Origin of the sequence: Desertivirga arenae, from assembly GCF_017355785.1 — a bacterium.
Classification (GTDB): domain Bacteria; phylum Bacteroidota; class Bacteroidia; order Sphingobacteriales; family Sphingobacteriaceae; genus Desertivirga; species Desertivirga arenae.
In genome coordinates, this window is sequence record NZ_JAFEWE010000014.1 from 1 (window position 1) to 57,671 (window position 57,671).

Sequence of the window (57,671 nt, forward strand, 5' to 3'; positions counted from 1 at the left end):
CTTTCTCCTGACCCATTATAAGGATTTCATCAAGATTAGACCTAAGTATATCAAGGGTTAATGTAAACGTACGAATGTTTCTTCCCATAACTCAATTACGCTTCCTAATGGTTTAAATCCCATCGTTATCTAAGACTAATCCTTAATTATCAGCTGGGTACCGAGCAGTAAAGCATTGCCATTACTTCTGTTTGATCCAGAACTCCATTGTTTTAATTTTACCATCCGGATCTGTCTCTGACATGGAATATAACCGGAACGCTTCCGACAAAATCCCTTCTCCAAAGTTTTCCTTCATCCAAAGGGGCAGCTCTGCGACACTTTTATCCCAATTTTTAACAGTCCTCTTTAAAATTTCAAGCGCAGTTCTCTCACTTTTTGGCTTAGTGATTTTAAGTATTTGTCCAGCGAACTTCTGGTCAGTAAACAAATTCGTAGGCCTATCTTCCCGTTCGAAAACTCGGAGCACTCCTTCCACGATCATTTCTGGATTTACGTCAGCAATGACTCTCCCGAGTTTACGGATTCTTTGCTCGCCGCCATTCGCAACAGAGATTAGTATTTCAGTTTCAATATCTTCAGGCTTTTCTGGGTACTTCATTAAAGCTTAAACTTTATCGCTGTTCATATAAATAATACAGACCTCAATACTCAAGGAATCCACTTCAACAAATTATCGTTTTTTGAGAAGAAGGGATTTGAATTAAAAGGGCCCTTTGCCTCCACTTCCGATCCGATCACTTCTACTGGATCTACACTTCCAGCTTCCGTAGACTTTTGTGGTTATACAAATCCGGGATGATTAAGGACCATATATGAGGGAGCTGTAATTAATCGTTGCTCAGATAAGTTGGCCTCCCTTATACCGAGCAATTGTCGTTGCCTTTTTAAGTCTGTTAAATTAACTTATGGGACTAATTGAAGAAGCTGGATAATCTAAAATAAGATAAAGACATCAATTATTTAATAGATATATATGAGATTGACATAGCTTTGTGATCGATCAAAGCCACCACCAGTCCACAAATCATAGGCAGCTTTAAACTCCAAGGTTTCTCCTTTATAAAAGGGGATGTCAACATCATATTTCAGCTTAATAGTATGATCTCCATTAATACCCGTTGATATACTATGTTTATCCAAATCCTTTAAATGCTCCTCTCTCGCTCCTTTGAGATAAACCAAATCAAACTGTTCATTATTACACCCTTTTAAGAAAATTTCTGCTTCAACTCTAAGAATGATATCTTTACCCTTAGGATTTGAAAATTTATGGTGATTAATTGCATCTCCTTTTAGCCCTTTCGCAATGTATCGGCGTTCTTGTTGTGTTCCAATTTCCTTCACAAACGTTGGCTTTTCCTCCTGAATAGTCGGGCCTATAAAAACTAAGTGTCTAAATTCTGGATTGTTTGTCTTTAAAGGCAAATAAAAACTCTTGTTTCTTAGATTACTAGGTCTCTTGATTAGTATACTATTTTCACCGGTGGTGAGAATAGGATCAATATCTCCTATTAAAGTACATCCATTGTCCGATATAGATCTTTTTAAGGTCTTTTTATCTAACCTAATTCTAGTATAGTTACTCATTCTCAAATCTGCCACAATTTGAACTTTTATCACTTCCTCCATACCAGAATTGACTGGAGTAAAAATGGGGTAGCCAACCAGTCTAGCTTTAGGTTTTTCCATACATTTAGACCAAGCCTTAACTATACCATCGTCTGCTTGAATATTCTTTTCTAAATAAACTTTCCTATAGTCAACATTATGTTCAAGATAATATGCTACAGCTTCGCTATAATACTGTGAATTACTCTGTCCAAATGTCCCTTCGAGGTTCATTGGAATTACTAGCCCTTCAATAGGTAAAGCAATGTCGGCTTTTTTGGCTAAATCTAGGGTTGATTGTTTCGAATGAATTTTATTATTTGTAAACCAATTAACCGTTTTCTCTGCTAATTGTACACTTTCATATTTTTCATTATATGACCATAAGCCCCATTTTAGTATTTCTGAGCACTGATCGATAATTTGAGCATTACAATTATTAAATAGAGTTAGTAGAAAAAGCAATAACAGGTTTTTCATTAGAATAGGTTTTAAGGGAAAGTTACAAAATTCTTTAATACTTTGAGTCTTTAAATCTCTATTGTGAAAAAATTGTCCTGATGTAGTATGTCAATTTAAACACCTTTTCTCGCTCTAATATTCTTCGATATATTTAAATTCTATACTCTTTTCACGAAACTCCGCCATCAGCTTTATCGGTTCCAAGGTTGTTCTCTTCCAAGCCGATGGTTTTGATGCACCTAGAAAATTTGATCGATCTAAATACCCCTTAATGGCAGATTAAAATAATTGTGATTCTATTTCAAGTTAAAGGCCTTTACATAGTCACCCAACTTGTAAGAGTTCTCCGCTTCAAGCTTTCTGCGAATATTTCTCCGATGGGTCTCCACGATAGCTACAGAAATAAAAAGTGCATCAGAGATCTCCGGTGAACTTTGTCCTTCTGCGAATAATACTAATACTTCTTTTTCCCTTGAAGTAAGTTTATTAAACCCAGATTGGTCTAAACCTTGACGTTTTCAATCTTTACATTAGGATTTTTCACCCACCCATTTACCTCAACACCAGCATGCCTTAAATACCGGTACAGCGTCGTCTTACTACCAATATTTAACATCTTGCAAATCTCTGCAGTGGAAAGGTTGGTGGTGTTATAGAGGGTCGCAGCAGTCGCTGCTAATTTCTTTGCATCTTCCGTCAGACCTTTCGGTCGGCCACCAACTCTTCCTCTGGCTTTTGCGGAAGCCAGTCCTGCCTTCGTCCGTTCCCTTATGATCTCCCTTTCATTCTCGGCAAAAATAGAACTTAGCATATACCAGATCCTACCCATAGAAGTCGAGGTATCGATACCTTCAACAATACTTTTAAACTCTATCCCCTTTTCCCGGAACTCTACCATTAGCTTTATAAGTTCCAGGGTTGTTCTTCCTAGTCGATCAATTCTCCAGACAGTAACAGTGTCACCCTTGCGCAGCCCTTCAATCATTTTCAAATATTGAGGTCGCTCTTTTTCAGCTCCGGAAATTTTCTCTTTAAAGATCTGTTCGCATCCTGCTTTTTTCAAAGCTTCCACTTGGAGATCTAAATTCTGCTCATTCTTTGATACCCTTACATAACCTATTTGCATTGTACACTTTAACGTTTGTTTTGCAATATAATGGAATTTGTTTTTGTATACGATATTAATGAACTAGTAATAGAATTAAAAGGGAGGGAAAAGGACGGCAGTCGAAGAGTCCATTTTATCGTTCGTTAAAGTGGACTCATTTGCAGGCAAAGAAGGGACCCATTACTGGCTCAACAAGTTGGTATCAAAAAAGAAAAATGCCAGTCTTTCTGGACCTACTTTTTGAATCCTCTTTTTGATTGCTTTTTTACTAGAATAGGAAGAAAATGGGCAGGGCCCAGAAAGTTATGACTTTTTGGACTATATTATTTCTGCTTTATACTATGTTACCTCTATAAGAGAACGGAAGGCGAATCCTTCAATTCTCTTTTAGCTTTATTGGAAATTGTCAAGCTACGGCTTCAAATCTTGTCATCATTATTTATCCCTCGCTTATTTCTTATTACCTGAACTTTCAATCTGCCGAAACGATATACAAATAGCATGTCTACTCCTCTATATAAATTAGTATTCTGGGTTTGCTGGGTAAAAGTTCCAGTAGTTAAGTAATTGGTGTAAGTAAAGAACTTCTGAAAAGGATTCCGGATAAAGAGGGTAAAAGTTACCTTTTTATGAAGAAGGTCTTTTACCGCGCTTACAGTCGTACTTACTAATGGATTCGTTCTCCCTTGCAAAATTACCCGTGAGGAGTTGTAACCGAATTCTATTGAGCTTCTGAAGTTTGCTGGAAACGTAAAGGAAAGATCGGAACTAATGTTCCCCTGAAATCCTTTATTTTTATAAGTATCTCCCCTGACCATACCTTCAATTGATATATGGGAAAGACGGCCATTCAGTTGGAACTCAAGCCCTTTTATAAAAGGATATTTGAAATAAATATTTGAGCCTAGCGTCCGATTTTTGCCAATATTCTCAAAACTTGATAAACTGATGCTATCTTTAGTTAAGGTTATTACATTCTGAATGGTATTATTCGAGAACGAGTAATTCGTACCTATGTAGACTGAAGCTTTCTTATAACTGCTAAAGTTAAGTTCGAAGCTATGATTAAGAACAGGTCGCAATTCAGGGTTTCCAAATTGGTAGTTAAGGGAATTGATTATATTTATGAAAGGATTTAATTGAGTAATGCCAGGTCTCTGTATCCTTTGACTATAACCGAAAACAAGACTTTTTTTGTCTGGCAATCTTCTCTGAAAAGAAACAGATGGAATGAAATGGGTGTAGTCTTCATTGACAGTACTTCGATCTGTAACAAAGTCTCCGTTTACCATTGTGTGTTCGATACGTAAACCTGCACGCATCCCCCATTCAGAGATTTTTATTTGCCAGGAATTATAAAGAGCAAAGATATCCTGCTGATATTCAAATACATTAGCATTATTACTTTGTTCCTCATCCCCATAAAGAAAGCTATTAGTGCTGAAATCACTATGATTGTCCCTGAGAATTATTTTACCCCCACCTTCCATACTGATTTTTTTACTAAGGGGCTGTGTATAGTCAATTTGAAAGGTTTGTTCTAATGAACCATATTTATTCCTCTGGTCAAAGTTATTATCCGGGTAGTTTAGGATGGAGCTGACTTCATTCAATCCAAACTCTGAGTTTCGCGACACCACTCGCTTAAAAGATCCGGTTAAGATTTTCTCTTTGGAACTTTGGAATGATCTCTGGTAATTCAAACCTAAATCCAAACCATTCAGTTTTACGTCCTGTTCATTCAAAAGCACATAAGAATAGATAGGCGATCCGTCATCAAGCCGCAGAAGTTCCTGGTTGCTTTGTTGGTTCTTTCTTAGGTTATTGAAGGCAAATGTTGCAGTAATTAGATTATGCGTATCAAGTTCATAACTTAGTTCCTCTGCACTACTAATATATCTGCCGTTCCATGAGCTTCTACCTGTATTAAAAATATCAGAATTAATATTGCCAGAAGTAGTCTTTCTCGAATTGGTGGAAGTGGATTCGATTGGGTCTTGTTCCGAGTATAATATGGAGCCAAATACAATTAATTTCTTTTCTTTCAATGTGGCTGTTGCCGTAGCTCTTGGCCCTCCAAGAGTGTTATATGAAGCTTGTGCCGACCCATTGTAGCCATCTAATTTACGCTTGCCTAAAACAATATTGATGACACCTTCAAGGCCCTCGCTCTCATATCTCGCGGGTGGAGTTGTAATCACTTCGACTTTGGCTAAAACTTCGGCGGGAAGGCTTGATAGAAACGACTCTAAATTGTGCTCAGTTATAGAAGAGACCCTTCCATTAAGCAAAACTCTGAAATTTCCTTCCCCTTTCAATTTGAGCTTACCATCAGCACCCATAGATAAGAGAGGAACTTTCCTAATAATGTCAATAGCCTGCCTGCCTTTACTATCCGGGTCAGCCTGTACATCATAAATTAGTCTATCAATTTCTTGTGATACCAGAGGTTTGTCCGCCTTTATAACCACATCCTTTAACTGAGTTGTTAGAGGCATTAGGTAAATCTTGCCTAGCAGTAACGGTTGATCGGCTTTTAAATGCAGCAATAGTTCCTTTTTTAAAAACCCTAGGGAGGAAAGGTTTAACTGATGATCACCACTTGCGACATTTGTAATCAGGAACCTTCCAGCCTCGTCTGTTAAAACTTTCCTTGGCTTCGTTGACGATATTAATGTTACAGTAGCATATTTCAGAGGAGTTTTCGAAACTGAATCTAAGACTTGTCCTTCAACTGAATGGAAAGGTTGTTGGGCAGCCGTTTGTAAAGAGACTATTGACCACCAAAGAACAAATAAAAGTTTTTTAAATAGGGGCATAGGTTCAAACATGTTTAGTGTCTAATTTAATGTGATTGGTTCGATATTGTGGAAATGAACTAAGTGCATTGCTGGATTAAGGAAAAAAGGAACTTTCTCATAAAGTTAAGATGTTAAACTTCGAGTTATTCCATAGAGTGAATTTAGGAATTTAGTTATTACATAAAATAAATTGAGAAAGAAGCCAACTTACTCAAAATTCATGAGCAATAAGACACGACTTTTCAATAGAAGCACTCTCCTTTTCTAATAATTAAAAAAATTATTGAACCTGCTTTTTGGCCCTAATTCTTATTAGTTTCTTCTTAGGCTCAGAAAGTTATGACTTTCTGGACCTACTCTTTCTTTAATAAAAACTGCAGCGACTTCAATAAATCATAAAATCCTGATAAAATTTGAAAGTCCTTTTTAATGGTGGATTAATTGCACTTTGAAATTAGCTTTATGGATACAACAATTTCTTAATAAACTTCAACCCTTTTTAATTCCTTACCATTCGGTAAGAATAGGCGGAAACCAATCCTTTTTCTAAAAGTCAACTTGCCATTTCCAGTTTAACCACTAGTTTAGCGTCTGGAATTCCTGCTAACAACCATGAATGAAGATAAGATAAAAGTATTTAATGGGCTACATGATCAATACCAGCACCTTGGTCTTCCAACTGATCAAATTGACGTAAACACTGACTTTACCATCTTCAATCTAAAAGATACTATCACTAATCTACCTTTCGAATGCCCGGTACACCGCCTAAACTTTTTCGTTTTTGCATTTATTAAAAGTGGAACAGGCATATATACGATTGATGAACAACATTTCGAAATGCAGCCCGGCACGGTTTACTTCACTAATCCAGGACACTTTAGAAGCTATGAGTGGAAGGGCATAGAAGAAGTTTTTCTGATAACACTTGGCGAATCGTTTCTGAAAGAGAATGTACACAGAGATATATTCGAAGAATTTCCTTTCTTACTTACCGAAACTTTTCCTGCACGGATTCTAACTCCGGAAGTATTTGCAGAATTGGAATCTATTTATTTACAAATCGCTAAAGAGTACTCCAATCGTTCTCCTTACCGTACGCGCATTATTGGGAATCTCTTTGTAGTACTTCTTTTGAAGATCAAAGAGTTATTCTGGCTAGACTACAATCCAATTTATGAGGGAAACAGAAGCTCTCACATAGTAAAGAATTTTAAACGACAGCTTGAGAAACATTACCGGGAGCTAAGCGAGGGAAAGGTAGACAGGGTACTTCGAATACAGGATTACGCCGAGGCTCAAAGCTTACATCCAAATTACCTGAATAGCGTGATAAAAACCAAAACAGGTAAACCAGTAGGAATTTGGATTTCTGAAAAGACGATTACCGAGGCTAAATCACTCCTGCAACATTCTTCCATGTCAATAAAAGAAATCGCTTTCCGGCTCGGATTTTCCGAATTAGCTCATTTTAGCAATTATTTTAAGAAGCATACCGGCAGTTCTCCTGCTACTTATCGCAAAACCGCCTTTTAAAACACCGTATTAATACCGGAATCTTTATATCATGCAACTCTTACTTTAGAACTTGCAATTTTCTCGATTTCCTATTCCTGACTTTTGTATTGTCAACAACGATGAAAAAATAATCATGGAATCATTAAATGGAAAAGTAGTCCTGGTAACAGGCGCATCAAGAGGAATTGGCGCAGCTGTAGCAATTGAATTAGCAGAAGCTGGCGCAACAGTAATTGTAAACTATACTAATGGAAAAGAATCAGCAGAAAAGACTGTAGAAACTATTAAAGCTAAAGGTGTTGAATCCGTAGCAATCAGAGCTGACGTCAGCAAAGCATCTGAAGTAACTGCAATGTTTGACGAAGCAGTAGCACGGTATGGAAAAATTGATATTCTGATCAATAATGCCGGTATTCTGATATATAAATTATTGAAAGATACCACCGATGAAGATTTCACACGGCAATTCGAAATCAATGTTCGCGGAACCTTTAACACGCTTAGAGAAGCGGCAACAAAGCTAGCGGAGGGAGGTACTATAATCAATTTCTCCAGTTCAACAACACGGATGATGTTACCTACTTATGGGACCTATGTTGCAACAAAAGCTGCTGTAGAGCAACTAACCAGGGTATTTGCGAAGGAAGTCGGAGTCCGTGGAATTAACGTTAATGCAGTACTTCCTGGTCCGACTAATACCGAACTCTTTATGCAGGGTAAATCTGAGGAACAAGTAGCTAAACTAGCTGCACTGAATGCCTTTAATCGAATAGCAGAGCCTGAAGATATCTCAAAAGTGGTTAAATTTTTGGCAAGCGATGACGCCAAATGGATTAGTGGACAAATAATTGGCCTGAATGGAGCGATGGCTTAGGATTAAAGAACAAGAAGCAGGACAAATAGTATTCAATACCAGATCATGAACTCATTAAGAAACAAAGTAGCACTAGTAACAGGATCGGCAAGAGGACTGGGAAAAGCAATAGCTGAACGTTATGCCGCGCTGGGTGCTGATATCGTAATTAATTATTCGCGTGACAAGGCTTCTGCTGCCGAAGTAGAAAGTAATATTAGGGCAATGGGAGTAAGAGTTTTGTCAGTGCAGGCAGATGTAAGTAAAGTACCCGAAATAGAGAAACTATTTTCAGAAGCTATTCAAGCTTTTGGCAAAATAGACATTGTGGTGGCTAACGCGGGAATTGAGATGGTTGAAACTCCAGTTACTGAGTTTACAGAGGACCAGTTTGATAAGCTCTTCTCCGTAAATACAAAAGGCTCGTACTTTACTATGCAACAAGCTGCCAGGAGTGTCGAAGATAACGGACGCATTATTTATATCGCTTCTTCTACCACGGCTTTCCCTGTTCCCGGCATGGCTGTATATGGGGGAAGTAAAGCAACACCTCGTTACCTGGTTGACATACTTGCTAAAGAAATAGGACCCCGTGGTATCACAGTAAATTCTATTATTCCCTTCGCAGTAGATCACTCTGGGATATTCGCTGAAGATGGTTCTTATCCAAGGCTTCGTAAACAATTGTTGGAGAGCTGTCCTATGGGACGCCTGGCGGAAGTGGAAGACGTCGCGAATGTGGCTGAATTCTTTGCCAGTGATCTTTCCTCTTTTATAAATGGGCAGCACTTATTAGTAAATGGGGGAGCGACAAATTAGATTGATTACCTGATCAATAGCGGGAAGCATAGTTTCACGCTATTGATTTAAATTATTAGTTTGTCAAACATTGCCACTGAAGGAAACTCCGTCCTATTGCACACCTCTTATCTTTGTTCAGGTGTCACATTTAAAAATACGATTTCTTTTATCCTGGAATTTGAATTGAAGTGGATTCAGTTGATATTCCTAATCAGGTTATCTATATTAAGCTCGATAACGAAGAAATTGCGCCAATATTCATATCTTTTAATTATGAATGTCTGGCTACACCAAAATTGCTTCATTCAGGTATAGGCGTTTTTTCTCATTCCTGAACCTCCTATTTGAATCTAATTCAGGCATGGTTCAAAAGTTATGCCTTTCTGGACCTACTCTTTCTTTCATGAAAACAGCAGCGACTTCAATAATTGATAAAATCCTGTTAAAATTCAAAAGTCCACTTTAACGGTCGTTATTTCAGATGATGGCACGGAATCACATGGTCAGTTTCTCCGAATTAAACATTTTTGCTCTGAATAAGAAGCTTTAATGGTGACCGTACTAGACTTTAATGGGTAAAAGAATTTCGACTAATCGTGTTGAGTATAAAGATTAGATAGAAGAAGGGGCATTCCCGCCTTCTCTTATAGCAATTTTAAATGAACCACTTTTCTTTCATTGGGGCATACAATACGAACCGGTTTGGTTAATAATTCTCCAAAACTTGTGGATGAAGATCTTTAATGCCCCTTAGTGCTTTCCCTGGAAGTTATTGGTCTATTGACATTTAAGAAGAACAGGAGGAAAAACAACCTTAGAAACTTGGATCTCAGCTTATGATAGGAAGACTAAAGCAAAAAACACTGCCCTTTCCGAGTTCACTGTTCACCCACAGCTTTCCTTGCTGGTTTTTCACTATTTCCTGACATATATACAGCCCTAACCCCATACCTGACTCTAAATTACTTTCAGCCTCCTTGACTTTGTAGAAACGTTCAAAAATATTTTCTATACTCTCTTGAGATATCCCTCTACCCTGGTCCTCTATACATACAATAGCGTCTGACTCATGCCTTTGAAGGGTTACCTTGATTGGAGTGTCTTCATTAGAGAATTTAATTGCGTTGGTAAGTAAATTTTCTATTACCTGGGAAATTTTAAACTTATCCCCTTTAATTCTAATTGCTGGGCTATTGTGCAATTGGATGTCTCTTCGGGTTACCGTTTCTCTAAACTCCTCAACAATAGATGCTAATAGTCCATCTAGCGAATATTCCTCTGATCGGGGCGATAGTTTTCCGCTATCAATTTTGGAGGCCAAAACCAAGTCTTTGATAAGAGTGGTTAAACTATTTACCTTTAAATCTAACTGGCGTAACATGCTCTTGGGCTTTTCATCTTCCAGCCGATTGAAGTAGCGAAGCAATAATTGGGAGTAAGATTTAATTGAAGTCAGCGGAGTTTTGAGTTCGTGGCTAATAGTACTTATAAACTCATCCTTATGTCGTTCCAGTTGTTTCCGACCTGTAATGTCAACTAAAGAAGTGTAGCCAAGCGTTTCTCCCCTATCCTTAAATCGGATAGTGTTAATCAGGCACCATACCTCTGTTTTATCCTTGCGTATAAGGCAGGCCTCAAGCTGAAAAGAAGGCAACTCCTGTTTCCAAAGAGCTTCATGAAGGTCGTACCAATATTTTATAAAATTGGGATGTGTATATTCGAGTATCACAGTTCCCAGTATTTCTTCTTGAGAATAGCCTAATAAATCGCACAAAGCCTGATTAATCTGTACCATTTTGAAGTCCAGATCAATAATTTTATATGCGACGGTACTTTGTTTAAATACTGTCACAAAGCGCTCCTGGCTCTCTTTTAAATCTTCTTCAATCTTTAACCGCTTCTCCAGGATTGACAGAGCTTCATTATAGGCTGTAGTTAAAGATTCGTTCTCACTCTTCAGCCTCCGGTTTTCCTCTTCCAGTTCGTTATTTTCCACGCGTAAGATATGTGCAACTAAGATATATAAATTATTTTTGAGGGAAATACAATCCAAACCTAAACTGATACTCAGCTAGCTTCGATACGTATTTTTTTGACCCTAGTTTTAGTCTTGAGATCACTTTTTGAAGCAGAGTTTAAAAAGTTTTTTGACCTTATGAGCCTGCTATTTCTTACTGTCAAACCGCTTCGACTTCAATAAATGATAAAATCACATTAAATTGGAAAGTCCAATTTAACGGGCCGTATTTCTGGCCCCCCTGTTCAAACATTAAGGAAATAGTTCCATAATGTTTTCTATCGATATTTGTAGGGCAGGAATGCCCTACTGTTTTAAAAACATCACTTTCATATCCATGAATCTATTCTGCTGATTTAAGATCTCGTTCAAGGAAAAAGTTTAGCGCTGTTCTTATGGTAGCTATGGCAGCGAGTTTACCGATATCGTCCCAGGTAGGTGCAACTGCCGTTGCAATAACATCAGCTCCTAATAGCAATTCCAGCGCTACAGCTACTGAACTGCCAAACTGGATCCTGATGTCGCGTTGTTTAATATTAGATCCGCTGGAAAACAGGATCTTGAAATAGTTTTTTACAGCTACCAGAACGGCTATCCCTATAAGTATAGCAGCCGTAATTTCAACAGCGCTGCTGATGGTGTGAGCAATAGGTTCTGCATATTCTTGCAGTAATGTTTTATGAGTACTTATTTCATTCATGCTTGATCCTGCTTGTTAACATATAATTCTTGTACCATGGTTATCACTATCAGTAGTACAGGAGTAGCAAGGATTATTCCCAAATATCCTGTTAAAGGCCCGATAATAAGTTGCTCAGATACCTGGGACTGCACCTTCGTTCCGACAAAAAAGAATAGTATTGACAGGAGGCAAAGGGTTCCGAAGATGGATATAAGGATAGATGCTTTATGCCCTGCTTTTAACTTTCGTTCAATCAGACCTGCCAATCCGTGAAAAAACAGGGCTATTAAGGAACCTGCCAGAATCATTAAAAATACGCTGAAGGTTGATTTGATCAGCAAGATCACCAGTACAAACAAAGCTGTAATACCTGCCGAAATCCACACCTTATTGGTAAAACTACTGGCCATAATGATTCTTTTTAACCTGCTAACAATATTTTGCTGCAGATGGTTATAGAAGAACTTAAGTTTTTGCAAAATTCCTTTACGTCAAGCTGTACGTTTTTAAAACCAATTCGAAAGATGGAAAACTCGAACCAACTTAAATTTCAGAGACAAAGACTCTTAAAATCAGTAGAATGCTTCTTAGATGGCCCAATGGTATTTCTTGGTTTTGTTTGGCTCTTACTTTTAATTATAGAATTCATAAAGGGGCTAACCCCTTCCCTGCAATTAATCAGCGAGATAATCTGGCTGGTTTTCATTGTAGATTTCCTGATCAAATTTGTGCTTGCTCCCGAAAAGCTCAAATTTCTGAAATCTAACATCCTGACCATATTTTCTCTAGCTCTGCCTGCATTAAGACTCGTTCGCTTTTTTAGGGTTATGAGGCTGCTTCGTTTTGCACGGGGATCCCGCCTGATAAAAGTAGTCGCATCGTTAAACCGGGGAATGAGGAGCCTGAATGCGACTATGCGAAGAAGGGGATTTGCCTATGTGGTGATATTTACCATACTGGTGATCCTCTCGGGAGCTGCTGGAATGTTGGCGTTTGAAAGTCAGGTGGGAGGCATACAATCCTACTCGAACGCCCTCTGGTGGACAACCATGCTCATTATTACAATTGGCAGCGATTACTGGCCTCAAACCTCCGAAGGCAGAGCACTATGTATCCTGCTGTCCATTTATGGATTTGCCATTTTTGGATACATCACTGCAACGATATCTTCTTTTTTTGTTGGCCGGGATGCCGAAGAAAAGGATGCACCATTGGCTAATTCCCATCAGGTGGAAACGCTAAAAAAGGAAATACATGAGCTGAAAACAATGATAGGAGAATTGCAGGCAACGATGAAAAATAAAGGAGAATAGCCATAGAATAATTTTTCATTTTTTGATAATAAGTAAAAGTTGAACTATCCGTTAGGGCCTAACAGATGTAAGGGTTTGCAGAACTAGAATGTTATGCTTTAAGCAGGCCCGTATACCAGGATAGTGCAATTGATCATTAAGATTCTGTCTAACCTATTATATGATCAGATGTAGTACCTGCAAAACGTTTTTGTGATTACGATCACGATCCTTCTCTATTTGCAGCTATAGCTTTGTAAAATGAAACAAAGCATAATACTATTACATGGACTATTTGGTCGCTTAAGTAATTGGAATGCCTTAGTACAGCATTTAAATCACGCTCACGATGTTCATGTACCTTTGATACCTATTTATGATGATCATAATGGATCTATACTTGATTACTTGGTGAATTGGCTACATCTCTATATTACTTGTAATAAACTAAAGACCGTTGTTTTGGTAGGGAACTCTTTGGGTGGACATCTTGCAGTTTTATATACCCATCGCTACCCTTCAATTGTTAAGGCTTTAGTACTAACGGGAAGCTCTGGGCTATATGAAAGGAATGCTTTTGGAACGTTTCCAAAACGCCACAGCCGAACTTTTATACAAAGTAAGGTTGAATCCGTGTTTTATAACCCGGCTATTGCAACCTCAGAATTAGTGGATGAGGTATTCTATATTCTAAAAGACAATAAGAAATGCCTTCGAATAATAGAAACGGCAAGAACTACCCAGAGGAATTATGCAATAAAAGAACTGCAGGATATTAAGCAGCAAGCCTTACTGATCTGGGGAGCAGATGATAATATTACTCCTCCACATGTAGCAATAGAATTCAATCGTTTGTTGGTCAACGCCTCACTTGTATACCTACCGCAATGTGGTCATGCCCCTATGATGGAGAAGCCCGGCGAATTCAATAAACTAGTCGAAGATTTCTTAGCCACTTTGCAGCCATAATAAAATTAAGGTCTAAGCAGATGCTAATGGCTACTTAAATAGGAGCAAACTGAATTTTTACAAAAAATTATATCTTAGATATTACAAGCTCAAAGTGATATGAATACAAGTGCAGCTTTTTGGTATCAGAGACTAATGGAGAAATATCCAATTGTATCTGATGATGAATGGAAATTGCTAGATGACATGTCCAAGGTTAAGGTTTTTAAAAAAGGGGAAAGTTTCGTACGCTTTGGAAGAGTCGCACGATATGCAGCTTTTGTATTGTCAGGTCATTTCGCTTATATCATTCTCGATGAGGAGGGGAATGAAAAGATAATAAGGTTCGCATTTGCTGACGACCTGCTGGCTAATTGTGAAAGTTATAACCATAGAGCTCCCTCCTATATTAGCATCACTGCTCTGGAAGACTCTGAAGTTCGAATATTCAGCATCAAAAAACTACAGCCACTTTATAGCATTTATATGTCGCTATCTGCTGTAAATTTGAAGATATATGAAGAGATGGTGGAACAAAATATCGCCCATCAACAAATTTTATCACTAAATAGCCCCGTGAAACGCTACCAATTTTTGTTGAAGTATAGGCCTCTGATCATTAAAAAGATTTCCCTGACCAATATTGCCCGTTTTTTATTCGTTAGCCGGGAATCACTCAGCAGAGCAAGGTCAATGCTATTTAATAAAAGCGATTAGTTTCTCGAATTAAATTTGTAGTCCAATAGGGTGAGCTCCACGGAGATTTTTAGATTGTTATTCAATGGTTTTAATTTTCTCGGTTATCTGATTTTCGAGTTCGGCATAAAAGCCTTCGTAGGCTTGCACAATTATTCCCTGCCTGTTTAAAAGATAAAAATTAGGATACCCGTTTATATGATAAATATTGGCAGCAGAGGGCTCAGTCAAGTAACTTGGATATTTTATTCCGTTCTTAGCATCAAACTTCGTTACGGATTTTATACTATTGAAGTTGCTTTGGTAAATACTGACAATCTCTAAACCTTTGCTTTTATAGTGATCATATAATCGCGTAAGCATTTGTGCAGCGTTAATACAATGCGGACACCCGTCTGTAGTAAAATTCAATAAGACCAATCTGCCGCGTAGGCTGTTTAAGCTAAAATCCTTGCCAGCTACATCTGTAAGCTTTATTTTGGGGGACTTTGTGCCGGCGGTCAACATCGGTATTCTGTCTCTTTTGACGGGCAACTTAAAACCCTGAGGTACCATCGCTATAGACAAGTCCGGAAAACCTGCCTTGTTTAGTTGATAGTTCCTAAATGTATGTTCTTCAAACATGCCCATGTAAGTTCCGTCATCAGCAAATCCCGTAGATTGTGTTCTAATGATAAAAGGTAAGCCGTTTGTTTTAGCGGTTATGATATCTGCAAAATCATAAAGGCGTTTATCATTTTGAATGGTGTCTGTCAATGTTACTACATAGTGATTATGGCTTTTAATTTGTTTACAGTTGCTTGCAGAGACTGCCCATCAGTACTGTGACAGCAGCTAATAAGTATAAAAACTAATAGCAGAAAGGTTCTCATTTTGGTAATCAGGGAAAATTAAGGTACTACTTAGTTAATTTCTGTTAAATACCTGTGTTACCTCCCCCCTTTCCATCCAGCTCCTGCTATGAAAAGGCAGGATGGGGAGATTTGGTGGCTTGAATCTGCCATCGTAGCATCGTCGTTAAGAGACGGATGTACTAGCCAAATAGTTGGCCTACTTAACTAGTCTTAAAAGTTATTTTAACGAAATGCTAACGTTAGAACGCCACAATAACAATAGAGTAATGGCTGTACAGCCAAACATTACCGATGGCATTATTACCAGACTTCCGTTATGCAGAAAGCTTATTAATCCCGAAGCAATCACCCCAGCAATCATTTGTAGGCTTCCTAAAACCGCAGATGCTCTTCCGGTAGCAGCCTGAAATTCTTTCAAAGCAAGGGCTGTAGTATTGGGGTTGATGAAGCCGACGCAGAATAGGAAAAGGAAGGTGAAGCCCAAGGCTAAAAATGCATTGGCCACACCGGAAACCGCAGTAATCAGAAAAAGAAATCCTGTAAGAAAAAGCAGAATACTTGCCCAATAACATATTTTCTCGCTCGTAAACCTTTTTAATGCCAATTTATTGAGCTGACTGCCTGCAATTAGTCCACATGCGTTAAATGCAAATGCCCAGCTATATTGACTATCTGTAAAGCCAAATTTTTCCATGAATACGAATGGAGAACCCGCGATATAAGCATACATCCCGGCATAGCTGATGCCACCAGCAAGAGTATAACTAAGAAAAACAGGATTTTTAAGGACATTAAAGTATTCCGGTAATATCTTGGCTACCTTTAACGATATAGATTTGTCTTCTGCCTTTGTTTCAGGCAAGATCCATTTCACTGCAACTAAAATGGTTAAAGCGATCATTGCCATTACTCCAAATACCCATCGCCAACCCAACAAATTATTAACGATTCCCCCGATTGCTGGTGCAATTATTGGAGCTATCCCCATTACTAAAACCAGGGTTGAAAGTATTTTAGCTGTTTCTTCTGAAGGGAAAATATCCCTGACAATCGCCCTGGCCACTACCATGCCTACACACCCTCCAAGGGCCATAAACAATCGCACAACTACCAGGCTGGTAATGCCGGTTGATAAGGCACATAGGAAAGCTGCTATAATATAAATGATCAAACCCATTATCAGCGGTTTCTTTCTTCCAAAGCGATCTATAAGTATCCCATAAACCAGCTGTCCCATGCACAGGCCTGCATAATAACTTGTCAGGCTATAGCCGACTGCTGATAAATTGGTGTCTAAAGACGAGGCTATTGCCGGGAATGAAGGCAAATACATGTCAATGGAGAACGGGCTTATGGCGATAAGTGCGCCCAATATTAGTATAAGGATATGATGATTTTTTCTCTGCATGGTTATCGCACTGATGTTAAGCTCAAGGCGATATTTATTGTTTCTTTTTAGTGTCATTGGTTCAATTTTAATACAAAGTTGAGGTTAATATCTCTGCTTAAGAGATAATAAAGGATGAAATAAGGATACAAATCGAACACTGTTTCTTGTTATTGTGGTTTAACAAAAAGACCTTGTAGTATTTTTATAACCTGCATGAAAAAGAAAATTGACCGGTTCGAAGGGCTTTACGGACAAACGGGTAGAGAGATTATTCAATCTCCCCTGTATTCTGAAAGGTTAGAGGCTCGTAGTCATAGTTTCAATTGGGAGATACGTCCTCATATTCATCCTGCACGCTTGCAAATTTTCTTTATTGAGAGTGGTGAATTTGAATACCAGGAGGTTGATCGTAAAAGGATTATACAGTCTCCATGTTTAATACTCATTCCGGCTGCCGTGCTTCACGGCTTTATTTTCAATCTCTCTAACAAAGGCCGTATTTTAAGTATTTCTAATACCTTAACAGATGACCTTTTTCCTGAAAGAGAGATACTGGTACCTGTATTAAGCTCGCCCCTATGTATTACTTCATTTACTTCAAAATGGAACTTTGAAAGGATAGGTTCTTTAATTGAAGCAATTGACGAAGAGCTCTTTGGCGATCAAATGGAAAGGCAACTAATGCTGCATATAAACCTCCAGCAATTATTCCTGGTCATATACCGTCTGTGGCTGACGGTACAAGACAAAGAGTTGAAAAACGATCAGTTGGCCCTTAAACATTTCCGTAAGTTTCAGCTTTTGATACGTGAAAAAGAAGGTAAAACAAGTGTCGCCCAACTAGCAAAGGAAATGGGTGTATCTAAAGTACACCTTAACCGGATCTGTAATGAAGTGACCGGGAAATCAGCCGGAGAGCTGATACATAGTTATATTTTAGAAGAAGCAAAAAAGTATCTTAATTATACATCCTATAATGTTTCAGAGATAGCCTACCTGTTAGGTTTTGAATATCCTAACTACTTCGCTCGCTTTATGAAAAAGTATACTGGCTTGTCTCCGGTTGCATTTCGGGAAAAGCAGGGCTCAAGCAAATCTTAGCAGATAGAAGAATGCCAGTATTACCTGGTGCCTTATTACAAAATAAGGGGTTGGAGGTTGACCTTGCACTACCCTGAGAAAAGCTACATAGTGGGGATTATAAACTGAATGGATTATTTGTCCCCCGAACAGGATTCAGCAGGTTGCCGTTGAGATTCACGCAACGTATCTTTGTCCAAATTAACCATTTGTCCATCATTAACCAATTCTTTGACGCAAATAAGACGCGATAGGCTATTGTAAAGCTGGGGTACCGGATAATAAAAAGGATAGCTTTAAAGGAAATATAAACAACAATAGAACTCGGATGAGAAGATTATTATCCATACTTCTTTTATCAATTATTGTAGAATCGACCTATGGTCAGGTATTGAAGAGTAATGACTACAAAAAATACGTAGACGAATTCAATAAGAACGATAATGAACTTTACAAACTCGGCGATTTTCCTAATGAGAAAGCCTGGGGATTTTTGGAAAAGAATATTCCCTTGTTTGACTGTCCGGACAAACAACTGGAAAAGACTTACTATTTCAGATGGTGGACCTACCGCAAGCATATACGCAACACCCCTGAAGGTCATATTATCACTGAATTCCTTCCAAATGTTAACTGGGCAGGTAAATATAATTCAATTGCTTGTGCCGCTGCTCTCCATTTCATGGAAGGACGCTGGTTGCAGGAAACCAGTTATTTCGAGGAGTATGCCAGGTTTTGGTTAAAAGGTAGCGGTGCAAAAACAGCGCGGGGCTATTCATTTTGGATAGCTAATGCCTTGGAGAATTATACGAACGTTCATCCGAATGACGCCCTCTTGGCTGAATTGTTCCCATATCTGGAACAAAATTTCAGCTTATGGGAGAAAGAACATCGCGATTCTACCGGATTTTTTTGGCAAACAGATAATAAAGATGGAATGGAAATATCCATTTCCGGAGAATATCCCGGCAGTAAGACGAAAGGTTATCGGGCAACAATAAACAGCTACATGTTTGCCGAGGCAGAGGCCCTGAAAAATTTGGCTGTTAAGCTGGGTGATGCTGAAAAAGCCAAATACTACGGGAATAAGGCTGATACTATTAAAAATAATGTCAACAATAGGTTATGGGATCAACAGGCTTCCTTTTATAAAGTTATTCCATGGGGTAGCAAAAACCTGTTCTTTTCCGATGCCATCGAATTGCATGGTTACACCCCCTGGTATTTTAATATCCCTCCTGCAAACTATTCGGCAGCCTGGAAATATTTGATGGACTCGAAATTCTTCTATGCTAAGTATGGGCCTACTACGGCGGCACAAAATCATCCTAAATTTAAGATATCCTATGAGGGACACGAGTGCCAATGGAACGGGCCTAGCTGGCCATTTTCAACATCAATAACTCTTACCGCATTAGCAAACGTGCTGAATAACTACCAGCAGAAATATGTATCGGCAGGCGACTATTACAAGCTATTAAGTAACTATAGTCAGTCTCACCAGATTACCTTTCCTGATGGGCGTACCATGCCCTGGATTGATGAAAACATTAATCCTTATACTGGTGATTGGATTTCAAGGACGAGACTGAAAACCTGGGAGAACGGCACCTGGAGCAAGGGAAAAGGTGGTGAAGAACGTGGCAAAGATTACAACCATTCAACCTTCAATGATCTGATCATTTCAGGGCTCATCGGAGTGCGTCCCACTTCTGCAAACGAACTTGTAATCAATCCTCTGGTTCCAATTGAGCAATGGGATTATTATGGGCTTGATCATCTTTCCTACAAAGGAAAAAACATAAGTATTTATTACGACAAAACAGGGAAACATTATAACAAGAAAAAAGGATATGTTATTTCTGTTGATGGTATGGTGGTGCATACGTCTAAAATGCCACAAAACGTTAAAATTAAATTATGAAACACACACTCGTTTGCACGATCTTATTTTGTTACTCCATAGTTGTTTCAGTTGCTAAAGACATTCCAAGTACCAAAATAAAGGTACAGGCACCCTTTGGTGTACGCACCATAAAAGTTCCTGATTTCAGCAGAAGCAAAGAATTTAAGATTACCGACTTTGGAGCTGTATCGGGAAACAAAGCGAGCATTTCCCAGGCAATTGCCAAAGCGATTGACCATGCAAACAAAACTGGAGGAGGAGTAGTGGTGGTGCCTCCTGGAGAATGGCTTACAGGAAAAGTTCATCTTAAAAGCAATGTTAACCTGCACCTTAGTAAAGATGCTGTTCTTCTCTTTTCTGAAGACCCTGCAGATTACTTGCCTGCCGTTCCCAGCACATGGGAAGGAATGGAGTGTTATAACTACTCACCCCTTATCTATGCCTACAAATGTAAAAATGTAGCTATCACTGGCGAGGGGAAAATTAAAGCCCAAATGGACGTATGGAAAACGTGGTTTACTCGTCCTAAAGCTCATATGGAAAGTATTAAGCGATTGTATAATCTGGCACAAGCTTATGCACCGGTAACGGAAAGGCAGATGGTAAATGATACTGCCCATCTTAGGCCACAATTTGTACAGTTTAACCGGTGTGAGAATGTCTTGATAGAAGGTATTACTATTACTAACAGCCCCTTTTGGACAATTCATCCTTATCTTTCAAACAATGTAGTGATCCGAAAAGTGAACGTATATGCTCATGGCCATAATAATGATGGCGTTGATCCCGAGATGAGTCAGAATGTTCTTATTGAGGATTGTATTTTTGATCAGGGTGATGATGCCATAGCTATAAAATCGGGTCGGAATCCTGAGGGTTGGAGATTAAAGACCCCTTCAAAGAACGTTATTATTCGAAATTGCACCGTAAAAAATGGGCACCAATTGATAGCTCTGGGAAGCGAGTTGTCGGGCGGTATTGAAAATGTGTTCGTCGATAACTGTACTGTTCTTGATGGTGCAAAGCTTAATCATCTTTTATTTATTAAAACCAACGAGCGGATGGGTGGATATGTTAAAAATATCCATTTTACCAATATAACTTCAGGAAAAATTGATTTAGGGATAGTAGGAATTGAGACGGATGTTCTTTATCAATGGCGCACGCTCGTACCTACCGTGGTTCGCCGCTTAACGCCGATTCAGGATATTTACCTTGAAAATGTAAAGGCAACAAATGTGAAGTTTATATCCAGGATTATAGGCCAAAAGGAGCTGCCTGTGAAAAACGTTTCTTTAAGAAATGTAAAAGCTGAATCTGTTACAGAGAAACAGCATATTCACGAAAATGCAGTTGGGTTGAAGTTGGAGTAAGAACTTATTGGTGTTGACGCATTATTTCCCAATCCTCCAATAGAACAACCCCAACATAGCTTTCTCGATCACTCCATTCACTTTCGCTGCGCAAATACCAGGGCCTGTTTGTGTAGGCTTTCCATTACTATTAAAATCAGTCGTGGTGATTAAATAGTATAGCAAATCATCTACTTGATTGTATCCGTTTTCTCGGAATTCAAAATTCAACGAAGATGAAGAACAACCCTCTGAGCTCCTGGGTGCATAGGAATAAATATCCATTTTCCTCCTATTGTCCAAAAGGTGGTATTGCCCTGTTGATGTTAGTTTTATAATTTCAATCAGCAAAAAAAAGCGCGATAGGTTTAACACGCCAGCACATACATAAGTGTCAGAATGCTAAACTTATCAGCTAATTCAAATTTTCTACTGGTGTTTCGCTTACCTCATTCCACCAGAGACTGCCAGTTTTTCGCCAGTGATCCAGGAAGCGTTGTCACTTGCAAGAAAGGCGACTGCAGGTGCAATTTCACTTGGTTTTCCAAACCTTCCCATTGGTATAGCGGCAATCATTCCTTTTTCAATGTCGGTGCCCTCTAGTCCCAGGGCCCGGGAACCTTCAGTATCTGTTGGTCCGGGTGCAATTGTGTTAACGCGAATATTCCGGCCTACCAGTTCTCTTGATAAAGATACAGTCAGCGCGTTCAAAGCAGCCTTTGATGAAGCATAAACGCTAGCATATGGACCTGGATTTTGTCCTCCCACAGAACTAATATTGACTATACTACCCCCGGTTCCCGGAAAATATTTCAGTGCCTCCCGTATAGTAAGTAAAGGACCTAATACATTGACGCCGTACTGCTGCATAAAATTCTCTGGAGAAACAGTCTCTATTGGTCCAAACGTTGCAATACCCGCATTATTAACTAACACGTCAACCTTTCCATATAAATCTTTTACTTGCCTAAATAGGTTTACAATGTCTTCGCTTTTAGATACATCCGCTTTAATTGAAGTGGCTTGACCGGCGGCATTCTGAATTTCTTTAACTACACATTCTGCATCAGCACTAGCCAAATTATAGTTAACAACGGTTTTAGCACCACATAAAGCAAGTTCTTTAGCAATAGCAGCGCCTATCCCTTTTGAACCGCCCGTGACGATGGCAACTTTTTCATTTAAATCAATTTTCATATCAATTATTTTAAAGGCAAATGTATATTCGCGTACTTTACGATGTATATGAGTTTCCTTTTGGAAAGTGGTTTCCTTTGGTATACTAACTAAACAGACGTTGAATGAAAAAGAAATTGTTTGTTGATCAAAAGCCGCTGCAGTGTCCAAGTCAGCTTAAAGCTATTCATGATACAATGGATATCTTGAGTGGAAAATGGAAGATTACAATTATTGCTTGCTTAAATTTTGGGACGAAACGTTTCATGGACCTCCAACGAGAAGTAGAAGGTATCGGTTCTAAAATGTTATCTAAAGAACTGCAGGAGTTAGAAGTGAATGGCCTTATTAGCCGCACTGTGTTAAACACTAAGCCGGTAACTGTAGAATATGCCGTAACTGAATATGGACAAACTCTAAGGCCAATACTTTGGGAGATGGCTAATTGGGGACAAAACCACAGGAGTAAAGTGAAATCGGCATTTAAAGTTCCGGTTTAACCTCTTTTATTATAGTTCATGCTGCTGAACCCTGGTCTACCAAAAGTATTGTTGATGGTAATTTGGTTACCTGTCAGAATCTGGCATCGGCAAAATTGGTAAGCAGAAAAATGATAGTGTTATTGGAAGCCAAATTAGAACATTCAGAACCGATTATTCAAGCCGCATTTCTTCCGGGACATAAGTGTACGATGGCTTTTCTGCTCCGATCGTTTGGATTGGTACTAGCTGGGGATAATAGCAGCTTCAATTTTTTAGCCATTATGATAACCCTCCGTCTAAATGGTGCTTAAAATCTCTAAACCCAAGGCCATGATGTGCTGATACTACCTGCTCAATAGAATACTTATTGAACACGTCCTATAAATCTTAAGTCTAAAAATACTTGGTAACGAATATAGCTAACATGGTTTTCGGTATTAGTGAGGGAGTTTGTCTTTAATCAACCCATAGAGATACGTGCCGACAAGTGCACCGATTACAACGATGATCATTGCAAGGTAGCCATAACCAATATTAACAAACATAGGACCGGGACAGGCTCCCGTTAAAGCCCAGCCGAGTCCGAATATCATGCCTCCGAAAAGATACCGCTGCCATCTTTTATCCTTATCCTGAAAAGTAATTAGATTGCCCTTACTATCTTTCAAGCGAAATTTTTTAATAAGTGCTACGGCTGTCACGCCGAGTATAACTGCCGTTCCAATGATTCCATACATATGGAACGCTTGAAAGCGGAACATCTCCTGAATTCGGTACCATGAAATTGCTTCAGACTTAGCCATGATCACGCCAAAGACCAATCCGGTTAGAATATATTTTAATCCTTTCATCTTCTTCACTTAAAATAATAATGGCAATAGTAAATGAGTCATTACCATTCCCCCTATAAAAAATCCGATCACAGCTATCAAAGAAGGAAGCTGCATATTGGAAAGGCCACTGATGGCATGCCCTGAGGTACATCCTCCTGCATACCGAGCTCCAAATCCCACCAGGGCACCTCCAATAAGTAGTACCAGTATTCCTTTCGGCGATGTCATCACTTCTGCTCCGAAAAGCTGCGATGGATTCAGTTCGCCGTCGAAAACTATTCCCAATCTTTTCAAATCTTCGATCGTGGCTGCAGACAGTCGAAGTGGCTCATTGTTTTGGAATAAGGTCGAGGCAACTACACCCCCTAGCACTGATCCAAAAAGGAAGAGCAAGTTCCATTTTTCGGTCTTCCAATCGAAGTTGAATAATTCTAGTCTTTTTCCCGCTCCGGCTATGGTACACATGGTGCTCAGGTTTGCCGATACACCGAATGATTTGCCAAAAAACAGGAGTAATACCATGATGAAAGCAATTGCTGCGCCCGATATATACCAGGGCCATGGCTGTCGAAGTAACTCAAGCATAAGTTGCTGTTATAAGTTGATTGTTGAGAATTTTAAGTTAAACTATTGCACTGGAACAAACATAGGGGCTATTTTCAAATATTCCTGATTCTTTCAGCGCATTATACTCGCCTTTATAACTATGAGCTTATCATAACCCGGAGTATTGTTACCTCAGCTCCCTCATCCAAAAATCGCGTTAGCATACCCTAGTTTACAAAAAATGTATATTTTAGGGGGCGCACTATGAAAAATCTGTTGTCTGACCCTCTTTTTCTGGCTCTCTTCAATTCTCCGGTACCTCGTATTATCATCCAGGCAGATGCTCCCCTGTTTACTATTGTTATTAGCAACGATGCTCATAAAATCGTTACAAATCTGGTAGGGCGGGAAATTGACGGTAAGTCTGTATGGGAGATCTTTGATCCAACTGAGGCTGGAGGAGATGGTGGAAACTTGCTACGTGATGCCTTGACAGAAGCGCAGACAACAAATAAAACGGTATTGATGCCTCCTTTCCGGTACGACATGTCTTCCCGGTACGATGAGGGGATGGAAGAAAAATGGTGGCAGTTGGAAATTATGCCTGTGGGCGGGAACAGCCCTCAACCCGAGTTCCTACTGGCTACAACACTCGATATCACGGAACAGGTGTTAAAGCAAAGGGCTATTGAAAACCGGGGCGAGAACCTGGTGAAGCTAAACACTGAATTGGAGGAAACGGTCTCAGACCGTAACAAAGAGCTTCAGGCCAGCGAATTGAAGTTCAGGAATCTCGTGGAGCAGTCGCCCATCGCAATAACCTTACTTACGGGCTCTGATTTTATTATAGACCTGGTTAACAAAGAAATGCTAAGCATCTGGGGGAACCCGGAAGACGTGATAGGACGACCGATTATAGAGGTGCTACCAGGACTGGAAGGAACGAGTCACCTTGCCGCTTTTGATCATGTATATAAGAGTGGCCTCCCCTATTACGGTAAGGAGATTGAAATCTTGCTTCGCCGGAATGGTGTCCTTGAAAATGGCTACTTCAATATCATTAATTATCCGGTAAAAGGTCCTGAGGGAGCTGTCGAAGGTATTATTGTGTCGGCTATTGAGGTAACAGAACTTGTACTTGCCCGCCGCCGTGTGGAAGAAAGCGAAAGGTTGTTGCATTCGCTGATCATGGCTGCCCATTATCCTTTAATGGTTTTGCAGGGTAATGAGTGGATTATTCAAATTGCCAACAAACCCTTAGCTGAATTATGGGGAATGTCCCTTGAAAATATTATAGGCCTGCCCCTGCTACAGGTTCTGCCAGAACTTAAAGATCAGCCTTTTCCAGCATTATTAAAAAATGTGTTTGACACAGGGCTTAGCTATGGTCAGGAGGAAGAGGTTTTTTATCTGGAAACACCTGAAGGAAGACTAACAAAGTATGTTAGTTTTTATTATGATGCTTTGTTTGACGAACAAGGTAAAGTGGCAGGGATAATAGTGTCTGCTAATGACATTACTGCTCAGGTAAGTTCCAGAAAAGAACTAGAGAAGGCTTATGAGCAAGCGAATTTATCAAAGCAGGCTGCTCAGCTTGGAACTTTTGATATGGACCTTCTCGCTGGCACTATGGAATGGGACGCCAGGTGTAGGGAGCTTTTTGGTATATCACATAATAATGAGGTTAATTATAATGTCGACTTCGTTAAGGGATTACACGAGGAGGATAGGGACAGGGTTCAGACATTAATTGATGATCTGTTTACCCGGCAGAAACCCGATGGTGATTACGATGTTGAATACCGCACTGTAGGTGCCGAAGACGGTAAGGTAAGATGGGTGCGTGCAAAAGGCAAAGTATTTTTTGATGATACCAATACCGCTGTTCGTTTTATAGGCTCTGTATTGGATATTACCAGTCAGAAACTTGACGAGCAACGAAAGAATGATTTTATAGGGATGGTGAGTCACGAGCTGAAGACTCCCCTAACAACACTCAAAGCGAATATTCAGTTACTCTCGAGGAAGGCAAGAACAAAGTCAGATCCTTTTTATATCTGGGCATTGGATAAGTCGGAAAAACAGGTGGATAAGATGAAGAATATGATCTACGGCTTTTTAAACCTTTCACGACTTGAATCAGGCAAACTATTCCTGGATCTTAAAGAAGTGGATCTCAACAGGCTGATCCTCGATGAGATCAACAGCTTATTATCCATTCAGGAAAGAGAAAGGATAAGGTTCCGTAACTGGGATGACATAAAGGTTAAGGCAGACCCCGATAAGATTTCTCATGTTCTTTCAAATCTGATCAGCAATGCCATTAAATACTCTCCCAAAGGAGGTAGCATTGAAGTTGAAAGTCGCACGGAAGGCGATGAGGCAATTGTGAGTGTGAAAGACGAAGGTATCGGTATTGAGAAAAAAGACCTGGACAAACTTTTCGACCGGTACTACCGGGTAAAGATGAACAGTACGGAATACATCTCTGGCTTCGGCATCGGCCTCTATCTTTCTTCCGAGATCGTTAGCAGGCACAATGGCAGAATATGGGTCGAAAGTGAGGTCGACAAAGGGTCCACTTTCTTTTTCAGCTTGCCTCTCAATTAAATAATTTCATACAGACGCCTTTAACTTTACCTCCCTTGGCCTAAATTTATTAATCTCTTCCTGATTGTGAACTTTTAATTAATTATTATATTAGCGCTGCTAAATTAGTAAATAGCCCTATTACATACATCTAACGCGCCTGTCATGATTTTTTTCAACCATCTTCCTTACCGCGCAGCCTTGTTCGTTGCTTTTTCTATTTGTCTGCTTAGTTCTTATGTTTTCCCTCAGGCTAAAATAGACAGTAGTACCATGCAAACCTTGAGGATCGACCCGCAAACAGCCCGGGGTGCTAAAGTTTCTCAAATTTTTGATGATGTCCGTTTCATCCCTCTCGAAACTACAAAGGAGAGCCTGTTTGGAACTGTTTATACACTTCAGATAGTAAAGAATCAGTTCGTTATATTCGATTATGATACCAAAGCTGTTCTAATCTTTGCCAGGGATGGCAAGTTTAAAGGGAAGATAGACGCCAGCAAAATCCCTAAAGACGCGAATGATAAAACTAAGAATGAGTTCTATGGCTATAAGATCGTTGAAGAAAATAAGGATAGTGTGATCGCTATTTATTCGAATAAGTATTTATTCTATTTCGACCTTGCAGGTAAGCAAGTTAAAAAGGAATTGAGTAAAAACAGTAGGTATTTCGAGAACTATCCTCTGGCTGATAAGGAAACTTCAGTACGGCCCGGATTCGTAAAAAAGAATGGTAAAGATAGTACCTACTATGAATTTGCCATTTTAGGGAAAAAAGATACCCTCTGCTATTTCCCTTATTCCATCAAACGGTATGAAATGGATGAGTTTTGGGACCATTCCAAGATATATAATTATGGAGTAGAGAATGAGCTCTTCTTTATCAACATGCATGAGTATAACATCCATAGAATTACTCCTGGAAAGCTATCCCTGGCATACCGCATACTTTTTCCAGCAAACAATTCCCTCCCGAAGGATTGGTTGACAAATCCTGATTATATTAAGAAAAGAAGTGAGTACTTCCAGAATAATCAGAAGGTCTTCTATAGTCTGAACAATGTGTATCAAACCGGCGACTTTCTTTACTTCCAAATGCGAAGTTTTAGTTGGGATAGAGAAAACAAGAAGGCTCTTATTTATAACCTTAAAACAACTGAGCTGCTATCCATACAAGACCTGGAGCCCGATCCGCTTTCGCATTTCCTGCCTGTTACAGACGCATCGGCCTTCTATGATTTTGCCAACCATGGATTCTTGTTGTATAAGGATAACTATTTCTATACCAGTTATTCATCTCTTGCCATGTTTACCTTCAAAGAACAATTGGGCGATAAGAATAAAGAGTTCTCCCCTGCTTTGCAGGAGTATTTTAAAACCCAGAATAGAAGAAGTAATCCTGTTATCATCCAGCTAAAGCCTAAAAAACAATAATCACAATGCGCAATTTATTTTACCTGCTGTTACTGCTAATGGTCAGTGCCAGCACCCTCCCATCCTATGCTCAACAAGCAAATCCAAATAACATTGGATCAGTTAAAGGCTTACTTCAGGATACAGTGCATAAGTACAGTGTAAAGTCGGCAACTGTGTCGTTGTACATGGCTGATAGTACGCTTATAAATTACTCCCTTAGCAATACCTATGGCGAATTCGTTTTCAAAAACCTTCCCCTGAATAATAACTATTATATTGAGGTAAGCCACATTTCTTACAACCTTCTAAGGAAAAGTTTTAGTACCAGCACTTCGCAACCCGCCGTTGACCTTAAGACGCTCGTTTTAAAACCCAGGGAAGTTATGCTTAAAGACGTTGTAGTAGGTGTTCCGCCAGTACAGATGAATGGCGATACGCTCGAGTTTAATGCATCGGCCTTTAAGCTCGACAGTAATGCGGTGGTAGAAGATCTGCTCAGAAAGATTCCTAATATTACTCTTTGGGGTGACGGTTTGATCACTGTCAATGGCCGTGAGGTGAAGAGTTTGCTGGTGAACGGAAAGGAATTTTTTGGTGGGGACTTGAAAATGGCCACCCAGAACATTTCTAAAAACGCTCTTCAGAAGATCCAGGTGTACAACACGCAGAAGGATCAGAGTAATCCTTTAGATAGCAGCCTCACCATGAACCTGAAACTAAAGAAAGCGAAAGACCGGGGGCATTTTGGGAAGATCGGGGGCGGATATGGCACTAACGAGCGGTTTGAGGGTGATGGTAGCTTAAACTTCTTCTCCTCAAAGATGCAGCTGGGCTTTATTGGAGCTACTAATAATACGAATAAAATAGCAGGGGACATACGTGCGCTTACTGCTAATAGTACCTTCAAAGGTACGGGGATTAACGTAGAGTATCAGCCCGATTTTAGAGCTACCGGAATTAACCGGACTAATACAGGTGGGGGAACCTTTAGTTATAACTTTATTGAGAAACCTACCTACCAAAATAAAAGTGAGCTGACCGCTAATTATTTTATTCAGAATAGGGATCATGATGTAATCTCTAACAGCTTGTCGGCTACCACCACCAATGAAGGGAATAGTATCTTTACCAATACTAATAGTTCAAACAATACGCTTAACACCAATCAAACATTTGACTCGAGATTCAGCCGCTCAAAGCAGAATTCCCAGCTGAATATCTCACAGCGCTTTTCTAATAATAACGGCGAGGAACGTGACTTCTCAGACAGAACCACCCAGAACCAATCGAATGACGTTACGAGCACTAACCAAAGCGAGGGCTTGAATAATTTCGCTAATAGGAATTTGTCTCTTTAAGCAGACTATTACTATAATAATTACATGAGTTCGAAACGAAAGATCAGGAGTTTTAATGCCAGATACAACATGAATGTTTCAGATTCAGATAATGAGAGAACAAACACAACTGAATTTATATCTTACGTTAATCCTTCTGCCAGCAGCAATTTTAACCGGAGGTACAATAATAATGGTACAACATTTAATCAAACGCTGCATATTGAACTTCCAGACCTGAAGCGATTGTTATTTGGCGACCGCAAACTTGCGAATATAACTTTTGGTTTAAGTAATGAGGCTAACTTACTTAGCACTACTAATGATAATCGTGTTGCGGATTGGGATAATACAAGTAAAGGCTATAGCAGCATTAACACTTATCTTACGAATGATCTTCGTACCAATACTTTCAGTGAGGCTCCAGCTATCTCTTTACAGAAAAATTATTCTAAGCAGTTGAGCAATCGATTTTACCGGAACCTTTCTTTTCATGTAGCAGCCAAACATAAATTGATCTACCAGAACAACAGATCTGATAAGAGCTTCCAAAACATCAGCCGTAACTACAGTAACTTTATTCCGGAGGCTTCTATTCAATATTACAAAACTCAATTTGGTGAGTATGGTAATAACTTCACTATCCGATTCACTAATGACGTCAGGATACCTAATATTGACCAGCTTGCTCCACTTACAGATAGTGCTGACGTATACAGGTTGCAGCGCGGCAACTTGAACCTGAGGGAAGCAAAGGTGAAAGATCTGAACGTTTATTTCTACCACAATGACCTTCGTTCAAAGAATACGTTGAACTACAATATCAATGCTTCAGTGAATTTCGTTAACGATTCTTTTGCAGATAGCTCTTATGTTGATGAATCAAACAGGAGGATTGTGTATGTGACCAATATTGATGGATATCAATCTGCAAACCTGGGTGGAGATATCCGGAAATCGCTGAAATTGAAACAGAATGCACTACAGATACAACTTAGTAGCTTCGTGAATTACAGTAAGAACCCGGGATATGTCAATGAGGCCTTCAACTATTCCAATAACCTGAATTCTACCAGCAATATTTCCCTGAACTATACCTATAAGGGGAAGATAGCTTTTGAAACAAGGGAAACCTATAATTACTCTCAAAGCAAGCAGCGCGCATTACAGACTGATTATCGTGGTACTAATCTTACTTCTACTTTCAGCGGCAGCTATAACGTTACAAAAAAGTTTACCCTGAATAGTAATGTCAGTTTAAACAATAGCCGGAGCGTAAGCTTTGCAAGTGATAGAATTGTACGTAATCCTGCTGTAAACTATAATATCTGGAATGCCAGTGCTATTTATCGCTTCACGAAAGGAAACAATGCAGAGTTAAAGTTTACCGCCCTGGATCTGCTCAGGCAGAATAAGAGTATTATCAATAGTAGCAATGATCTCGGTTTCACCTTTGCAAGAAGGAATGTTCTTCAGCAATACTTTATGACCACATTCTCTTATTATCCGCGGCAATTCGGAAAGAATGGAGGTAAAAAGTAGGTCGCGGTCGGCCTCCTTTTTTGCTTCATGCTTTTCAAAAGACATTTTATCGGGCTAATTCCCTTACTTTTGCGATAATGGAAATTAAACAGATACAAGCTGCTTTCCGGAACATACTATTTTTTACGTTCCTGGGGCTTGCATTTGCTTACATTTCTAAATCGCACCAGATCGTTGAGAAGAAGGTTACCAATTACAAAAAAGGCTATTCCTCTTTTGAAGAACAATCAAAGCATCATGGAAAGTTCCTATTATGTGATGCACCCAGGCTTCATTTCAATCTGAAAGAGCAAAATGCCAAGAATTTATTTCAGGATGCTGTACTTGGTACCAAATTAATTTCCAATTTCACTCATTTTTACTTACCGGCTGCCCGGTATTTCAGAATAATTCATCTTTTCTTTTTAAAGCATCAGCTTTTACTATACCCTTTTCATTCCTTGTGGTAGATCTTAAACTTATATAAATAATCCCTTCTCCCCTGCTTTTAAGGGGAAATTTTAAGTTTTAATAGATCACACACATATTAGTATGAATTCAATTTTATTGAATGCGGCTATCGCATTCGGGATGCTATCTGTCATTATTATACCCTTATATATTGCCTCCAGATCAAGTCAGAGGAATAAAATCAATACTTTAAGTAAAGCTTTAACCAGTTTAGCTGAAAAAGAAAGCTTTGTTATTCTTCGCGAAAAATTTATAGGCGACAAAGCTTTTGGCTTTACTGAAAATCAACAGGTTATAATTGTCGTTGAGCAGGGACAGGAAGTTATTTCCTATATTCTGGATAACAAATTCATTGAATCTGTTCTTGTAACTGAAAAGAATGAAGGAGGCCGCCTGGTTGAGATTAAACTAATATATCAGGAGTCAGGACGTAGACGTGATATTTCACTTTACAGGGCACATAGAGAGGCTTCTTCCGATCTTAATGAACTCAGAAAAATATCTAATGAGATAAAGCAATTTTTAAATTAATAACATTGATGCGCCTTTTAAACGAGTATTGAAAGGCGCTCTTTAAAACGATTGCCTATGGTGCATTTACCTCAATTAATAGCCGACCTTGGACTCATTCTTGGTGCTGCCGCTATTACTACGCTAATTTTTAAACGAATTAAACAACCCCTTGTATTGGGGTACATTCTGGCAGGCTTTCTTGTGGGGCCGCATTTTTCTTTTATCCCAACAGTTTCTGAGGAAGAAAGTATCAGCATTTGGGCGGAGATTGGTGTAATATTTCTGCTCTTTAATCTTGGGCTCGAATTTAGTTTTAAGAAGCTTATTAAAGTGGGGGGAGCGGCATCTATCACAGCTGTAGTGGAGGTTGTCTTTATGCTGCTTTTTGGGTTTCTAAGTGGAAAGTTTTTGGGATGGAATACTATGGACAGTATTTTTCTGGGAGGTATCCTTTCTGTTTCGTCAACCACAATTATTATCCGGGCCTTTGATGAGTTAGGGGTAAAACATAAACAATTTGCCCGATTGGTGTTTGGAGTACTGATCGTAGAAGACCTGGTAGCTATTTTGCTTCTGGTATTGCTTACTACCCTTGCTGCAAGTCAAAACTTCGCAGGAATGGAGATGCTGGAGTCCATTCTGAAATTGGGATTTTTCCTGGTACTATGGTTCGTCTCCGGAATCTTTCTTATCCCAAGTCTGCTTAAGCGGGTTAGCCGGTTCATGACCGATGAAACGATGCTTATTCTTTCACTGGCTCTCTGTTTAGCAATGGTCATTCTTGCAACCAAAGCTGGTTTCTCTCCTGCTCTGGGTGCCTTTATTATGGGGTCTATACTAGCTGAGACTGTTTATGCAGAAAGGATTGAACATCTTACTCTTTCAGTGAAAGACCTGTTTGCAGCAGTTTTCTTTGTTTCGGTAGGAATGTTGATCAACCCGCAGGTGCTTGTAGATTATGCCCTACCAATTCTGGTGATCACTGTGGTTACTGTAGGTGGCAAATTTCTTAGTTCTGCCCTTGGAGCTTTACTGTCAGGGCAGCCCTTGAAAACATCGGTACAAACGGGGATGAGTTTAGCTCAGATCGGAGAATTTTCTTTTATAATTGCTACCCTTGGACTTAGTTTGAAAGTTACCAGCGATTTTCTCTACCCTATAGCCGTTGCTGTTTCTGCAATTACAACTTTCACCACACCTTATTTGATTAAAGCTTCGAATTCTTTTCACGGGGCATTGGAACGAAACATGCCTAAAAGCTGGATTAGGCTGATCAACAACTACAGTACGAGTACACAGGGGATCACCACAACGAGCGACTGGAAGATCTTACTTAAAGCATATGGCGTTAATTTCTTCATTCAATCGGTTATCTTGATTGGAATTGTAGTTCTTGTTTCCAGGTTTGTATTCCCTTTTGCTTTGAAGCATATCGAATCGGATTTATTAGCCAAAATAGTTGTATTTGCGCTATCCATGGTTCTTATGGCTCCGTTCTTATGGAGTTTGGCGGCCAAGCGCGTTGAAAAGAGAGCCTATTCTCACTTATGGTTAAACACGCAGTATTCACGAGGGCCTTTGGTTGCACTCGAACTTATTCGTTTAGCCCTGGCTATTACATTTGTTGCTATTTTGCTTACCAGTATTTTTGAGACTACCATTGCGGTGATCATTTTAACTATTGTAGTAGTTGCTGTTCTAAGTATTTTCTCATCCAGGTTAAACGGCTTTTACAGCAGGCTGGAAAATCGTTTTGTTTCGAATCTAAATGCCCGGGATAATCAGATGGCCGCTCCTATTATTCCATGGGAATCGCATCTTGCTACTATGCAGGTTTCTGCAAATTCTCCCTTTAGTGGCCATACACTTGTAGAGCTGGGTATCCGAGAGAAGTATGGAGTTAACATTGCGATGATAGAGCGTGGGAAAAAAATGATTGCTACTCCGGGAAAAGATGAACGCTTATTCCCCTATGATAAACTAACGGTAATTGGAACAGATGAGGAACTGGCGGCATTGAAGCATCTCTTGGAGACAGAGGAAAACGAGGATCCTCAATACGATTACAGGGACAATATTCAGCTGCATAAGCTACAACTATCATCGCGCTCCCCTTTATGTAATAAAAGTATTCGGGAATCATCAGTAAGGGAACAAACACAAGGATTACTGGTAGCCGTTGAACGCGAAGGTAAACGGATACTGAATCCGGATAGCTCTTTTATTTTGCATGAAAAGGATCTGATCTGGATAGTGGGTAACCGCGATAAGATTAATAGTTCGTTTTACTAAAGCTATTAGTATAAGGAGCTGGGTTAAACGTATTCCAGCTCCATTTCATCGAATAGCCTGTCACACCCATTATCAATACAGACCACAATCTTCTCCCCTTTCTGATAGGGAAAAGCAACTATTCCAGTTTGTCCGGTGGCAATAACTCTCACCTTTGATAATACTTTAAATAACATAACAGCTTTTGATTAAGGGTTAAACCATGACGCAAAGTTAGAAATCAATCTTGGTAATACTAAAAATATTAGCAATATTTGTACCGTTAAATTCTTACTTATGGTTCCGGATGATCTTTCTATTTTATTGATTGAGTACTTGAAACAATGGTTCAACAGGAATGAGAAAACACGCATTGTTGAACGGTACCGGGAGAAGAGCATTAGCTTTGATAAAGGCTACATTGTTATTGATGTAGAGTCGGTTAATGTGAACTATTGGAAGTATTTTCAAAAAGAAAACTTCGATAAGAATGCTGATCTGCTGGTTAAGAAACTTTGTGATGTTGTTAAAGACTGGATGGTGCTGTATAGCTTTCGGTCCTATCATTTCAAGGTGCGAATACGGAATGGCGACCGGGAGTTACAGAAACAGGGACTTTTACGGTTGTAGGTATAAAAAAAGCCTACCGTATGGGACAGCAGGCTAACCTAAACCTAAAAACTTCACGAAAAAACCTGTGAAGTGCTTGTTTCTCAAGAACAAGCATTCAAATATTGGAAATTTTATTTAAAAAAAGAATAACCTTTCATTAACATAAATATCATATGGATCTATTTTAAAGCCGTAATTTTAATCCTCCATTCACTACGAAACCATCCAGCGGAGCATAGATATCTTTGAAAATGGGATTGGATATACTTCCACTGTAAATATTATCAAAACGGGTTTGACGGGTATCTGTGAAATTTTCAAAGTTGATATATAGAGAGAAGCGCTCCCATAACTTTTCAGCCATAAAACCAAAGATCCAATAGGGCTTACCTGTAGTTCTATCACTCAACTTTTGTTTGCTGTAATAGTAGGCTTCAGCACCCAACTTCCATTTATCTTCCACTTCATACATTAATACATTATTTAAGCGATGTTTAGCTGTTAAAGGATTCTGACGTAAAATATTCCCAACATGAATCTGTGCATCGGTGAGACTGTATCCTAAAAACAACTTAAGATCCTGGTAACTGAGTTTTACATTAGTTTCCATGCCCCTGCTATCCATATGGCCTGGCAAGTTGTCGAACCTATACTGACTTGATCCATTGTTCTCCAAACTTAATGGGTTATTAAGGAAGGTATAAAAGAATAAATGATTGATGCTGAAGCTAAGTTGATCGTGGAAAAAGGCGGTGCGGTAGTTAATGTCCCAGTTGAGTCCATAACTTGTTTCAAGCTTATTGGTATTACTTGAAACCGGTAAAACATTCTGATATTGGACGCGCTCACTCTCCTCGGTGAAAATGGTTGGTGCTTTATAACCCAGGCCTCCTCCTATCCGAGAATTAAGTTGATCATTAATCTTGATCAGAGCTGAGGCCCTTGGCAGAACTGCAAACCCATAATCAACAATATAGTCAGTCCTTAAACCAGTTTCCACTTCAAGCCAATCTGCAGCATGAATATTATTCTGAATAAATCCACCAAAGGTAGTTTGTGAATAATTACGTAAAGGAACGCTTGTTTCCTGTTTTTCCTGGAATTGATCGGTCCAAAGGTTTAGTCCGCCTATCCATTCAGATCGTTCCCCGCTGTTCCTAATGTTTAACTCAGTGAATGTTCCATACTGGTTACCCTCAAAAGAATATGTCGGAATGGTGATCTTCCTATTAAAGTAACTGATGCTGTTACGTAAATTCAATTCGGTGTGCGCGGCGATTTTGTGGGTTAATGAGAACTGACTGGAAACACGTTCCGACTTATTCTTCTCAAAAAAGCTGTGACTTGGATTGTTATCTCCTTTGATGTAATGAAGGTCTCCCCCGGTCCTCTCTTCAAAACTCGAATTTATTCCAAAATTTAAAGTAGTTTTCCCGTTAAAGAAGAGAAATAGTTTCGGGTTGAAGGTATAACGGCTGAATTCAGGAATAGCCGTAAGATCTATATTACCTGGAGCATATGCACGGTTGCTGTTTCTTGCTGTAAAAAGAGTTAGCCCGGCTTTACCATATTTTTCTGAATAAAATCCATTCAAATCCAGTCCGCCAGCACTTGTACCATTTAAGTGGAAGTTAAGTTCCCTTTTTTCTTTGGGTGTTTTGCTAACCAGATTTACAAGTCCTGCTATTGCCCCTCCTCCATATAAAGTTGAAGCAGAGCCTTTTATTACTTCGACTTGTTTGAGGTCTAGTGGAGGGGTCTGTAATAATCCAAGTCCACTTGCTGCTCCTGAATATAAGGGAAATCCATCCTTAAGGATCTGGGTATATCTTCCGTCAAGACCCTGAATTCTAATAGAGGCATTTGCACTGGTAGCGGATGTTTGTTGCGTTTGTATCCCCGTACTTTCATTCAATATCATCCGGATGTCTCCGGGTTTCATATTTCCCTTCTCGTCCAGCTCCTCGCCTGCTATTACTTCAATCCTTGTAGGAATGTTGGCTATGGTGCGACTGCTACGGGTAGTAGAAACTACCACCTCATCCAGCTCCTCGCCTTCTGCTTCATTTAATAATACCACACGATTTTCAGCTTCAGGAAATGAGAGGCTATCATCTTTTGTAGTATAACCTATGTATTGATAGAGCACCTTGTAATTTCCATTGGGTATATTGCTGAATAAAGCTACCCCGTTACTATCGGTTAATGATACTTTATTGAGTGCTGGAATAGAAACCGTGGCTCCGGTAAGCGGCTCTGCTGATTTGGCGTTTTTAAGTGTTATTTTGATATTGTTTTGTGCAATAGCGGCTATAGCAAACACCATTGCAACAAAAAGCATATATAGTCTCTTCATTGAATTTTTTTTTAATTCCTGTTTATAGGTGTGTAAGGTTAGATAGATAATAAAAACTTAGGAATTATACTGCTTTTGGAGGTTGCCAAACCGAAGAAGCAAAGTGTACGGGTTGCATAGAGGAATACTCGCTGAACTTTTCCCCTTTGATAATAGAAACACTAAGTTCTATTAACACTGAAGGTAGTACAACGGAAAAAGGACATCGGGCACAGTGACAAAAGGGTGAGCAGGGTGCTTCATCAGAATGCTTCTCATTACTTTTGCCCATCTCTGTACTTGCTTTGCTTTCATTTTTATCCAGGTTATTACAGAGGTCGACCCCTGTGATAAGCATTAAAATGGTCATGAAAATTGCAAGTACTTTCATCGCTGCAAATATAGCAAGCTCATTAAAATTACCCAGATTGTTTTGACAAAGAATAAAGGATGTGCACCTCAGTAAAATTTGCAATTAATCTCTGCTCCTGCTGTTTAATCAATTCATAAATAGTTTAAACAAAGGGCGTCTTTTGGTTTTTCTATTTCTAGTATCTTCAATATCATCCAGCATCGAATTACAGCATGGACAAATCGAATCTAAAGAATCAGCAGAGCGGCGAGCCAAGGAATGAAAGCCGAAGGGGGTTTTTAAAGCAGTCGGCAGTATTAACGGGTGTGGCTTTAACACCAGCAGTAGCTTTGAAAGCAGCAGAGAACCAGTGGGACGAAAAGCTTGCAGAGGCACTTGAAAAGATCCCTCTCAAACTAGAGGTTAATGGTGTAAGCAAAAGTTTGATGGTTGAGCCAAGAGTAACTCTTCTGGATCTTTTAAGGGAACAATTGCACTTGACGGGAACTAAAAAGGGATGTGATTATGGCCAATGCGGGGCCTGTACAGTTCATGTTAACGGTAACCGGGTTCTATCCTGTCTGACCTTGGCGGTGATGCAGGACGGGCAAAAGATCACTACCATTGAAGGGCTGGCTGAAGGAGAAAAATTACATCCTATGCAGGATGCCTTTCTGAAGCATGATGGATTTCAATGCGGGTATTGTACTCCCGGCCAGATCATGTCCGCTATTGCATGTATACGGGAAGGTCACGCAGATTCAGCAGAAGAGATCAGAGAATATATGAGCGGTAATATCTGTCGCTGTGGCGCTTATCCTAATATAGTTGATGCAATAGTAGAAGTTAAGAACGGAGGTAAGAAGGTATGATCCAGTTTCAATACACCCGGGCTACAGAGGCAAGAATGGCCCTTGATGCTATCTCGAAAGATCAGTCCTCGATGTTCATTGCCGGTGGCACTAATCTTGTGGACTTGATGAAGCGGGGAATCGTTACACCGGAAAGAATTGTTGATATATCTCGCCTTCCTTTAAACAAGATATCATATGAGGGTAAGGTGCTAAAGATCGGGTCGCTGGCCCTTAATAGCACTGTAGCCGAAAATAAACTGGTGCAACACAAGCACCCCCTGCTGGCACAAGCTTTAAACGCAGGTGCATCTGCACAGATTAGGAATATGGCCACCGTTGGAGGTAATATCTTGCAACGTACGCGCTGTCATTATTTCTATGATACCTCTCTCCCCTGCAATAAAAGAGAACCGGGAACCGGATGTGGAGCTCTGGAAGGATTTAACCGGATGCATGCAATTTTCGGATTTAGCGACAAATGCATCGCTGTGCATCCTAGTGATATGAGTGTTGCATTGCTTGCTTTAGATGCAACGGTATTGGTGGAGGGATCTAAAGGACAGCGACGCATCCCTTTTGGAGACTTTCACCGTCTCCCTGGTGACAAACCTGAAATAGATACCAATCTACTGCCGGGTGAATTGATTTTAGGGGTAGAGGTGCCAGATAATGGCTTTGCTAAAAATTCGCATTATCTTAAAGTACGCGACCGTGCCTCTTATGCTTTTGCACTGGTTTCAGTTGCAGCCGCATTGCAAATAGAAAAGAAGGTGATCAAGGATGCCCGGATTGCATTGGGTGGAGTGGCTCACAAGCCCTGGCGGCTGGCAGAAGCTGAACGTTCATTAATTGGAAAACCAGTATCTGAGGCTAGTTTCCAACAAGCAGCTTTGCTTGCAATGCAGGGGGCTAAAGGGTTTAAACACAACGAGTTCAAATTGAAGCTGGCTCCTAATTCTATTGTACAGGCCTTGAAAGTTGCCTCAAGAATGGTTTAATAAATACACTTCCATGAACAGGTTTTTTGATAAAGTTATAGGAGATCCGATGAACCGTGTAGACGGTAAACTTAAGGTAACTGGTGCCGCGCGGTATTCTGCAGAATATCAGCTTCCTAATATAAGTTATGGTGTTATTGTATCCAGTACTATCGCTAAGGGTAGGATCCGTTCTGTTGATGCAAAGGCAGCACTACGCTCGCCAGGAGTAATTGCAGTGATCTCCCATGAAAATGCAATTAGGGTTCCGGGATGGGCAGATAATGAGCATCCAACAGAACCTCCAACAGGCGGCAGGCCGTTAAGAGCTTTCCATAACAACCGTGTCTATTCAAACGGTCAGCCAATTGCTATAGTTGTTGCCGATACCTACGAACGTGCAAGGCATGCAGCAATGCTTGTAAAAATAGAGTATGATACAGATAAGCATGAAACCAATTTTGAGGCGAATAAGGGTAAAGCTGTTGTTCCCGCAGTTGTAAAGAAGAATCCGAAATCGGGACTGGCAGATTATGAACGCGGACAAGCTGAGGGATATAAAACTGCTGCAGTTAAGTTGGAACTGGAGTATGTTCATCCAACAGAAGTGCACAACCCCATGGAATTACAAGCTATCACGGCACACTGGGAAGCAGATGATAAGCTGATTGTGTATGATAAAGTGCAGGGAACAAAACCTACGCAACAGGCATTCGCTAATGAGTGGAAAATACCGGTGCAAAATGTAAAGGTGATTTCAGAATTTGTTGGTGGAGCTTTTGGGAATGGCCTGCATAATTGGCCGCACGAAACAGCAGCTATTATAGCCGCTAAAATGGTAAAACGGCCAGTGAAATTAATGCTCACACGCGAGCAAATGTTTTTCATGGTGGGCTACAGGCCTTATACCTGGCAAAAAATAGGAATTGGTGCAGATAAGGATGGGAAACTTACAGGTATTTATCATGAAGCCATAGGTCAGACTTCTTCTTATGAGGAATTTACAGAATCTACCCTGCAGCAAACCAGGATGATGTATACTAGTCCGAATATCGGTACGAAATACCGTCTGCTGCCTTTGGATGTAAGTACGCCAATATGGATGCGGGGACCAGGAGAAGCAACAGGTGCCTTCGCTTTAGAATCTGCAATGGACGAGATTGCCTTTGCTTTAAATATTGACCCTGTTCAGTTTCGTTTAATGAACCATACGGATACTGACCCTGACAAGAACCTCCCCTGGTCTACCAAATATTTGAAGGAATGCATACAAGTTGGAGCGGAAAAGATAGGCTGGAGCAAGCGGTCTCTCAAGCCTGCGGGTGTTCGTTCGGGCGAGTGGCTGGTTGGCTATGGTATGGGGGTTGGTACGTTTGGTGCCCACCGTGGCGCTGCAGCTGTGCGCGCGAAACTGTTAGCTAATGGGACGGTAGTATTTCAAAGCGCGGTTACAGATATAGGCCCGGGAACTGGAACTGCAATGGTTCAAATTGCATCAGAGCATCTTGGAGTTAGTCCTGATAAGATAACTTTCCAGCTAGGTAATTCCGATTTCCCCCAGGCCCCAAACCAGGGAGGCTCGGCTACTGTAGCAACCGTTGGCTCCGCCGTAGTTGCCACCTGCAAGGCAATGAAGGAAAAGTTGCTCGGTATGGCCCCTGCCGCCGACAAACGCTTTGCCGGACTAAAGGTCGAGGATGTGACTTTCGACAAAGGATACCTTTCATTGTCGAGGTCCCCTTCAGTTAAAGTTGCCTTTACCGACTTGCTTAAGAAGCAAAACCTTTCTGAATTAGATGTACTACAAGACTCTAAACCAAACCAGGAAGCAAACAAGTATTCGAAGTATTCATTTTCTGTACATTTTGCCGAGGTCCATGTTCACCCAGCTACGGGACAGGTACGGGTAAAGAAAGTGGTAACTTGTGCCGATGCCGGAACAATAGTGAACAAAAAAACAGCAGCTAATCAAATGATCGGTGGTGTTACCGGCGGCATAGGGATGGCTCTCCAGGAAGAAGCAGTAATGGATCACCGCTTTGGCAGGTATGTAACTAAGGATTTTGGAGACTATCATGTCCCCGTTCATGCAGACGTGCCCCCTATTGAAGTCTATTTTGTAAACAAGCCGGATTACATCGTAGATCCTATGGGAACTAAGGGACTCGGTGAGATAGCTATAATCGGGGTTGCTCCTGCCATAACAAATGCTATTTTTAATGCAACAGGAAAGCGAATAAGGGAATTACCGGTAACACCTGATAAGCTCATTTAAGGTCTTGTACCCTGTCTTATTGTCTTGCTCCATCTGCTTACGGTAAATGAAGATCTTTTAATTTTAAAGAACTCGAAATCCGTATTTATACTTTTTACGTATTTATACGTATAATTGCAGATTATCATTTCTTGAGTTTAAGTATGGGTAAGGATACGGAGGCGCTTGGATTTAAAATACTTGCTAACACAAAAGCTTTATTAGGATATTGGGATAAGAATATGGTTTGCCGTTTTGCAAACCAGGCTTATGAGGAATGGCTCGGGATAAAACCTGAGGATATCGTAAACAAGTCCACATTGAGAGAATTTCTCGGTCCTGTATTTGAGAAACACTTCCCAATGATACAAAAGGTGCTCTTAGGTGAACCACAGGCCTTTGAAAGGGACTTTAAACTTCCAAATGGTGGTGTTCGCCGTGCTGTTGTGAGTTACACTCCTGATGTGATTGGAGATTCAGTTGAAGGTTTTTACGTTCACGCTGCAGATATAGGAACACCACTCCCCCAGGGTAAGCTGCTGATGAAGTACAGAGACCACGCAATGGAGACCATCAAAACTCTGCAGTTAAATGTGCTTTTGAGATTTCCGGGATTGGAAAAGTTGGCTGAGAATGAGGGGATCTCGCAATCAAAATTGAAAAGGGATTTTAGAATTAAAACCGGTTCCAACCCTTTCGCCTATTATAGAAAACTACAAATGGAGTTTGCTCACTCCTACCTTCGCGAAAATAGATGCAGTCGTAAGCAGATGGCTGCTCTGCTAAATTTTGCTAATCCTTCTAATTTTTCAAGCTGTTATAATAATTACCTGAGGGAGAAAAGCCTTGAAGATAAGCAGGCTAAATTAGGTGAAGAACGGTACAGGATCTTCGTGGAGCAGGTTCCTTTTCCTCTCGCCATGCTTGACAAAGATCTCAGAATACTTGCTGTTTCTGATAAATGGGTATCCGCTGATCCTGATAAAAGGAATGATATTTTCGGAAGGAGGATACTGGACCTTTATCCGGGCATTCATCCTAAGTGGGAATATATTGCTTCCGCGGCATTGAAAGGCCGGCGTTTTTCGTCCAGTCATAACTACCTCAATAGTCGTACTGGTCCTCCCCGCTTTAAATGGGAACTCAAACCCTGGTATAATCAATTACAGGAAGTAGGAGGATTAATTGTATATATTGAGGAAATGAATCAGGCTTAATAGTTACTACCTAATAGTTAAGCTTCTGCAGCTATAAATCAGACCTAAGCAGGTAGGATTTATTCTTTTGGCTGTATTATTTTGCTCCCATTATACTAGATGAAAAAGGTACTTATTATTGAAGAAGATTTAAATATCAGTGAAATCTTTCATCTGGTGCTAAGTGATCACTTTTGTGTGAAAATTTTGCATAATACGAATAACGCTTATGGTGAAATAGAAAAGTTTCGGCCCGATCTTCTTCTACTAGATCACTGGCTTGGAAAAGCTAAGCTTGCAGCACTTATAAATAAGCTTAAAAACGATAATAGATTTAGGAAGATCCCTGTAATCATTTCATCCACCGATGATACTGTTACTCATGTAGCGGAGCAGTTGAGAGCCGATTCATGCTTGCCAAAACCCTTTGATCTGGATGATCTGCTTAACTTGGTGAGGAAACATTTAGAGCAAGGTTGAGACGAAACCAAAAAGGTGTTTTTAGGGTTTATATAATAATTACAATCTACAAATTTGAAGGAAGAGACAAATAAAAACGGCTTTTCACCAGGTGGCGAACAAGAGCTTGAACTGATGCGAAAAGCTCTCGATGCCAGCATTACCGGGGTAATAATAACCAATAACTTATTGGAAGATAATCCTATCATTTATTGTAACGCTGCTTTTGAGCGCATGACCGGATATGTGAGGAATGAGGTTATCGGGAGGAACTGCCGGTTTCTACAAAAGGAAGACCGAAGGCAGGAGGCTCGACAGAAAATCAAGGACGCTATTGAAAATGGAGAGGCCTGCATTGTTGAGATCAGGAATTATAAAAAGAATGGTAACTTCTTTTGGAATGAGCTTTACGTAACACCAATAAAGGATGCTAATGGTGTGGTTACCCATTTTATTGGTATACAAAATGATATCTCGCCAAGGAGGAAGGCTAAGGAGGATCTGGAACGGGTACAAAGGGATACCGACAGACTTGTTATGGAGAGGACGAGGGAATTAAGGGAGAGTGAAGAATACCTCTTAAGTATTTTACAAACAGTAAGGGAATGTTTGATTGTCCTTGATGCTGAAATGAAAGTACTTACCGTTAACGATCAATTCCTGAGAGTATTTAAAGTATCAAGGGCTGAAACTGAAGGTACCAAATTATATGACCTTGGTAATGGGCAGTGGGCAATAGAAAAGCTCCAGAATCTGCTTGAAAATGTTCTTCCTTCCAATAATCCTGTGCTGGATTTTGAAGTTGAACATGATTTTCCTCATATAGGAAAAAAGCTTATGCTTCTGAACGCCCACCGGGTTGAATTAGAGGGACAATACAAAGACCATATTTTACTTGCCATTGAGGATATTACAGACCGGCGTGAAATTGAGCGGCGAAAGGATGATTTTTTATCTATTGCCAGTCATGAACTGAAGACTCCTTTAACAACAGTTCGTGGGTTTATCCAGTTACTTCAGAAAACTCCTAACACCCAGCTTCCTGATCAATTTTCTTCTGCTTTGGAAAAAGCGAACACACATCTGGACAGGCTTGGCAATTTGATTAACGAGTTGCTGAACGTTTCAAAGATTCAGTCGGGAAATATTGAGATTTATCGCGATTACTTTGATATAAATGAAGCGATATCAGAAACCATAAACGCATTTAGGGAAGCTTCCAAAACACACAGGATAACACTTAAAGGGAGTATTCCTGAGCAATATTATGGCGACGAGTCACAAATTGTTCAAGTAGTTAAAAACCTTATTTCAAATGCGATAAAGTACTCTCCCGAAGCGAAAGAGGTGATTGTAACCATTTCTATGGTAAGTGAATTTGTAAAGATCTCTGTAACTGATTTCGGAGTGGGAATTCGGCCTGACGAGCAAAACCGCATCTTCCAGCGTTTCTACCGGGTAAGTGAAAATCAAAAATCGTTCCCGGGTATGGGAATGGGTCTTTATGTGTGCGAGCAGATCATAGAAAATCATGGTGGAACTATCTGGGTTGACAGTGAACCTGGAAAAGGTTCTACATTTAGTTTTACCCTCCCCTTACTAATTAATAATGACCGAAAATAAAACTATTCTGATCTGTGATGATGATGAGGGAATATTAGAATTAGTATCGATTATTCTTGAAGGCAGTGGATTCCAGACAGTCTGCGTGCAAAATAGCCTCGAAATATTTAAGAAGATATCTGAAAAGGATCCGGATTTAATCTTTTTGGATCTCTGGATGCCTCAGCTTTCAGGAGACCAGGTTTTGAAGACAATACGGGAAGATGAATCCTTCTCAGGACTTCCGGTAATTGTTATGTCTGCAAGCCGCGATGGAGCCGCTATTGCCCATCAGGCTGGTGCTAACGATTTTCTTGCAAAGCCCTTTGATATTGATGAATTAGTAGACAAGGCAAGAGCGCTGATGCGCTAGTGCTATTTGATATTTTAATAATGCCAAAATTTAAAGTCGACCTCAGCAACTGCGACCGTGAGCCGATTCATATTCCCGGTCAAGTTCAGGCATGGGGTTTTTTAGTGGTGATCAATGCTACTAATAACATTATCAATTATGTTAGTGCCAATATCCTGGAGTACCTGAATATCACTGCAGGATCAATACTTGGACAAAGCCTTTCCTTTCTAGAACAAAAGATTTCCACCAAGGAAAATCCCAATCCGCTCGTGGCTTTTGTTGAATCTGCGAAACGAAAGCAGGATACGGAATCTTACGAAATTTTTTACCAGGAAATCCAGTTCGATCTGCTTGTCCATTGCCAATCTGATTATGCTTACCTGGAATTTGAACTAAAGTTAGAAAAGTCAAGTCTTGATATTCATAATCAAATAGGTCGCCACGTTTCTACGATCCTTGCAACAAATAATCTTCCTGATATACTTAGTCGCGCAGCTTCTATTGTGAAACAACTGATCGGTTTTGATCGAGTGATGATCTATCAGTTTTTGGAGGATGCACATGGAAAAGTTGTAGCGGAAGCCAAAAATGAGGATCTTGACCCTTTTCTGGATCTACATTATCCGGCGTCTGATATACCCGCTCAGGCTCGTCTGTTGTATAAAGCAAATAAAATACGTTTGATAGCTGATGTGCATTCGACCACTTCGGCTATTTTAGCACTCACTGACACGCCTGTCGACCTTACTCATTCTGTTCTAAGGGCAGTTTCTCCAATGCATATCCAGTACCTGAAGAACATGGGGGTGGCTTCTAGCTTTAGTATTTCACTGATGTGTAAAGGGGAGCTTTGGGGTTTGATCGCCTGTCATAATTATACTCCGAAATTTATAAATCACAGTACTCGTGAGGGAGCCAGGCTTCTCGGACAGATAATATCTTCCTCGGTGGAATTTAAGGAGGAGGAGATTGTAAATGCTGATCAAAAAAGGCACAAAGCAATATTTGAAAAGATCGTTTCAGAATTGCGTCTTGGCGTAGATATCAAAGATGCTGTTTTAAATCCTTCTGTATCTTTTTTGCATATTGTTAAAGCAACCGGCGTGTATATGCAATATGAGGGCCGGATAATCAAAGACGGCGTTATACCTTCTGACGAACAAATGGATCATATTATCAATTGGTTAAATGAAACGCTAAGCGATACCTTGTTCCACACTAACAAGCTTGTTGATCACATGCCCGAGGCGAGTGAATTCGCCAATGTAGCCAGCGGGATTCTGGTGTGCACCATTTCGCGGGAATTGAAGGAATATATAATCTGGTTCAGGCCCGAGTATGCTGAAAGTATCACATGGGCGGGTAATCCGGATAAGCCCGTTGAAGTTGATGAGAGTGGTACCGCAAAAATTTCCCCTCGTAAATCTTTCGAAAGCTTCAAAACGATAGTTCAATTTACCACCGAACGCTGGAAGGTTTATGAACAAAATTTGGCAGAGCGTTTCAAAGAAGAATTGTTGTATATTATAAACAAAAAGGCAAGCGAAATAAGAGTTTTAAATGAGAAGCTGAAAGAAGCTTACGATGAGTTGGAAACCTTCAGCAGTACTATATCTCATGATTTAAAGACTCCACTGACTGTCATTAAAAGTTATGCTCAACTTCTGGAGCGGAACAAATCTTTAGATGATGACGGAAAGAATTTTGCAGCCAGGATTAGCGTTGGTATTGCTCGAATGAATACGCTTATTGCAGAAGTACTCGATTATTCTAAAGTTGGCCGTTCAGAAATCAGCTTTAACCCGATTGATATGGCTAATATGCTTCAAACCATAAAGACCGAAGTTGCTACTGCTTTTAATAACCCGAATATGGTCTTCAATCTTGGAAACACTCCAATTGTTCATGGAGATAAAATTATGATCTATCAGGTTTTCCTTAATTTAATAAGTAATGCCGTTAAATATTCAAGGCTTTCTAATCCTTCCATTGTTACAATCGAGGGTTCGGAAAACGAATATGAAGTGGTTTACAAGGTTCAGGATAATGGTATAGGAATCGATCCTAAGCACTACCATAAAGTATTTGAACTGTTTAAGAGGGTAAATGTGAAGGCAGATTTCGAAGGAACCGGGGTGGGTTTAGCGATTGTAAAGCGAATACTTGAAAAGCATAAGGCTAATATCTGGATCGACGGACGTCCTGGAGAAGGCTCTATTTTCTGGATCAAGTTCAGGAAATTACAGTAATTAAATGTCTATAAATAGAAAAACAGCGACACCGTGGGTTGGTGTGCTGTTTTAATCGCTCAACTAAATTTCTTTTTCATGTTTACAATTTCCAACCTGCTGGAGACTATAAAGTCATTCAAGTTTAAGAACGATTACTTTGAGCAAAAAGTATTTCAGCTGAATTTTATTTCAAGGATTTTTTTTCTTTCTCAGATTCCAACAAATTGCTTAATTGCCCCTCAAGTATTAAGGCTATTGCAAATGCGTCAGAAAGATTTATTTTACTCATGCTGGACGATTTCCAAATTTCATCCTTCTGAATAGTAACCAGCATCTCCCCATTCAACCAAATTTGAAAAACTAAGTGTAATGTATCCCACTGGACAACGTGATAGGTATTGCTCTTAAAGGCGACAGAATACTCTCGCTTGCCTTGGTAGATCATTCTCTATAAAGGTAACAACAATGCCGACATTGTTGTCATGACACGCAAGAATATTATTCTGACTACCTTTTCCATCGAACCTTGAGTAGTATTTTCTTAGAAAACAGAAGAACGGATAAATAAGCAGGAGGATTTTAATGAAAGCAATACTTTTTATAGGTGGTATGGTTAAAAAACTACGGAGAGTAATTTTTGTTAAAGTGTTACCGCGAATAACTGACCATGTACTATTTAATTTATCGAAGCGAAGCAATTGAAGAAATGGAGGATAAGGCCCTTAAGGCTATTCTCGGTAGTTCCAGAAAATACAACAAAGAGGTGAATGTTACAGGAATGTTGTTATATTTTGATAGCAAATTCCTACAATTACTGGAGGGTGAAGAGTTTGCGGTAAAGTCTATATTTCGAAAAATATGTAAAGATAGCCGGCATCATAATATTGTGATTTTGAAGGAAGGTGAAAGAATGGAACGCTTGTTTCCTGGCTGGTCAATGAGTTTTAGAACTCCCTCTCCTGAAGAAGTTGCTGCAGAGCCGGGCTATAAGGATATTTATACCCCCGGAAGTCCGGGAGCATTAGATCTTGTGAAACTGTTCAATCTTTTAAGAGGAAAAAAGGCGAGTGAGATAGTAAGCTAATTTATCAGGCTAAATGCTACAATTAGAAAGTCCGCCAGAGAACAAGGATTTTATTCAGCTGGCGGACTTGGTACTATTAATTTAATTAGAAAAGTTTCTTTTTATTAACCACTACGTTTTTAAGTTTAAAGTTTTCTACAAGAGAAATGTCAATGTCCGTGAACTTCTTTGCTGTAACCTCTATATTTTCAAATTTAAAGTCTGATAATTTATAACCGAAGCCTTTAGCCGGCTGAACCTCCTTTGGAATACCAACGTTAAAAAAGTTCTCACAATCTAATTTGATATTCCGCATAGTGATATTTCTACTGTTCGATGTGCCCGAAACCTGCTCACCTTTGAGATCAAAAAATTGAGTCCATGGCCGAATATATAAGAAGTTTCCAATATCATGTCCTTCAATATCTTCTACCAGTACGTATTCATAGTTTTGAGGAGTGTCTGGGCGCATTTTTAACCAAAGCAGGCGCTCTGCGTGACTGATTTTTATTCTGCGCAGAATAATATTCCTATCGTGTACAGATTCACTTCCAAAGGTTAGCGCGCCATGACAAAACCCGTATGTACAATCTTCAATGATGATATTTTGATTGCTTCCATTGTTCGGATTTTTATCAGCGGTTGGCCCCTTACCCCCTTTTAAAGCCACGGCGTCATCGTTAACAGACATATAGCAATTTTTGATAAGGACGTTTTTACAGGCATCAATATCAACAGCATCGGTACTAGGAGCCTTTACAGGTTCTTTGGGAGAGTAGATGTACAGGTCAAGGAGTTTTATATTCTCGCACTTATAGAGGTGAGTAGTCCAAAACGGCGAATTCATTAACTTTACTCCCGAAAGCTGCACATTCTTACTATTCGAGATGTATACCAGCCTCGGGCGCATTTCATCCATATTGGTGCAATTGGGGTTGAATTCTCTTCTTAACCAAAATGATCTCCAGTAGCGGAGGCCGTTGCCATCAATTGTACCTTTACCCGAGACTGTGAAACCATCAAGCCCGTCAGCATTCACCAGAGCGGCGAAATATTTTAATGTCTGCCCTTCCATCCTTGTCATTACCAAAGGGAAATTGCTTACATCGTCGCTACCTTTCAATTTTGCGCCATCCTCCAAATGAAGATGGGTGTTCTTTTTGAAAAAAAGAGAACCGCTCAAAAAAGTCCCTTTAGGTATAATTACCACACCCCCACCTTCATTGCTTGCTTTATCAATTACAGACTGAATAAGTTTTGTTTGAATAACAGTACTGTCATGTACAACATTAAAATCAGTTATACGGTATTGCTTTCCTAATTTGCTGATATCTGTTGCCTTGTTTTGCCTGAACCAATCAGGAATAGCTGTTCCGTCAGGAAACACCTCCTTCGAATAACTTTTGAAGTTCAGTGTTAGGCCAACCATGAGTAATAATGCAAGCCTGAAGTGTTTTGTAGTCATTAAATTTCTAATTCTTGAGTATAAATTGGTCTGGAAGTATTTGGGCTTCCTTTTAATTAGGGGTAAAATTACAAATTCAAAGACCATCCTGCCACCACGGTATGTAATAAGCTTGTGGCTTAATCGGAAAAGGGCTAAGAATTGGAGCCATTGCTTCTAAATTACTTAGGTCATAGCGGGAGACTAAAATAGAAGGTCGAGCCTTTTCCAACTTCACTATCCAGCCATATTCTGCCTCCTGCTCTTTCCACTATCTCCTTAGAAATATAAAGCCCCAGGCCCAAACTTAAACCTGAGCCCTTATTGTTCGCTACCTGATGGAAACGGTCGAAGATCCTCTCTTTCTGATTTTCTGCTATTCCAATTCCGAAATCCTGAACGTTACATATCATTTCGTTATTTTCCTTTCCTAAGGAAATATGCACCTCATTAGCTGCTGGAGAATACTTTACAGCATTGGTTATTAGATTGGTCAGCACTTGGACAATACGGTTCTGATCAGTTACGACATGAATTGGTTCAGTCTTGATTATTTTCAATTCATGCCCAGGCGTTACTAGTTGCAAATCCTCCACAAGTTCCTTAAGTACGGTATCCATTTCAAATTCAATAGACCGCAAGGTTAGCTTGTTTGAGTCAATGCGCGTTACATCCAGGAAATCTTTTATCAGAGTTTCAAGCCTGAAAACCTGTACATTCAATCTATTTAGGAATCGACCGCTATTCGAATTTTCATAACCTGCGAGCGACCGGTCAAGCATTTGAAGATAAGCTTTTATAGAAGTAAGCGGTGTTTTTAATTCATGACTTACAGTGCTGATAAACTCATCTTTCATTTGCGCTGACTTCCTTCTCTGGGTTACATCCATAAAAGTTCCTATTCCCCCCGTAATGTTTCCGTTATCGTCTTTTAGGGGGGCAGCGTTGATAGAAATATAAAAAGGCTCTCCTCGAGGTGGCTGAACACCAACTTCGTGATCAAAGACCGGCTCTCCGGTGTTCATAGTAATATACATGGGATGTTCCTCAGGAGGAAGAGGCGTGCCGTCTGTCCTTAGGTTCTGCCATTGCGGGTCATGGTAGCTGCGTTGTGTGATCTGTTCCTTTCGAACGCCCAATAACTTTTCTGCCATTGGATTAGCGTATATGATTTTACCTTGCCTGTTCACAATACCGATGCCTTCCGCCATAGTTTCTAAAAGCGTTTGAAGTCTCTTTTCACTTTGCTCAACCCTGGTCCTGCTAATTACCTGTTCCGTTACCTGATAACCAAACAATATAATACCATCAATACTACTATTTGAATTGACTCTGGGTTTGTAGATGAAATTCCAGTACTCAAATTTCGGAGCATCCTCTCCTTTTTCATTCAGCCTTATTATCGCTTCCTTTTCCTCATAACTTTCCCCCTTATAATAGATCTTTTCGAGAATTGGAAGAAAAGATTCTACCTTCTCCGGAAAGACTTCAGTAAAAGCTCTTCCCAATAGCTCTTTGTTTGGGTAAATATGTTGGTGAATAGTGTTCTCAAATTCAAAAATGAAATCAGGACCGTCAAGAATAGCAATGGCTGCCGGAGCTTCCAATAAAAGAGAGTGGAGATCCCGTTGTTTTGCTTCAGTCACCTCCCTGGCAATCCGCTCTTTTTTAGCAAGGTCATAAGCTCCTGTGATTTCCACAGTGACATGAGAGATATAGAGTATATCTCCGCGTTCATCAAAAACCGGATTGTTTGAGGCTTGCCAGTATTTAGTTTCGAACTGATCTGTGCCCCGGATTGGTACATCGTATCGCTTTCCGGGTAGTTCTACGCGTTTTTTAGTAGCGATGCAATCTATTAATCCATTTCTTAGTACCTCTACGTTGTCACCCTCAGGATCTTCGGGGTTTTCCGGAAAAGCTTCCAGGAATCCCAAGCCTAAAATATCTTCAGGTGAAGTTAAAGTTGCCTGATGATAAGCAGGATTAGCATAAAGGATAGTGAATTTTGGAGCATCGGGAGCTACAAGAATTGTGGCGGGAGCAGTATTTAGAAACCTTAGAACTTCACTCGAAATCTGAAACATCTTATTCTGGGAGGATATAAAGCACGAAGGTACGTGCTTTTATTGATTTTTATCTCCCACTTAGTTTAATATCATTGGCTCCTGCCCATTGACTAATATCTTGTTTGCTTAAAGCAGCAGCCATCAAATCGGGGAAAAGGTCAGGTGTACAAGCAAAAACAGGCACACCAATGGAGGCCAGAAAATCAGCATTGCTGTGGTCGTGGAAGGAAGAACCGTCATCATTAAGGGCAAGTAAGGTAATAAGCTGAACCCCGTTATCTACTAATTGGGCTGCTTTTTTTCTCATCTCTTGTTGGTTTCCACCTTCGTACAGGTCTGTTATAAGCACCATAACAGTGTCTAAGGGTCGTGTAATGATCTGTGAACAATAGGTTAATGCTTTATGGATATCTGTTCCTCCTCCCAGTTGTACACCAAAGAGCAATTCTACCGGATCTTGTAATTCTTCCGTGAGGTCTGCTACCTCCGTATCAAAGACTACCATCTTTGTGTTTACGGCAGGAATAGAAGCCATAACAGCTCCAAATATTCCTGAGTATACGACTGATGTCCCCATTGATCCACTTTGATCAATGCAGAGAACAATGTCTTTTAATGCTTTTCGTTTTCTTCCAAACCCGATCCTCGTTTCGGGAATTACTGTTTTATACTCGGGTTGATAGTGCTTAAGGTTTCTGCGGATGGTTTCTGACCAGTTGATCTCGTTATGCCGGGGCCGTCTGTTTCTGGCTGAACGATTTAGACTTCCGGATATAGCCTGTTGTGTAGGTGCGGTAAGTTTTTGCAATAATTCATCTACTACCTTCTTAACAACCATTCTGGCTGTTGATTTGGTTTTCTCGGGTATAGCACGGCCCAGGGTAAGCAGGTTGGCTACGAGATGTACATCAGGAATAACAGTCTCGAGCATCTCTGGTTCAGTCAACATCGAGGTAAGATTAAGTCGCTTCAAAGCGTCCTGCTGCATCACTTTAACGATGGTATTGGGAAAGTATTCACGTATATCTCCCAGCCACCGGGAAACGTTTGGGGATGAGGGACCAAGTCCTCCCTTCCGGTCCGAATTATACAAGGCCTGAAGGGTGTTGTCAATGCCCGTTTCTTGTTTACTTAAATCTACTGAAAGCTCGTCTCTGGTTTCAGAACCTAATACTAATCTCCAGCGTTTCTCCAGTTCTTCCTGCATAGTTCGTTATTTTATTCCCAGGATAGTACCTAATATTGGTAGTACCCTGGATGCTCTTTCTTTATTAATGGTTACTGCGGCTTCTCGTTTTTCCCCACCCTCTTTGCTGTATTTCACCCTTTGCGCTATCCTGCTTTTTTCAACAGAATTGTACACCGCAAATGTCCGGCGGAGTAAAGGCACAACCTGCAGGAATACTTCCTGATCAAGGCTTGCCAGCCAGTTATTGGTAATATTCCAGATATCATCGTCAAGTATCAATATAGTAGCAGAATCTTTTAGGAAGCCCTCTGCCCAGGCAGCCGAATAAGAAGGATCATTGCCTGATGACAATGCTTTACTAAACTCCGCAGCTGTCTGTTCACTGTCAATGTATTTAAGGTCATAAAGGATCTTTGAGCTCATGCCGTGTACCAGCGGCGACACTTGCTTTACGGTTGTAACCTTCAATAATGTTTCGAGCCAGGTATTCTTTAGTTCTTCTTCGTCAAGGAAAAGGATGGCATTATTTACAGCTTTAATCTTTTCTGCCATGTCCGCTGATTGCTCCTCGTCTATCCCCGTGCAACTTAATGGTAAACCAGCAATCATGCGGTAGAATATGGATCTTAGAATTACCTGAACAGTCTCCCGGTCTGTTTGCCTAACGTTGCCGTACCGGCTTACCTGTACAAGTGGACTGAACGCGTCCATGAGCATGGCGGTATCCGTTGTGCCCGAAGCCAGTTCATCCATTCTTTTCATTACCGTCTCTATACCTGCATGGAGATCCGCGGGAAGAGCCTTACTTACCAGTTCTGTTATTTCCGAAAGTTGTTTGCTATTTATTGCTTTATTCTGTAGATAATGGTTGCAAGCTGCTTCAACTGTATTTCCCCATGGAGCTTTTTCCAGAAGCTGGATGGTAAGTTCCGGAGTCCATCGTATGCGCCATTCCTCCTTAAATGTCCCCTTACCAGAAGTATTTTGTTGTTTAGCCCAAGGGATGTCTAAGACCAGGAGGCGATGAAAAAGGATACTTTTCTGCAAACCACTGCTCTCTCTCAGATCGAGACCGACAACCTTGTCTTCATTGGAAAGTTTTAGTCGCATACCCTTTACCTGCTGCTCCAGGTCACGTTGAATAGGTACCTGCGGTGCTCCTTCCGGCACTTCACCCTGTTCCTTTCCAACGATCAGATCACGCCAAACCAATTGCATGGGAATATCATCTCCCATACACATCACGGTCTGTGTTGCTTCGTTGAGCTCTTTTAATCCCGGGCCATTTAGGTCCCTGATAGCCGCGAGCGTATTGGCAAGTCGTACGGCCTCTAGGATGTGAGCTGATGAAATATCGACCTTGTTTTCCCTGAATAGTCTTGCTGCGTAGGAAAGCCATACTGTTCCATCATCATCTGGCTTGTTCCAGATGTGAGCATAATAGCCTGGAGAATTTACTCCCGCCCCGTATCCGCTTTCAAAGCTTAAACGATCGTTTGTCCATGGGATCCAGGTGGTCTCAACTTTTGTCTTGGGAAGATTTTTAAGCAAGGCGTCATCGTCCTTTTGCTTCGGCATGTTCTGCAGTGCAGGTACATGCCACGCTCCGCATATTACGGCAATTTCAGTATACATTTCTCTTTCTGCCGTCCGTATTCCGCGCCGCATAAACGCTTCTCTAATTTCTTCCCGCTGATCCTTCCGCTGAGGAAGTAATTCCCGCAGTGCTCCCATTGCCTCAGCGATAGCCGAGAATACCTCCTGTGGTTGCAGGTTTAATTCAAACTGATGCTCCCACCATTCCTCTTCATCTTCAAAGCCAGCAATAGTGGCTAAGTAAGAAAGAGGGTTTTTCCTTATAGTTTCAAGATCCCCAATTTCCTGTCCTGCTTGAAGGCTTTCTTCGTTAAGATCCGAAGGAATAGTATCTTCTTTTTTTGAAGGCGGGCTAGCGAGTTTGTGTACAAGAGGCGTATCAATGAACCTTACCGGTCTCTTATGCTCTACACCATATCTGATCGCTTGCCACTCTGGCGAGAATTCGGCAAAAGGGTAAAATACAGCACGTTGAGGATCGTCAGGTACATAAGCAAGTAAGGCAACAGGAGGCTTCATTTCCTCGTGGAGAACCCATGAAAGCATATGCTCTCCCTCCGGAGGTCCTTCTATAAGGATAATATCCGGTTTAATTTGGTTTAGCGCTTCCAGTACATGCCGTGCAGAACCTGGTCCATGATGCCTTATACCTAGTAAGTGAATGGCCATAGGTTAAATAATATCCCGGCAAGCACGATAAATGTCTTTCCAGCCGTCACGTTGTTTAAGCACGGTCTCCATATATTCCTGCATCACAATCTTATCCTGGACAGGGTCTTTTACCACAGCTCCTATCACACCACTTGCTATATCATCAGCTTTCACAAGGCCATCACCAAAATGATAAGCCAGAGCCAGGCCGCTATTCATAACAGAAATAGCTTCGGCTGTACTTAATGTTCCAGATGGAGATTTGAGTTTTGTTTTTCCATCCAGCGAAACACCGTTCCTCAGTTCCCTAAAGATGGTGACAATGCGTTTAATTTCTTCTGTTACTGGTTTTTGTATTGGTAGTTCTATAGCTCTGCTAAAGCTGGATACCCGTTGCTGAACGATATCAACTTCTTCTTCCATACTGGAAGGAACTGGTAGGATAACAGTATTAAAACGACGTTTCAAAGCACTGGATAATTCATTCACGCCTTTATCCCTGTTATTGGCAGTTGCGATAACATTAAAGCCCCGCACAGCTTGCACCTGAGTATTAAGTTCCGGGACCGGAAGCATTTTTTCGGAAAGGATGGTGATAAGGGAGTCCTGAACATCAGAGCCAATCCTTGTAAGTTCTTCTATACGCACGATCTTACCTTGCTTCATTGCCCGCATTACCGGAGTTTCCACAATGGCTTCAGCTACTGGTCCCGCTGATAAAAGCATAGCATAATTCCAACCATACCGGACAGCTTCTTCGCTAATACCCGCTGTACCTTGTATTACCAGGCTAGAGTCACCGGTAATAGCCGCAGCAAGATGCTCTGATACCCATGATTTCGCTGTTCCTGGTAGTCCGTAAAGTAAGAGCGCTCTGTCGGTAGTAAGAGTTGCAACTGCAATTTCCATCAGACGCCTGTTACCAATATATTTTGGAGTGATCTCAAAGCCATTACTCAGCGTTCCTCCCATAAGATAGGTAACCACGGCATTTGGCGACATTTGCCAATTGGCAGGTTTCGTATGTTTATCCTGTAACTTTATTTCCTCAATTTCCTGCGCAAATTGCTGCTCAGCTGCCTGGCGCAAAATAGTTTGTGTCAAAATATCTTAATTTAAAATGTTAAACCTTCTCTTAATTCAATATAACGTAACATGTTAGAGGCCTGATTACTAAAGTATCTTTTCTGATAGTCGTCTGCACCCTCCTCAATATATTTGCTCAGAAAGCTCTTAATGCCGACTGGTAGCGATAGGGCTAGCCTGGTATAGATTGGCTGGGTGATCACGTATGGGTTTACCGCCAACCTTTTTACAACCCGTTCTGCCAGTTGTTGCGGAATTATTGAATAGTGATCATTGAGCAACAATCCTAATATGATGGGAAACCTCGACTCCAGGTATTTATCATACCACTCGTAGCGTTCATACTCAGAAAGGATTAATAGTAATTCTTCTCGAAAGGCTTCCTCATGAGCGAGGAGATTCTTAGCAAGAGGTTTGTTCCGGAAACGAATAGCTGCAGCGGCCAGGTAAGGAATAAAAACGGAGATTTGTTTATGCTCAATTGATAGCTTAAACCACTCATCTTGGGAAATTTGATACCGTTCTGCTAAAGCAGAAGGATCTATAAAACTTAGGATTTGGCTAAGCCAGAATAGCTGGTCGTCCACCCCTTTAACAGAACTTACTTTCTCTATCCCATATCTGAACAGGTCATCAGATGGAAGGACTGCCGGATCTATTTCGATGACCTTTTTTTTCAGTATCAACAGACTCCGTTCTTCTCTAATTGATACTGCATCCAGAAAATAGTTTATATAAAGGTTGTTAATTTCTGTTCCCAGTAAGGGTTGAAGTAATTTTAGTGCTACTTCTTTCACTTTCTTGCTTTTATCTTTTAATGCTT

At 40.3% G+C, this 57,671-nt stretch carries 50 protein-coding genes and 1 pseudogene (1 of these 51 running past the window's edge); 27 read left to right on the forward strand and 24 right to left on the reverse strand.

All coding sequences use genetic code 11. The features are described 5' to 3' along the window. Window positions 1-181: 181 nt before the first annotated feature. The 5 genes and pseudogenes from J4N24_RS20305 to J4N24_RS20325 all read right to left on the reverse strand — a co-directional run bounded on the left by J4N24_RS20305 (window position 182) and on the right by J4N24_RS20325 (window position 6,000). A complete protein-coding gene (locus tag J4N24_RS20305; protein ID WP_207535565.1) occupies window positions 182-601 on the reverse strand; it encodes a hypothetical protein in 420 nt (139 codons plus the stop codon). Between the two features lie 362 nt (window positions 602-963). Beyond that, window positions 964-2,091 (reverse strand): hypothetical protein, encoded by a 1,128-nt coding sequence (locus J4N24_RS20310; protein ID WP_207535566.1) that lies wholly within the window; start codon window positions 2,089-2,091, stop codon window positions 964-966. A gap of 278 nt (window positions 2,092-2,369) precedes the next feature. After that, window positions 2,370-2,549 (reverse strand): annotated as a pseudogene (locus J4N24_RS25930) (response regulator transcription factor); the annotation flags it as partial. Window positions 2,550-2,575: 26 nt separating this feature from the next. Then, the gene (locus J4N24_RS20320; protein ID WP_207535567.1) at window positions 2,576-3,199 is read right to left on the reverse strand and encodes a recombinase family protein; all 624 of its coding nucleotides are present in this window, start codon (window positions 3,197-3,199) and stop codon (window positions 2,576-2,578) included. A 401-nt stretch (window positions 3,200-3,600) separates the two neighbouring features. Then, complete coding sequence (locus J4N24_RS20325) at window positions 3,601-6,000, reverse strand: TonB-dependent receptor (RefSeq protein WP_207535568.1); 2,400 nt, start codon at window positions 5,998-6,000, stop codon at window positions 3,601-3,603. 594 nt (window positions 6,001-6,594) lie between these two features. Here J4N24_RS20325 and J4N24_RS20330 point away from each other — a divergent pair. The 3 genes from J4N24_RS20330 to J4N24_RS20340 all read left to right on the forward strand — a co-directional run bounded on the left by J4N24_RS20330 (window position 6,595) and on the right by J4N24_RS20340 (window position 9,172). Next, the gene (locus J4N24_RS20330; RefSeq protein WP_207535569.1) at window positions 6,595-7,518 is read left to right on the forward strand and encodes an AraC family transcriptional regulator; all 924 of its coding nucleotides are present in this window, start codon (window positions 6,595-6,597) and stop codon (window positions 7,516-7,518) included. Window positions 7,519-7,633: 115 nt separating this feature from the next. After that, window positions 7,634-8,374 (forward strand): SDR family oxidoreductase, encoded by a 741-nt coding sequence (locus tag J4N24_RS20335; RefSeq protein ID WP_207535570.1) that lies wholly within the window; start codon window positions 7,634-7,636, stop codon window positions 8,372-8,374. 45 nt (window positions 8,375-8,419) lie between these two features. Continuing rightward, window positions 8,420-9,172 carry a glucose 1-dehydrogenase gene (locus tag J4N24_RS20340; protein ID WP_207535571.1) on the forward strand — a complete coding sequence of 251 codons (753 nt, stop codon included), beginning with the start codon at window positions 8,420-8,422 and terminating at the stop codon, window positions 9,170-9,172. A gap of 811 nt (window positions 9,173-9,983) precedes the next feature. Here J4N24_RS20340 and J4N24_RS20345 read toward each other — a convergent pair. The 3 genes from J4N24_RS20345 to J4N24_RS20355 form a co-directional block, all read right to left on the reverse strand. Further along, window positions 9,984-11,150 (reverse strand): PAS domain-containing sensor histidine kinase, encoded by a 1,167-nt coding sequence (locus J4N24_RS20345; protein WP_207535572.1) that lies wholly within the window; start codon window positions 11,148-11,150, stop codon window positions 9,984-9,986. A 364-nt stretch (window positions 11,151-11,514) separates the two neighbouring features. Next, the gene (locus J4N24_RS20350) at window positions 11,515-11,871 is read right to left on the reverse strand and encodes a DUF1622 domain-containing protein (RefSeq protein WP_207535573.1); all 357 of its coding nucleotides are present in this window, start codon (window positions 11,869-11,871) and stop codon (window positions 11,515-11,517) included. Beyond that, window positions 11,868-12,263 carry a hypothetical protein gene (locus J4N24_RS20355; protein WP_207535574.1) on the reverse strand — a complete coding sequence of 132 codons (396 nt, stop codon included), beginning with the start codon at window positions 12,261-12,263 and terminating at the stop codon, window positions 11,868-11,870. Before J4N24_RS20355 ends, J4N24_RS20350 begins: the two co-directional genes overlap by 4 nt. A gap of 114 nt (window positions 12,264-12,377) precedes the next feature. On the opposite strand from J4N24_RS20355, the gene J4N24_RS20360 reads away from it, so the two are divergent. The 3 genes from J4N24_RS20360 to J4N24_RS20370 all read left to right on the forward strand — a co-directional run bounded on the left by J4N24_RS20360 (window position 12,378) and on the right by J4N24_RS20370 (window position 14,810). Next, entirely contained in the window at window positions 12,378-13,166 is a 789-nt protein-coding gene (locus J4N24_RS20360; protein ID WP_207535575.1) for a potassium channel family protein, read from the forward strand. A 240-nt stretch (window positions 13,167-13,406) separates the two neighbouring features. Beyond that, on the forward strand, window positions 13,407-14,114 hold the full coding sequence (locus tag J4N24_RS20365; RefSeq protein WP_242691753.1) for an alpha/beta fold hydrolase: 708 nt from the start codon (window positions 13,407-13,409) through the stop codon (window positions 14,112-14,114). A 99-nt stretch (window positions 14,115-14,213) separates the two neighbouring features. Continuing rightward, complete coding sequence (locus tag J4N24_RS20370) at window positions 14,214-14,810, forward strand: Crp/Fnr family transcriptional regulator (RefSeq protein WP_207535576.1); 597 nt, start codon at window positions 14,214-14,216, stop codon at window positions 14,808-14,810. 57 nt (window positions 14,811-14,867) lie between these two features. Here the strand turns inward: J4N24_RS20370 and J4N24_RS20375 are convergent, their stop codons facing one another. Beyond that, window positions 14,868-15,545 carry a peroxiredoxin family protein gene (locus tag J4N24_RS20375; protein ID WP_207535577.1) on the reverse strand — a complete coding sequence of 226 codons (678 nt, stop codon included), beginning with the start codon at window positions 15,543-15,545 and terminating at the stop codon, window positions 14,868-14,870. 315 nt (window positions 15,546-15,860) lie between these two features. After that, complete coding sequence (locus J4N24_RS20380) at window positions 15,861-17,108, reverse strand: multidrug effflux MFS transporter (RefSeq protein ID WP_207535578.1); 1,248 nt, start codon at window positions 17,106-17,108, stop codon at window positions 15,861-15,863. A gap of 138 nt (window positions 17,109-17,246) precedes the next feature. Here J4N24_RS20380 and J4N24_RS25620 point away from each other — a divergent pair, with 138 nt between their 5' ends. The 3 genes from J4N24_RS25620 to J4N24_RS20395 all read left to right on the forward strand — a co-directional run bounded on the left by J4N24_RS25620 (window position 17,247) and on the right by J4N24_RS20395 (window position 21,392). Next, window positions 17,247-18,134: an AraC family transcriptional regulator gene (locus tag J4N24_RS25620; protein WP_242691754.1), complete on the forward strand. Its 888-nt coding sequence runs from the start codon at window positions 17,247-17,249 to the stop codon at window positions 18,132-18,134. 307 nt (window positions 18,135-18,441) lie between these two features. Continuing rightward, window positions 18,442-20,037: an MGH1-like glycoside hydrolase domain-containing protein gene (locus tag J4N24_RS20390; protein WP_207535579.1), complete on the forward strand. Its 1,596-nt coding sequence runs from the start codon at window positions 18,442-18,444 to the stop codon at window positions 20,035-20,037. Further along, window positions 20,034-21,392, forward strand: a complete 1,359-nt coding sequence (locus J4N24_RS20395) for a glycoside hydrolase family 28 protein (protein WP_207535580.1) — start codon at window positions 20,034-20,036, stop codon at window positions 21,390-21,392. Before J4N24_RS20390 ends, J4N24_RS20395 begins: the two co-directional genes overlap by 4 nt. 21 nt (window positions 21,393-21,413) lie before the next feature. On the opposite strand, the gene J4N24_RS20400 is transcribed toward J4N24_RS20395, so the two are convergent. Together J4N24_RS20400 and J4N24_RS20405 are read right to left on the reverse strand one after the other, a co-directional pair. Then, a complete protein-coding gene (locus J4N24_RS20400) occupies window positions 21,414-21,656 on the reverse strand; it encodes a hypothetical protein (RefSeq protein ID WP_207535581.1) in 243 nt (80 codons plus the stop codon). Window positions 21,657-21,815: 159 nt separating this feature from the next. Beyond that, entirely contained in the window at window positions 21,816-22,568 is a 753-nt protein-coding gene (locus J4N24_RS20405; RefSeq protein ID WP_207535582.1) for an SDR family NAD(P)-dependent oxidoreductase, read from the reverse strand. Between the two features lie 104 nt (window positions 22,569-22,672). On the opposite strand from J4N24_RS20405, the gene J4N24_RS20410 reads away from it, so the two are divergent. Continuing rightward, window positions 22,673-23,047, forward strand: coding sequence for a winged helix-turn-helix transcriptional regulator (locus tag J4N24_RS20410; protein WP_207535583.1), 375 nt, complete (start codon window positions 22,673-22,675; stop codon window positions 23,045-23,047). Window positions 23,048-23,466: 419 nt separating this feature from the next. Here J4N24_RS20410 and J4N24_RS20415 read toward each other — a convergent pair whose 3' ends face one another. Continuing rightward, window positions 23,467-23,880, reverse strand: a complete 414-nt coding sequence (locus J4N24_RS20415; RefSeq protein WP_207535584.1) for a DUF6691 family protein — start codon at window positions 23,878-23,880, stop codon at window positions 23,467-23,469. Between the two features lie 9 nt (window positions 23,881-23,889). After that, window positions 23,890-24,447, reverse strand: a complete 558-nt coding sequence (locus tag J4N24_RS20420; RefSeq protein ID WP_207535585.1) for a YeeE/YedE family protein — start codon at window positions 24,445-24,447, stop codon at window positions 23,890-23,892. Window positions 24,448-24,672: 225 nt separating this feature from the next. On the opposite strand from J4N24_RS20420, the gene J4N24_RS20425 reads away from it, so the two are divergent. From J4N24_RS20425 to J4N24_RS20455, 7 genes are all read left to right on the forward strand, one after another. Next, window positions 24,673-27,018 (forward strand): ATP-binding protein, encoded by a 2,346-nt coding sequence (locus J4N24_RS20425; protein WP_207535586.1) that lies wholly within the window; start codon window positions 24,673-24,675, stop codon window positions 27,016-27,018. A 144-nt stretch (window positions 27,019-27,162) separates the two neighbouring features. After that, entirely contained in the window at window positions 27,163-28,428 is a 1,266-nt protein-coding gene (locus J4N24_RS20430) for a DUF4934 domain-containing protein (RefSeq protein WP_207535587.1), read from the forward strand. Between the two features lie 5 nt (window positions 28,429-28,433). Beyond that, complete coding sequence (locus J4N24_RS20435) at window positions 28,434-29,768, forward strand: TonB-dependent receptor (RefSeq protein WP_207535588.1); 1,335 nt, start codon at window positions 28,434-28,436, stop codon at window positions 29,766-29,768. Window positions 29,769-29,792: 24 nt separating this feature from the next. Then, entirely contained in the window at window positions 29,793-31,289 is a 1,497-nt protein-coding gene (locus J4N24_RS20440; protein WP_207535589.1) for a porin family protein, read from the forward strand. 77 nt (window positions 31,290-31,366) lie between these two features. After that, window positions 31,367-31,738 (forward strand): hypothetical protein, encoded by a 372-nt coding sequence (locus tag J4N24_RS20445; protein WP_207535590.1) that lies wholly within the window; start codon window positions 31,367-31,369, stop codon window positions 31,736-31,738. Between the two features lie 82 nt (window positions 31,739-31,820). Further along, window positions 31,821-32,270, forward strand: coding sequence for a hypothetical protein (locus J4N24_RS20450; RefSeq protein ID WP_207535591.1), 450 nt, complete (start codon window positions 31,821-31,823; stop codon window positions 32,268-32,270). Window positions 32,271-32,327: 57 nt separating this feature from the next. After that, a complete protein-coding gene (locus J4N24_RS20455; protein WP_207535592.1) occupies window positions 32,328-34,544 on the forward strand; it encodes a monovalent cation:proton antiporter family protein in 2,217 nt (738 codons plus the stop codon). Window positions 34,545-34,567: 23 nt separating this feature from the next. On the opposite strand, the gene J4N24_RS20460 is transcribed toward J4N24_RS20455, so the two are convergent. After that, window positions 34,568-34,720, reverse strand: a complete 153-nt coding sequence (locus J4N24_RS20460) for a hypothetical protein (RefSeq protein ID WP_207535593.1) — start codon at window positions 34,718-34,720, stop codon at window positions 34,568-34,570. 100 nt (window positions 34,721-34,820) lie between these two features. On the opposite strand from J4N24_RS20460, the gene J4N24_RS20465 reads away from it, so the two are divergent. Next, on the forward strand, window positions 34,821-35,153 hold the full coding sequence (locus J4N24_RS20465) for a hypothetical protein (protein ID WP_207535594.1): 333 nt from the start codon (window positions 34,821-34,823) through the stop codon (window positions 35,151-35,153). 166 nt (window positions 35,154-35,319) lie between these two features. On the opposite strand, the gene J4N24_RS20470 is transcribed toward J4N24_RS20465, so the two are convergent. Together J4N24_RS20470 and J4N24_RS20475 are read right to left on the reverse strand one after the other, a co-directional pair. Then, entirely contained in the window at window positions 35,320-37,491 is a 2,172-nt protein-coding gene (locus tag J4N24_RS20470; RefSeq protein WP_207535595.1) for a TonB-dependent receptor, read from the reverse strand. A 64-nt stretch (window positions 37,492-37,555) separates the two neighbouring features. Then, window positions 37,556-37,861 carry a hypothetical protein gene (locus J4N24_RS20475; RefSeq protein ID WP_207535596.1) on the reverse strand — a complete coding sequence of 102 codons (306 nt, stop codon included), beginning with the start codon at window positions 37,859-37,861 and terminating at the stop codon, window positions 37,556-37,558. A gap of 194 nt (window positions 37,862-38,055) precedes the next feature. Here J4N24_RS20475 and J4N24_RS20480 point away from each other — a divergent pair, with 194 nt between their 5' ends. The 8 genes from J4N24_RS20480 (at window position 38,056) to J4N24_RS20515 (ending at window position 47,768) form a co-directional block, all read left to right on the forward strand. After that, window positions 38,056-38,694: a (2Fe-2S)-binding protein gene (locus J4N24_RS20480; RefSeq protein ID WP_207535597.1), complete on the forward strand. Its 639-nt coding sequence runs from the start codon at window positions 38,056-38,058 to the stop codon at window positions 38,692-38,694. Beyond that, entirely contained in the window at window positions 38,691-39,674 is a 984-nt protein-coding gene (locus J4N24_RS20485; RefSeq protein ID WP_207535598.1) for an FAD binding domain-containing protein, read from the forward strand. Before J4N24_RS20480 ends, J4N24_RS20485 begins: the two co-directional genes overlap by 4 nt. A 13-nt stretch (window positions 39,675-39,687) precedes the next feature. Next, on the forward strand, window positions 39,688-41,928 hold the full coding sequence (locus J4N24_RS20490; RefSeq protein WP_207535599.1) for a xanthine dehydrogenase family protein molybdopterin-binding subunit: 2,241 nt from the start codon (window positions 39,688-39,690) through the stop codon (window positions 41,926-41,928). Window positions 41,929-42,071: 143 nt separating this feature from the next. Next, window positions 42,072-43,124: a PAS domain-containing protein gene (locus J4N24_RS20495; RefSeq protein ID WP_207535600.1), complete on the forward strand. Its 1,053-nt coding sequence runs from the start codon at window positions 42,072-42,074 to the stop codon at window positions 43,122-43,124. Window positions 43,125-43,223: 99 nt separating this feature from the next. Further along, a complete protein-coding gene (locus tag J4N24_RS20500) occupies window positions 43,224-43,583 on the forward strand; it encodes a response regulator (RefSeq protein WP_207535601.1) in 360 nt (119 codons plus the stop codon). A 54-nt stretch (window positions 43,584-43,637) separates the two neighbouring features. After that, a complete protein-coding gene (locus J4N24_RS20505; protein WP_242691755.1) occupies window positions 43,638-45,185 on the forward strand; it encodes a PAS domain-containing sensor histidine kinase in 1,548 nt (515 codons plus the stop codon). After that, entirely contained in the window at window positions 45,172-45,537 is a 366-nt protein-coding gene (locus J4N24_RS20510) for a response regulator transcription factor (protein ID WP_207535602.1), read from the forward strand. Before J4N24_RS20505 ends, J4N24_RS20510 begins: the two co-directional genes overlap by 14 nt. A 20-nt stretch (window positions 45,538-45,557) precedes the next feature. Further along, the gene (locus J4N24_RS20515; protein WP_207535603.1) at window positions 45,558-47,768 is read left to right on the forward strand and encodes an ATP-binding protein; all 2,211 of its coding nucleotides are present in this window, start codon (window positions 45,558-45,560) and stop codon (window positions 47,766-47,768) included. Window positions 47,769-47,934: 166 nt separating this feature from the next. Here J4N24_RS20515 and J4N24_RS20520 read toward each other — a convergent pair whose 3' ends face one another. Next, on the reverse strand, window positions 47,935-48,195 hold the full coding sequence (locus J4N24_RS20520) for a hypothetical protein (protein ID WP_207535604.1): 261 nt from the start codon (window positions 48,193-48,195) through the stop codon (window positions 47,935-47,937). Window positions 48,196-48,417: 222 nt separating this feature from the next. Between J4N24_RS20520 and J4N24_RS20525 the strand changes: the two genes are divergently transcribed. Further along, on the forward strand, window positions 48,418-48,834 hold the full coding sequence (locus tag J4N24_RS20525; protein ID WP_207535605.1) for a BLUF domain-containing protein: 417 nt from the start codon (window positions 48,418-48,420) through the stop codon (window positions 48,832-48,834). An 85-nt stretch (window positions 48,835-48,919) separates the two neighbouring features. On the opposite strand, the gene J4N24_RS20530 is transcribed toward J4N24_RS20525, so the two are convergent. From J4N24_RS20530 to J4N24_RS20555, 6 genes are all read right to left on the reverse strand, one after another. Beyond that, window positions 48,920-50,278 (reverse strand): rhamnogalacturonidase, encoded by a 1,359-nt coding sequence (locus J4N24_RS20530; protein ID WP_207535606.1) that lies wholly within the window; start codon window positions 50,276-50,278, stop codon window positions 48,920-48,922. Between the two features lie 170 nt (window positions 50,279-50,448). Next, complete coding sequence (locus J4N24_RS20535; RefSeq protein ID WP_207535607.1) at window positions 50,449-52,344, reverse strand: ATP-binding protein; 1,896 nt, start codon at window positions 52,342-52,344, stop codon at window positions 50,449-50,451. 49 nt (window positions 52,345-52,393) lie between these two features. Next, window positions 52,394-53,533, reverse strand: a complete 1,140-nt coding sequence (locus tag J4N24_RS20540; RefSeq protein ID WP_207535608.1) for a vWA domain-containing protein — start codon at window positions 53,531-53,533, stop codon at window positions 52,394-52,396. Between the two features lie 6 nt (window positions 53,534-53,539). Next, window positions 53,540-55,780, reverse strand: coding sequence for a DUF5682 family protein (locus tag J4N24_RS20545; protein ID WP_207535609.1), 2,241 nt, complete (start codon window positions 55,778-55,780; stop codon window positions 53,540-53,542). Between the two features lie 3 nt (window positions 55,781-55,783). Next, window positions 55,784-56,866, reverse strand: coding sequence for an ATP-binding protein (locus tag J4N24_RS20550; protein WP_207535610.1), 1,083 nt, complete (start codon window positions 56,864-56,866; stop codon window positions 55,784-55,786). 11 nt (window positions 56,867-56,877) lie between these two features. Continuing rightward, window positions 56,878-57,671: the 3' portion of a DUF5691 domain-containing protein gene (locus tag J4N24_RS20555; protein ID WP_207535611.1), read on the reverse strand. Its footprint extends 676 nt past the window's final position; the window shows 794 of its 1,470 coding nt (coding positions 677-1,470); its start codon lies off the right edge, out of view — the gene reads right to left on this strand; the stop codon is at window positions 56,878-56,880.

Coding starts and splice junctions, on each gene's coding strand:
- J4N24_RS20400 (WP_207535581.1), bottom strand. CDS start 21,656: ATGGATATTTATTCCTATGCACCCAGGAGCTCAGAGGGTTGTTCTTCA.
- J4N24_RS20405 (WP_207535582.1), bottom strand. CDS start 22,568: ATGAAAATTGATTTAAATGAAAAAGTTGCCATCGTCACGGGCGGTTCA.
- J4N24_RS20410 (WP_207535583.1), top strand. CDS start 22,673: ATGAAAAAGAAATTGTTTGTTGATCAAAAGCCGCTGCAGTGTCCAAGT.
- J4N24_RS20380 (WP_207535578.1), bottom strand. CDS start 17,108: ATGACACTAAAAAGAAACAATAAATATCGCCTTGAGCTTAACATCAGT.
- J4N24_RS20445 (WP_207535590.1), top strand. CDS start 31,367: ATGGAAATTAAACAGATACAAGCTGCTTTCCGGAACATACTATTTTTT.
- J4N24_RS20465 (WP_207535594.1), top strand. CDS start 34,821: ATGGTTCCGGATGATCTTTCTATTTTATTGATTGAGTACTTGAAACAA.
- J4N24_RS20365 (WP_242691753.1), top strand. CDS start 13,407: ATGAAACAAAGCATAATACTATTACATGGACTATTTGGTCGCTTAAGT.
- J4N24_RS20370 (WP_207535576.1), top strand. CDS start 14,214: ATGAATACAAGTGCAGCTTTTTGGTATCAGAGACTAATGGAGAAATAT.
- J4N24_RS20330 (WP_207535569.1), top strand. CDS start 6,595: ATGAATGAAGATAAGATAAAAGTATTTAATGGGCTACATGATCAATAC.
- J4N24_RS20475 (WP_207535596.1), bottom strand. CDS start 37,861: ATGAAAGTACTTGCAATTTTCATGACCATTTTAATGCTTATCACAGGG.
- J4N24_RS20320 (WP_207535567.1), bottom strand. CDS start 3,199: ATGCAAATAGGTTATGTAAGGGTATCAAAGAATGAGCAGAATTTAGAT.
- J4N24_RS20335 (WP_207535570.1), top strand. CDS start 7,634: ATGGAATCATTAAATGGAAAAGTAGTCCTGGTAACAGGCGCATCAAGA.
- J4N24_RS20495 (WP_207535600.1), top strand. CDS start 42,072: ATGGGTAAGGATACGGAGGCGCTTGGATTTAAAATACTTGCTAACACA.
- J4N24_RS20545 (WP_207535609.1), bottom strand. CDS start 55,780: ATGGCCATTCACTTACTAGGTATAAGGCATCATGGACCAGGTTCTGCA.
- J4N24_RS20510 (WP_207535602.1), top strand. CDS start 45,172: ATGACCGAAAATAAAACTATTCTGATCTGTGATGATGATGAGGGAATA.
- J4N24_RS20450 (WP_207535591.1), top strand. CDS start 31,821: ATGAATTCAATTTTATTGAATGCGGCTATCGCATTCGGGATGCTATCT.
- J4N24_RS20470 (WP_207535595.1), bottom strand. CDS start 37,491: ATGAAGAGACTATATATGCTTTTTGTTGCAATGGTGTTTGCTATAGCC.
- J4N24_RS20480 (WP_207535597.1), top strand. CDS start 38,056: ATGGACAAATCGAATCTAAAGAATCAGCAGAGCGGCGAGCCAAGGAAT.
- J4N24_RS20340 (WP_207535571.1), top strand. CDS start 8,420: ATGAACTCATTAAGAAACAAAGTAGCACTAGTAACAGGATCGGCAAGA.
- J4N24_RS20395 (WP_207535580.1), top strand. CDS start 20,034: ATGAAACACACACTCGTTTGCACGATCTTATTTTGTTACTCCATAGTT.
- J4N24_RS20455 (WP_207535592.1), top strand. CDS start 32,328: ATGGTGCATTTACCTCAATTAATAGCCGACCTTGGACTCATTCTTGGT.
- J4N24_RS20530 (WP_207535606.1), bottom strand. CDS start 50,278: ATGACTACAAAACACTTCAGGCTTGCATTATTACTCATGGTTGGCCTA.
- J4N24_RS20420 (WP_207535585.1), bottom strand. CDS start 24,447: ATGCTTGAGTTACTTCGACAGCCATGGCCCTGGTATATATCGGGCGCA.
- J4N24_RS20440 (WP_207535589.1), top strand. CDS start 29,793: ATGAGTTCGAAACGAAAGATCAGGAGTTTTAATGCCAGATACAACATG.
- J4N24_RS20435 (WP_207535588.1), top strand. CDS start 28,434: ATGCGCAATTTATTTTACCTGCTGTTACTGCTAATGGTCAGTGCCAGC.
- J4N24_RS20490 (WP_207535599.1), top strand. CDS start 39,688: ATGAACAGGTTTTTTGATAAAGTTATAGGAGATCCGATGAACCGTGTA.
- J4N24_RS20310 (WP_207535566.1), bottom strand. CDS start 2,091: ATGAAAAACCTGTTATTGCTTTTTCTACTAACTCTATTTAATAATTGT.
- J4N24_RS20525 (WP_207535605.1), top strand. CDS start 48,418: ATGTACTATTTAATTTATCGAAGCGAAGCAATTGAAGAAATGGAGGAT.
- J4N24_RS20515 (WP_207535603.1), top strand. CDS start 45,558: ATGCCAAAATTTAAAGTCGACCTCAGCAACTGCGACCGTGAGCCGATT.
- J4N24_RS20520 (WP_207535604.1), bottom strand. CDS start 48,195: ATGATCTACCAAGGCAAGCGAGAGTATTCTGTCGCCTTTAAGAGCAAT.
- J4N24_RS20430 (WP_207535587.1), top strand. CDS start 27,163: ATGATTTTTTTCAACCATCTTCCTTACCGCGCAGCCTTGTTCGTTGCT.
- J4N24_RS20305 (WP_207535565.1), bottom strand. CDS start 601: ATGAAGTACCCAGAAAAGCCTGAAGATATTGAAACTGAAATACTAATC.
- J4N24_RS20500 (WP_207535601.1), top strand. CDS start 43,224: ATGAAAAAGGTACTTATTATTGAAGAAGATTTAAATATCAGTGAAATC.
- J4N24_RS20485 (WP_207535598.1), top strand. CDS start 38,691: ATGATCCAGTTTCAATACACCCGGGCTACAGAGGCAAGAATGGCCCTT.
- J4N24_RS20535 (WP_207535607.1), bottom strand. CDS start 52,344: ATGTTTCAGATTTCGAGTGAAGTTCTAAGGTTTCTAAATACTGCTCCC.
- J4N24_RS20415 (WP_207535584.1), bottom strand. CDS start 23,880: ATGAAAGGATTAAAATATATTCTAACCGGATTGGTCTTTGGCGTGATC.
- J4N24_RS20540 (WP_207535608.1), bottom strand. CDS start 53,533: ATGCAGGAAGAACTGGAGAAACGCTGGAGATTAGTATTAGGTTCTGAA.
- J4N24_RS20425 (WP_207535586.1), top strand. CDS start 24,673: ATGAAAAATCTGTTGTCTGACCCTCTTTTTCTGGCTCTCTTCAATTCT.
- J4N24_RS20325 (WP_207535568.1), bottom strand. CDS start 6,000: ATGCCCCTATTTAAAAAACTTTTATTTGTTCTTTGGTGGTCAATAGTC.
- J4N24_RS20355 (WP_207535574.1), bottom strand. CDS start 12,263: ATGGCCAGTAGTTTTACCAATAAGGTGTGGATTTCGGCAGGTATTACA.
- J4N24_RS25620 (WP_242691754.1), top strand. CDS start 17,247: ATGAAAAAGAAAATTGACCGGTTCGAAGGGCTTTACGGACAAACGGGT.
- J4N24_RS20350 (WP_207535573.1), bottom strand. CDS start 11,871: ATGAATGAAATAAGTACTCATAAAACATTACTGCAAGAATATGCAGAA.
- J4N24_RS20360 (WP_207535575.1), top strand. CDS start 12,378: ATGGAAAACTCGAACCAACTTAAATTTCAGAGACAAAGACTCTTAAAA.
- J4N24_RS20460 (WP_207535593.1), bottom strand. CDS start 34,720: ATGTTATTTAAAGTATTATCAAAGGTGAGAGTTATTGCCACCGGACAA.
- J4N24_RS20390 (WP_207535579.1), top strand. CDS start 18,442: ATGAGAAGATTATTATCCATACTTCTTTTATCAATTATTGTAGAATCG.